The sequence below is a fragment of the Bradyrhizobium sp. AUGA SZCCT0176 genome (assembly GCF_018130145.1).
GTDB lineage: Bacteria > Pseudomonadota > Alphaproteobacteria > Rhizobiales > Xanthobacteraceae > Bradyrhizobium.
The window spans coordinates 1-49,824 of sequence record NZ_JAFCMB010000032.1 but is presented as its reverse complement, the minus strand read 5'-3'; the positions used below and the strand labels follow the sequence as shown (position 1 = coordinate 49,824).

The following is a 49,824-nucleotide window of genomic DNA, read 5'->3' as shown; positions in this document are numbered from 1 at the left end:
GAGATCACGGCATAAGCCGTAAAGCCATTGCGCAGGGAATGTCGGATGTTCTCCGCTGCCCTGTATGCTCGTGTGCACTTTGTTTTGTGCAAACCGCACGCGAGACCGCGGGTGCAGCGCGCATCCGGCATTCCCTGCGCCCTCTCATTTGAGGGTGGGAAGTTTCCAGCAAAACTCGGGCGTAATGCGTCGCGAGAACGCGAACACACATTCAGCTGTCATCACCCGCCCATGCGGGTGACCCAGGATCCCAGAGACGGCAATGATTGAACCGAGAAGCCCCGGCGTACTGGGTCCCCCGCTTTCGCGGAGGACGACAGCCTTGTGCAGAACGACCCTATCGACTTTCATCACGGGCAAAACTCACTATTTCCATACTTCTAGAAATACGGTTGACAACCCCGGATTCGGGCGTCATTCTGCCGTCATGAAACTCGATGACGCCGCCGCACACCTCGAGGCCCTGGGCAATCCGACCCGGCTCAAAATCTATCGCGCGCTGGTTCGCGCCGGCGACGCCGGAATGTCGGTCGGCCGGCTGCAGGACAAGCTGAAGATCGCGCCGTCCACCCTCTCGCATCATATCAAGACGCTGATGGTGGTGGGCCTGATCAACCAGGTGCGGGACGCAACCACACTCGTATGCCACGCCAATTACGACGTGATGCGAGGGCTGGTGGAGTTCCTGGTGGCCGAATGCTGCACCGGCTCCGAAAGCAATGATACGCAGACCGCGGCGTGAATTTGCGCCGCCCGTAATTTCGATATTTCTAGTTTGATGGGAGAACAGTATGAGCGAGGCAAAGTCCGTTGCGATCATCGGCGCCGGCCCGGTTGGCCTTGCCGCCGCCGCCCATGTGCTGGAGCGCGGGCTCCGGCCGATCGTGCTGGAAGCAGGCAGCAGCGTTGGACATTCCGTTCGGCAATGGAGCCATGTCCAGTTGTTTTCGCCCTGGGAATACAACATCGATCGCGCCGCGGAGCGTCTGCTCGCGGCAACGGGGTGGAATTCGCCCGACCCGCAGCACTATCCGACCGGCGCGGAATTGCTGGAGGGCTACCTTGAACCGCTCGCGGCCAAAACCGCCCTTACCGATCACATCCACACCTCCAGCCGCGTCACCGACATCAGTCGCGCTGGTTTCGACAAGCTCAAGACCAAAGGACGCGAGTCAGCGCCGTTCGAAATTCGCTATCAGAACGGGCAAGGCCCGAAGGTCGTCAAGGCTGACGCCGTGATCGACGCGTCAGGCACCTGGCATTCGCCCAATCCGGCCGGCGCCAATGGCCTCCCCGCCATCGGCGAGGCGCAGGCGGCGAGCAAAATCGCCTACGGCATGCCCGATATTCTGGGAAGAGATCGCGCGCGCTACGCCGGCAAGACCGTCGCCGTGCTGGGCGCCGGTCATTCGGCGATCGGTACGCTGACCGATCTCGCGCGGCTCGCCGCCGAGGTGCCGGAAACACGTCCGATCTGGCTGTTGCGCGGCAACGATCCCGCCAAGGCCTTTGGCGGCGGCGAGAACGACAAGCTGGTTGCACGTGGCGAGCTTGGCGCCGCCTTTGCATCGCTGGTCGCCGCTGGCCGCATCAGGGTCGAGAGCGAGTTTCGGGTTTCGCACATCACGGCGGAGGGCCCTCGCCTCACCGTCGCGACCGGCGCGGGCAGTTGCTGCCGTCAAATCGTTGTCGACGAGCTGATCGTTGCAACAGGCTTTCGGCCGGACCTGAATTTCGTGCGCGAGCTTCGCATCCAGCTTGATCCGGCTATCGAATGCCCGGTGGCGCTGGCGCCGCTGATCGATCCGAACGAGCATAGCTGCGGCACCGTGCGGCCCCACGGCGCGCGTGAACTGGCGCAGGCCGAACCCGGCTTCTATTTCGCCGGCATTAAGTCCTACGGCCGTGCGCCGACCTTCCTGATGCTGACGGGCTATGAACAGGTCCGTTCGATTGCCGCCGATATTGCCGGCGATCACGCGGCGGCAGAGCGCGTCGAACTGGTGCTGCCCGAGACCGGCGTTTGCAGTCGCGCGGACGCGCCCGGCGCAAGCCAGTGCTGCGGCGGACCGGCGCCGTCAGCTGTTGACGCCTGCTGCGTCGAGGACGCTAATGCCAAGCAACAAGGCAAAACGGGATGCGGCTGCGCGTCCTGAACGAACCGGGGTGAAACGCATTTCCTTAAACGGCCGATCCGTCATCGTCGCGATGTGTGTGGGGCAGCTCGGCAGCCTGCTTCCGCATGTCGTGGTGCCTTCCATTCTCGCGGCGTTCCTGATTCCGGAATGGCATCTGAGCGGCGCGCAGGCCGGCCTGCTCGCCGGCTCGGGCGCTGCGGGCTACATGTTGACCGTGCCGGTGCTGGCGACGCTGACCGACCGGATCGACGCGCGCAAGATTCTAATCGCCGGCTCCGCGGTCAGTGCACTCGGTACATTGCTGTTCGGCCTGTTTGCCACCGGCCTCTGGTCCGGGGCGTTGTTCAACGCCATCGCGGGCATCGGATTTGCGGGCGCTTACATGCCGGGGCTCAAGGCGCTGACCGACCGGCTTGCACCGGGCGATTCATCACGCGCGGTCACGTTCTACACATCAAGCTTCTCGTTCGGCGTCGGACTGTCGTTCCTCATCTCGCAGCTCGTCGCGGAGGCCTGGGGCTGGCGCGCTGCCTTCCTGGTGACGGCGCTGGGCCCGCTGGTGATGCTTTCCGTGTGCTTCCTGCTGCAGCCGGTGACGCCGAAGCCCGCGCAAGGCCGTTTGCTGGATTTTGCGCCGGTGTTTCGCAACACCAGCGCGATGGGTTTCGTTCTCGGCTATGGCGCGCACTGCTTTGAGCTTTACGGCATCCGAACCTGGCTGGTGGCGTTCTGGACATTCGTGGCGGCTAGGAGTTCGGACGGCTCGATCCTGACCCCCGTCGTCGTCAGCGTGCTGTTCTCCGTGCTCGCAATGCCCGCAAGTATTCTCGGCAATGAATGCGCGATCCGGTTCGGCCGCCATCGCGCCATCACTGCGGTGATGTTCAGTTCGGCCGTCGTGGCGCTCTTGATCGGCGCGTTCGCCGACAAATCGCCATGGCTGCTGCTGCCGCTGATCCTGGCCTACGCCATCACCGTGCCCGCCGATTCCGGCGCGCTGACATCGGGGATGACGATGGCGGCGGACCCAAAGTACCGCGGGGCAACGATGGCCGTGCATTCGACCGTCGGCTTCAGCCTTTCGGCTTTGGGCGCCTGGGCCCTTGGCGTTGCGCTGGATGCGGCCGGTGGACCGTCGAGCGCCTCCGCCTGGACGGCGGCGTTTACCGTGCTCGCGGTGGGTATTCTGCTTGGGCCATTGGCACTCTACTGGTCGAGACGGACCACGGTTCAGGCATGAGTGCGACACAAGCCTGTTGCCACCTGACGTCATGGCGCCTAGGCTCCAAGTTGTCTATTATCATAGACAACTTGATTCCGGCACGCTGGAACGACGGCAACGACAACAAGCAGGCGCAACGAAAAAGATAAGCCATGAGCGCACGCCCCCTCCCCATCATCATCGCGCTCGGCACCACGCAGACGCTGGCCTGGGCATCGAGCTATTACCTGCCGGCCATTCTGGCCGACCCGATCTCACGCGATCTCGGGGTCTCCTCGAACTGGATATTTGCCGCCTTCTCCGCCGCCCTGGTGATCTCGGCTTTGCTTGGCCCGCGCATCGGCCGGCAGATCGACCTGGTCGGTGGCCGGCCGGTGCTGTCGATGTCCAATGTGATATTCGCGGCCGGACTGACGCTGCTTGGGTTCAGCTATTCCATTCCGGTGATGGTTCTCGCCTGGCTACTGCTTGGCATAGGCATGACCGGCGGCCTCTACGATGCGGCGTTCGCCGCGCTCGGGCGCATCTACGGCAATGAAGCGCGGCGCTCGATCACCGGCATCACGTTGCTCGCGGGTTTTGCATCCACGGTCGGATGGCCGCTGTCGGCCTGGGGGCTGGAGACCATCGGCTGGCGCAACACCTGCTTTGCCTGGGCGGCCGCGCATATTCTGATTGGGCTGCCGATCAATTTGCTGATGCTGCCGGCGGTCCAGGGCGCCAAGGCTGCGGTGGCGAACGCGGTCAAGCCGCACATCCCGATCGACCGCACCATGATCCTGCTGGCCTTCGTGTTCGCCGCCGCCTGGACCGTCACCGGTGCGATGGCCGCGCATCTGCCGCGCATCATGGAAGCGGCCGGCGCCACCACCGCGCAGGCGGTGTTCGCCGGCGCCCTGCTTGGCCCGGCGCAGGTGGCGGCGCGTATCTTCGAGGCTGGCTTCCTCAGCCGCTTTCATCCGCTGGTCTCGACCAAGCTCGCATGTGTCACGAATCCGATCGGCGTGGCGATACTCGGATTGGCCGGTGGCGGGGCGGCCAGCGTGTTCGCGATCTTCTACGGCGCCGGCAACGGCATCCTCACCATCGCGCGCGGCACGCTGCCGCTGGCGATCTTCGGCCCCCAGAATTACGGCTATCGCCTCGGCATCATCGGCGCGCCGGCGCGGATGGCGCAGGCCGCCGCTCCATTGCTGTTCAGCCTCTTGATCGACATTATGGGCAGCCGCGTTCTGATCGTCTCCTCCGCGCTCAGCCTCGCCGCGCTGCTCGCGCTGTTTTTGGTGCGCAGCCATCCGCCCATGACGACACAATCATGAGGACTCCCAATGGTAGATGCCACGACGCCGTCGATCCGGCGCATCAACCCGCCCGAACTCGGCACCCCACCCGGCTATTCGCAGATCGTTGACGTCAGTCCGGGCCGCCTCATCTTCATCGCCGGCCAAACCGCGCTCGATCGCGACGGCAATGTGGTCGGCAAGAACGATTTTGCCGCGCAAGCAGAACAAGTGTTCGAGAACCTTACCATCGCGCTGCGGGCAAGCGGATGCACGGCCGCCAACCTGGTCAAACTCACGGTATTTCTCACCGACATGGACAATCTCGGCCGCTACCGGGAAGCCCGGAACCGCTTCTTTGTCTCCGTCACGCCGCCGGCCGCGCCCGCGGTCACGCTGGTCGAGGTGTCGAAGCTCTATGGCCCCGATTTCCTGATCGAGATCGAGGCCATCGCCGCGGCGTGAGTCGCCTCAATCCCTGAAGCGCGCCATGATGACCTCGTCGTGGAAGACACCATTGATCAAAATCGCACGCCGCTTGATCCCTTCCTCGACGAACCCGGCCTTGCGGTAGAGCGCCGCGGCGCTCGGATTGTCCGCAAACACGCCGAGTTCGATGCGCAGATATCCAAACGCATCCGCGGCCACGAGGGATTCCCGCAGCAGACGTTCACCCAGCCCCTGACCGCGCCACTGCGGCAGCAATCCCATAAAGAGATCGCCGACATGCGCCATCACCTCGCGTGAAGCCGGTGGGATGTTGCACCAGCCGATGACCTCCCGATCGGCGATGGCGACGAACTGCGGGTAACCCTTTTCGATGTTGCGGCGGACGAAGGCCGTTGCGCGTTCGATCGGCGGCGCCTCGATAAGCGCGAGATATCTGTGCTCGCGGGCCACCACACCGACGGCGGCATGGAAGCTCTCAATGTCTTCCTCGCGAATCTGACGGACCTCGATCGTCATGGCGCGACTTCCTTGCAACTCAGAACGGCGGCATCGGATGATATCCGGCCTGGCAACTTAGGGTAACCCCTTCGCCGCCGACGTCGCGATCCAGATGCCGGCGAACACCGCGACCAGCCCGAGCACGAGGTTCGGCGTGATCGGCTCCCCGACCAGCTGCGTGGCGAGCAATCCCGCCGCCAGCGGGTTGACGGTCATGGTGTTGGCCACGCGGGTCGGCGACGCCCGCTCGAGCGCCAGCACCCACAGGATGAACGCCAGCGCGCCGCCGGCGATCCCGAGATAGAGGCCTGCGATCCATTGCGCCGTTCCGAACTGGCTCAAGACCGCGACGCTCCCGGTCAGGGAGCCCACCAGGATCAGCGCGGCGGCACCCGTGCCCATGCCGACGGTGAGGAAGCCTAGCGCGCTCGATCGCTGGATGAACGGACGGGACCAGACGTTGTAGAACGCCATGCACAAGACGGCCGCCGTCATGATCAGTTCGCCGCGCCAGGCGCCCGCCGGCGCGCTCGAGAGCCCCGATGCCAGGGCCGCGAAGACGCCGAGCACGGCGATGCCGACGCCGACCGATTTCCGTTTCGTCAGCGGCTCGATGCCGAGCAAGGCGCCGACCACCATGGTGTGCAGCGGCAGCGTCGCCAGCGCGAGGCTGGCGCGCGCCGCGGTCGTATAGGACATCGCGATGTTGTAGAGGACGAAGAACACGCCAAAAAAGCAGAAGCCCAGTGCGGCGACGGCAGGCCAATCCCGGCGCTGCGGCCAGCGCGCTTTCAGGAGCAGCGCGGCAGGCAACACGCAGCAAAAGCCGATGCCCCAGCGCAGGATCGCCATCGTGACCGGATCGGTATTGCCGGCGAGATAGCGCGTGATCGCCGCCGCGGTCCCACCGAGAGAACTCGATACCAATGCAATTGCGACACCGACCCATTCGCCGCCCAATGCCTGTCTCCCATGTCTTGCCAAGCTGGCTTGTGCCATCTTGCCGGTCGGCAAGGTTTCGGCAACTACCTGGCAGGTACTCATGGCGCTCCAGCAGGATTTCGCGGCAAACCTCCGCTGGTGGCGACGGAAGCGAGGCCTGTCGCAACTCGAACTCGCCGGGCGCACCGAGATTTCGCAGCGGCATCTGAGTTTCCTTGAACTGGGTCGCGCAGCGCCGAGCCGGGACATGGTGATACGGCTTGCGATCGCCCTCGACGTGCCGCTGCGCCAGCATAATTCGCTGCTGATCGCGGCGGGCTTTGCGCCGGTGTGGCGGCAGACCAACCTCGCCGCGCCCGAGCTCGGGCAAATCCGCACTGCGCTCGATTTCATGCTGGCCCAGCAGGAGCCGTTTCCTGCGGTTGCGGTCGATCGGCACTGGAATCTGCTGCAGAGCAATTCCGGCGCCGTCCGGCTGGTCGAATTTCTGGTCGGGCCACTCCCGCCGGACACGCCGATCAATCTGGCCGACGCGCTGGTTGCCCCTGATGTGCTGCGGCCGCATTTGGTGAACTGGGTCGAAGTCGTCGGCTATTTCATCCGGAGCGTGGAAGCCGACGCTGCCGCTGACGGATCAACCGAGACCGCAGCGCTTCTTAAACGATTGCTCGCTTATGAAGGCGTGCAGGCGGCGGTCCATGCGCCCCCTGCCGAACTGGCTATCTCGCCAGTGCTTCCCATGCATTTCCGCAAAGACGGGATCGATCTGCGGCTGTTTACGACCATCGCCACGCTGGGCATTCCGCAGGATATTACGCTGCAGGAACTTCGCATCGAAAATTTCTTCCCCCTGGATGACACCACCGCCCGCATCCTGCGCGGCTGGGCTGCCGAAGACGCATCGCGCACAACGCTTCGCAGGGACTGAACGAGGGTGAACCATGTCTGCTGATCTGCTCATTCGTGCCGTCGAGCAACCCGATCTTCCGGCGCTGCTGGAATTATATCGCGACTTGAATCCCTCCGATCCGCCTCTCGCGATCGAGGATGCGACATCGATCTGGCGGCAGCTCTCGGGCTACAAGGGAAGCGCCGTTTTCGTTGGGGTCCGGCAGCACGTGCTCGTCACGTCCTGCACGCTCGTCGTTGTGCCGAACCTGACCCGCGGCGGCTTGCCCTATGCGCTGATCGAGAACGTGGTCACCGGCGCAAACCATCGCAAGCAGGGACACGGCGGCGCCGTTCTCAAACACGCGGTCGCCGAGGCCTGGAAACACAATTGTTACAAAGTCATGCTGTTGACGGGATCGAAAAGCCCGGCGACGCTGAAATTCTATTCTGGCGTCGGCTTTGAACAGAACAAGACCGGATTCCAGATCCGGCAGTTACCGGTGCGTCAGGAATGATTTGTGCTGCCTCCCCACCGCGTCAGGACGACTCCTCGGGCGGCTTGATGTGGCGGAACGAGAACAGCAGCGCGAGGTCGTAGCCGATCTTCAACGCGCCGCAGACCACCAGCGGCAGGCCGGAAAACGCCGTCATCAGCAGCGCGCCTGAGATCGCCGGGCTGATCGCGGACGCAAGGCTGCGCGGCACCGCGGTGACGCTGGCGGCGGCGGGCCGCTCTGCGGGTGTCACGACTGCCATCACATAGGAGGTGCGGGTCGGCACATCCATTTGCGACAGCGCCGAACGCAGCAACAACAGCCCCAGCGCCAGATAAAGATTGGGCGAGAACGCCGCCAGGATCAGGAACACGCTGGAGGGGATGTGCGTGAACACCATGGTGTTGACGAGGCCGATGCGCCTGGCGAGCCAGGCGGCGACCGGATAGGAGAAGGCGCTCAGCGTGCTCGACCAGAAGAAGAACAATCCCGCCGCAGATAGTGAAAGATCGAAGCGCTCGAACAGCCACAGCACCAGCAACGACTGCGCGACGAAACCGCCCGCGAACGCATCGATGCTGAACAGCGCGGCGAGCTTGTAGACAGTGCCGCGCGAAGGCCCGAGCGGCGTCTGCGGCGCCCGCTCCTCGCCGCGCGTGTGCGGGACACGACGATAGAGCGCGGCGCAGAGCATGCCGAGCGCGGCGTAGGCATAGAACATCAGGCGGAACGCGCCGAGCTGGGTGCTGCCGCTGGCAACGAGAAAATCGGGCAACGACGCCGCCAACGATCCCGCCGCGGTGGCCAGCGCGCCGATCAGGCTGTAGCGGGCAAATATCTGCGTGCGGCGCTCGTCGGCCGCGCTGTGCGCGAGCACCGCATGTTCGAGCGGCACCAGCACGCCGAGGTCGCCGCCGGACGGATTGATGGTGCCGATAAAGGCGACCAGCACGATCAGGACGAAGTGCTCGACGCCCGGGAACGCAACCCCGGTGGCCGCCATCAGGCCCGCGCCGAACATCAGTAGCGGACGCAAATCATGACGGGGCGCGATCCAGCCGACGATCAAGGTCAGCAGCGCGGTTCCCAGCAGCGAGGCGGTGGCGACGATGCCGACCGCGATGGCGTCGTAACCCAGCAGCGTCATGTAGGCCGGCAGGATAATGATCGCAAAACCGTCGCCGAATCCGCGCAAGCCCCGCGCGACATAGAGCAGCGTGATCAGCGAGGCTGCGGTAGACGATTTGGACTCTGTGGGAATGCTGGCCATCGATCCATGCTTTCATGCGCAACTCGACACGTCGAGCGGTGCGCAGAGCTTGGACGGCGGACCGTCTGACGGGGAGCCTGCTTTGTCCCCGATATGACGCATGCTAGGTCCGGACAATGAATTCCGCAAGCATCGGGCCCGCAGGATGGGTGCATGGGTTGACAGCCGAACCGGCAAGCAGTTAATTCGGCGCATGGGGACCATGCGATCTCCCCACGAGGCGACATGCCCAAGTATCGCGCCCGTTTTCTCTTAACGAGGGCGCAACCATGTCATCCTACACCACGATATCTCCAGATAAACTTGCACGGTTGATCGGCACGGCGAACATGCCTGTCCTGATCGACGTCCGTACCGACGAGGATTTCGCCGCCGACCCGCGGCTAATTCCCGGCGCCGTCAGGCGTAGCCATCAGGATGCCGCCAATTGGGGCGAGGAGTTCTCCGGCCGTCCCGCCATCGTGGCTTGCCTGCGCGGCCAAAAGCTCGCGCAAGGCACCGCCGCCTGGCTACGGCATCTCGACGTGTCGGCCGAAACGCTCGAAGGCGGCTTTGAAGGCTGGAAGGCTGCCAAGCTGCCGCTGGTGCCGGCCGAAAAGCTGCCGCCGCGCGACGCGCGAGGCCGCACCGTCTGGGTAACGCGGGCGCGGCCGAAGATCGACCGCATCGCCTGCCCCTGGCTAATTCGCAGATTTGTCGATCCAAACGCGGTGTTCCTGTTCGTCGCACCGTCGGAGGTGATCGCGGTCGGCGAGCGCTTTAACGCGGCGCCCTTCGACGTCGAGAACGTGTTCTGGAGCCACCGCGGCGAACTCTGCACCTTCGACGTGATGATCGAGGAATTCGGTCTGGCGACGCCGGCTCTGTTGCGGCTGGCGACGATGGTCCGCGCCGCCGATACCGGCCGGCTCGACCTTTCGCCGGAAGCACCCGGGCTGCTGGCCGCCTCGCTCGGCCTGTCGCGAATGTTCGACGACGATCTCGAGCAATTGGAGGCCGGCATCACGCTGTATGACGCCTTCTATCGCTGGTGCCGCGATGCGACCGGCGAAACCCACAATTGGCCGAGCAACAAGGCGAAGTCGTAATGGAAGCGACCATCAACAAAACAGCCGAAGCCGGTGCCAACAGCGAATACGCGCACGGCATCAGCTTCGGCGAGGCATTCCGGGTCTGGCTGCGGGTGGCGTGCTTAAGTTTCGGCGGGCCCGCAGGCCAGATCGCAGTGATGCATCGCATCCTGGTCGAGGAAAAGAACTGGATTTCCGAGAGCCGGTTCCTGCATGCGCTGAACTACTGCATGCTGCTGCCGGGGCCGGAGGCGCAGCAGCTCGCCACCTATATCGGCTGGCTGCTGCACCGGACCGCCGGCGGCATCATGGCCGGCGGACTTTTCATCCTGCCCGGCATCATCGCCATCATGGGGCTGAGCTATATCTACGCGGCCTACGGCAATGTCGGCTTCGTCGAGGCGGTGTTCTTCGGGCTGAAAGCGGCGGTGCTCGCCATCGTCGTGCAGGCCGTGGTGCGGGTCGGCAAACGCGCGTTGCGCAACCGGGTCATGATCGCGCTGGCGGGCATCGCCTTTGTCGCGATCTTTTTCTTCAATGTCCCCTTCCCGATCATCATCATCGCCGCCGGCGTGATCGGCTATCTCGGCGCGCGGAGCGGCCGGCCGGAATTCGCCGCGGTCGAACATGGCGGCGGCAAGAAAACGGCTGTTGTCGACAGCCTGCTCGGCGAGGAGTTGCCCGAGCATGTCCGCCCGAGTGTATCCAAGGCGCTGAAAGTCAGTTCGGTCTGGCTGCTGCTATGGCTGGTGCCGGTGGCCGCGCTGCTGATCGCGTTCGGCCAGGACAATGTGTTCAGCCAGATCGCGCTGTTCTTCTCGAAGATGGCGATGGTGACGTTCGGCGGCGCCTATGCCGTGCTGGCCTATGTCGCCCAGCAGGCCGTCGAGCACTATCACTGGGTGCAGCCGCGCGAGATGCTGGACGGTCTCGGCATGGCCGAGACCACGCCGGGCCCGCTGATCATGGTGCTGCAGTTCGTCGGCTTCATGGCCGCCTTTCGCGATCCGGGCACGCTGTCGCCGATGATGGCGGCAACCCTCGGCGGATTGCTGGCGACCTGGGTCACCTTCATGCCCTGCTTCCTCTGGATCTTCCTCGGCGCGCCCTTCATCGAGACCCTGCGCGGCAACAAGGGGCTAGCCGGCGCGCTAACCGCAATCACCGCCGCCGTGGTCGGCGTGATCCTCAATCTGTCGATCTGGTTCGCGCTGCATACGCTGTTCCGGCAGACGACGCCGGTTCGATCGTTCGGGTTGTCGTTCGACATGCCCGTGCTGTCGAGCATTGATATTGCCGCGTTCGTGCTGGCGGCTGCCGCCGCCACCGCGATCTTCCGCCTCAATGTCGGCATGCTCTGGGTGCTGGCGGGGTCCTGCGCGGCGGGCGTGACGCTGCGGCTGACGGGGATGATTTGAGGGGCGGCGCTGCCGCCGACCCGTCTTAACCACGAAACAGGCGTTCGACCCCGTCGCACGAGTCAGAAGTCAGGCCGCTTCCCGACCGATTCTGTTTTGCAGTTCCGCAATGTCGATGAATCCGTCGGCCTGACGACGCAATTCTTCGGCGACGATCGGCGGCTGGCTCGAAATCGTCGAGGCTATGGTGACGCGGACGCCTCGCCGCTGCAGCGATTCAACCAGCGCGCGGAAAGCGCCATTGCCAGAGAACAACACGATTTCGTCAAGATGCACGGCGAGCTGCATCGCATCGACCGCCAGTTCAATATCCATGCTGCTCTTGAACTTGCGGCGACCGCCGGCGTCGGCGAACTCTTTCGATGCCTTGGTAATGACGGTGTAGCCGTTGTAACCAAGCCAGTCGACCAAGGGACGGATCGAGGAAAATTCCTGATCCTCACTGACAGGCGTGTAGTACAATGCCCGCAACAACGAACCGCGGTTCTGAAATTCCAAGAGCAGACGCTTGAAGTCGATGTCAAAGCCGAGCGCCCTGCCGGTTGCGTGAAGATTGGGGCCATCGATGAAGATCGCCATTCTGCCGGGCTCTGATCGCAACATATTACCGTCCTTGAACCGAGAAAAAAATGAGCGTCGTTCAGACCGGTGCGTCACCGGCTTCCGGCTCATCAGCTTCATTCAAACGTTCCGCTTGCGAAACCATGTCGTCGAATGCAGCGATCGCCGCGTCGATCTCGCGGAAGCTGCAACAATCGACCGACACCTTTGTGTCGTGATCGAACAACTCGATCCACAACGCTGGCTCGTCGCCCACGGGCGATGAAACATTGAAAATTCGGATTTCGTGTATTCCGATCCTCACGATCGAGATCACGCTCGGCACAGAGGCACTCTCCGGAATGCCGGACAGCGCTATGAACGCCTGCGTTACTCGCAATCTGCCGGACGTATGGCCGGATTTCGTGCACATCTTGCAATCCCTGAATGGCGGTATCAGACACCGCGTTCGGCGCCCTACACACATCCGCGCGCTGTGAAACCTGGGAGATACCGCAGCAAAAATCGCGCAACCGAAACCGGCCGGCTCGAAGCGGCAATTCATATCTAGCAGACAGCCCGCATCCGGCTTGCTATCCTGCGCCAATTATTTGATCTTCTGCGCCAAGATGCCCCCTCGCGGCGAACAGACCGCAAACGGATGTCGCAATAGAGGATGATGTCTCGTGCCTGCTACCAAACCGGGGCGCATCGATTCGATTCCGAGTGCCTCAGGCGGTATCGCCCGGATGGTTTGCGCTGAGCTGCGCGAACGAGGTATTCCTCTGGCGCCACTTTTGTCGAAGGCCGGATTGAGCGTTGAGCAGATTGATGATCGCGCCGCCCGCGTCGAGGTCCAGGGCCAAATCAAGATTCTGAAACTCGCTGCCGACGTGCTGCAGGATGGCCTTTTGGGCTTTCATCTGTCGCGGGAGTATGATCTTCGCGAGATCGGTCTGTTTTATTACGTCCTGGCATCCTCCGAAGTCTTGAATGACGCCTTGCAAAAGGCAGCACGCTACAGCCGGATCACCAACGAGGGCGTTTCACTGACATATCGCGCCAACAAGGAAGTCGCGATCTCCTTGGATTACGTCGGCGTCGAACGACGCTCGGACTACCATCAAATCGAATTCTGGCTGGTTTCCCTCGTTCGCCTGTGCCGGCAACTCACCAACCGCCGATTGATACCGAGCAAGATCAGGCTGGTTCACCACCGCAAGAACACGCCAGCCGAATTTCGGTCGCTGTTGGGATGCGAAATCGAATTTGGGGCCGGAGCGGATGAATTGGTTTTTCCAAGTGCGATCGCACAGCTGCCCATCGTCAGTGCCGACAGCCACCTCAATCAGCTCCTGATGCAATACTGCGAAGATGCTCTCGCCCATCGGTTGCCGGCCCGCACCAGCCTGCGCGCAAGCGTGGAAAATGTAATGGCTCCGTTGCTCCCGCATGGAACGGCGAACGCCGTCGAAATCGCCCGCCACCTCGGCATGAGCCATCGGACTCTGGCGCGCAAGCTCTCGGCGGAGGGACTGACCTTCTCGGACATCGCAGAGGAGCTGAGGAGCGACCTCGCGGGTCATTACCTGGGCGATACCGACCTTCCGATTTCGCAGATTGCCTGGCTGCTCGGTTACCGCGAAGTCAGCGCCTTTACTCACGCATTCAAGCGCTGGACCGGGCTTACACCACGACAGTCGCGGGCACAGCATCCGCCTGCGGCTGTCGGCGGGGCTTCAAAAATCCGGCAGCGCCTCCGGAAACCATCCGGCCGATAGGTTACCGGCCTCTCGTGCCGGCGTAATCGCCTTACACCCGCTCCGCCGGCGCGAGCTTGCAGACCGCGCCGCTGGACTCGATCTGCAGCGTCGCGTGATGAATGTTGAAACGGTGCGACAGCTCCTCGCAGACCCGATGCAGGAATGCGTCGTCGCTGCCGTCAGGCCGCACCAGATGCGCCGTCAGCGCGGTCTCGTTGGTGCTCATGGCCCAAATGTGGAGGTCATGCACTTCCGAGACGCCGTCGAGTGCGCCGAGATAGTCCCTGACCTTTGCCAGTTCGATGCCGCGCGGCACGCCGTCGAGCGCGAGATTGACGCTGTCGCGCGCCAGCCCCCACCCGCTCACGAGCACCACACCGGCGATGGCAAGGCTGATCGCGGGATCGACCCACAGCCATCCCGTGAACATGATCACCAGGGCCGCGACGACCACGCCAAATGACACGCCGGCATCGGCGGCCATGTGCAGATAGGCGCCGCGAACATTGAGGTCGCCATGGCGGCCGCGCATGAACAACAGGGCCGTGCCGCCGTTGATGGCGATGCCGAGTGCAGCAACCGCAACGACGGTCCAGCCGGCCACCGGCGCGGGTTCCTGCAGGCGATTGATCGCCTCGACGATGATGCCGCCGACCGCGACCAGCAGAAGGCCGGCGTTGAACAGCGCCGCGAGGATCGAGGCCCGCCGGTAGCCATAGGTATGCCGCTGGGTCGGTTGCTTTTGCGCGAGCCACGCCCCGCCCCAGGCCAGCAGCAGCGCGATCACGTCGGAGAGATTGTGAACGGCGTCCGAAATCAGCGCCAGCGAATTGGCGGCATAGCCGAAGATCAGCTCGGCGGCAACGAACGCCGCATTGAGCGACGCGCCGATGGCAAATGCCCATCCGAAACTGTCGGGCGCATGGCTATGCCCGGCGTGGTCATGTACGTGGGAGTGGTCGTGGTGGTGGTGTGCGTGCGCCATGAATCCGATATAGCGCACCCAGATGCGAATACTATCACAGCGTCCTGCACAGCGCCCTGCCCGTCAGAGCGAGACCGCGATCAGTTCCTCCACCAGAGGACCGCCGCCGACCGGAAACACGATGAACTGCCTGCCGCCGGCCATATAGGTGATAGGCGCGCCGACGGCGTTGGCCGGCACCGCGATCTCTGCCAGCATCTCGCCCGAGGTCTTGTCGTAGACCCACAGATGCGGACTGAAATTGTTGAGATCGGCGATGCGGCGCGTTCCACCCGCAGGCAGCCGCGGCGCGCCGAAATAGCCTGACTGTACAACGATCATCACCGTTTTCGTGATCAGCGCCCAGCTACGTGTGGGAAATCCCAGCCGCTCACGTATGCCCAAGGCTTGAATGGTCGGAATAAGCTCGGCACGCCCGATCGGAATCCGCCAGCGATGCTCGCCGCTGTTCATATCGATGGCAAGCATGCTGCCGAATGGCGGCTTGAGCAGCGGCAAGCCACGTGGCCCGGACAGGTAGCGGAATTCGCCGATAAAGTCGTAGCGCGACTCCCCCGGCGCTGGCCTGCGAACGGTGATCACAAACGGCAGCCGGTAGGTGCTGACATAGAGCATGCCGGTGTCCGGATCGATCGCCGCACCTGCCCAGTTGCCGCCGCCGGCGACGCCGGGTACCTGGATGGTGCCTCGTTCCGACGGCGGGGTGAACAGCGGACCGTGATCGTATTTCGCCACGATGTCTCTTGCCTCCTGACGGAGTTCAGGCGTGAAATCGATCAAGTCTTCGTCGCGCACGCCCTGAAGGTCGATCGGGGCCGGCCTCGTCGGAAAGGGCTGGGTCTTCGATGCAATTTCACCGGGAACGGTCGAAGCTGGCACCGGCTGCTCCTCGATCGGCCACACCGGCTGGCCGGTGACGCGATCGAACACGTAGACGAACGCCTGCTTGGTCACCTGCGCCACCGCCTTGACCGCTTTGCCGCCGACGGCGATGTCGATCAGGGTTGGCGCTGCCGGGGTGTCGTAATCCCACAATCCATGATGCACGAGCTGGTAGTGCCAAACCTTTCTGCCGGTGGCTGCTTCGAGACACACGATGCTGTCGCCGTAAAGCCCGTCACCGGGACGATGCCCGCCATAGTAATCGTTGGTCGGCGTACTCACCGGCAAATAGACATAGCCGAGTTCTTCATCCGCGCTCATCGGCGCCCAGACATTGGCGTTACCCGCCTCGCGCCACGAATCCCGCTGCCAGGTCTCGACGCCCGCCTCTTCGCCCTGCGGCACGGTGTGGAAGGTCCAGAGCAGCCGGCCGGTCACGACATCGAAGCCGCGTACGTCGCCGGGCGGCGACGGGCTTTTCCGCCACCAATCCATGACAGACGATCCAACCACGATGACGCCGCGTACGATCACCGGTGGTGAACTCATGGTGTAGTAGTCGCGGTCGACCTCGCGGCGCAGACCCTGCGTGAGATCGATCCGGCCGGCATTGCCGAAGCCCGGCACCGACTTTCCGGTCTTCGCATCCAGCGCGATCATCTGCGCAAATGCCGTGAGCATGATGATGCGCTCGTCCTCGCCATTGCGCCAATAGGCGACGCCGCGATGCAGCCAGCCGTCATTGGCGGGAATGCCGAGTCCGTTTTCGTAAACCTTGGGATCAAACACCCATTTGGTTTCGCCGGTGACGGCATCGACGGCGGCAACCTGTGACAGCGATGTCGAGGTGTAAAGTACACCCCCGACCATCAGCGGCGTCGATTCATGGGCGCGGGTCGGGCCGACGGACGGATTGGCTTGCTTGACCGCCATGTCCGGCGACTTCCAGCGCCAGGCGACATGCAGGCTTTTCGCGTTGGTCCGCTCGATCTGCGTGAGCGGCGAATAGCGCGACGCGGCGTAGGTCCCGGCATAGGCCGGCCATTCTCCTTGCGACAATGCCTTGGCTGATTCAGGCAGCGCACCGGGGATGGCCTGAGCGTTGAGCAAAGACGGCATGGCGAGCATCAGGACTGCTCCGCCGATCGTTGCGATGAGTCGTTGCCATTCCGCTTTGCGCAATGCCGCCTCCCCTTTTCTGGAGAGCATCGGCGAGAACAGGGATGCAGTCAAAGGGCATCCAGCAAAACCGCGAGCGGATAACGAAATCGTAATCCGCCGCCAAGACGTGGATGCCCGGCACAAGGCCGGGCATGACGACGTTTGGTATAGCCCGTCTCCGTCCTACTCCACACCCCGCAGGAACTTGTTCGACTTCGGCAGGCCGTGCGCGAGGCGGCCAGCGTCGGCGCGGTTGCCGCGCCAATCGGCCAGTTCCTTCCAGCTCATGCTTTGGTCGCGGCCGGCGGAATCCTTCCAGCCGAGCCCCGCCTTGGAATCGAATACCGCGACGTCGGATAGTTTCGCGCTGGTGTATTTCTGCAGCCGCACGCCGCGGCCGCGCGCCATCTCCGGCACCTGGTCGAGCGGGAACAGCACCATCTTGTGGTTGGTGCCGATCACAGCGACGGTGTCGCCGGCAACGGTCGTGATCGCGCAGGCCTCGTTCGGCATTTCGACGTTGAGCACCTGTTTGCCCTTGCGGGTGTTGCCGACGCAATCGTCTTCGTTGACGATAAAGCCCTGCCCTTCGTGGCTCGCGATCAGGAATTTGCGGCCGCCCTTGTTGACGAACAGCGACACGATCGCGGTTTCCGGCTCCATGTCGATGAACATGCGGATCGCCTCGCCATGGCCGCGGCCGCCCGGCAGCTTTGCGACGTCGAGCGAGTAGAATTTGCCGTTGGTGGCGAACACCAGCAGTTTTGAGGTGGTCTCGGCGAAGAACGCATGGTCGAGCTTGTCGTCGGTCTTGAAGGCAAGCCCCGAAATATCCTCGACATGACCCTTGAGCGTGCGCACCCAGCCCTTTTCGGAGATCACCACCGTGCACGGCTCGCGCTCGACGAAGGCCTCCTCGATCGCGGCCAGATCGTGCTCGGGTGCATCCGCGAAGGTGGTGCGGCGCTTGCCGAGCGGCGTCTTCGGACCAAACATGTCGCGGACCTTGCGGACCTGATCGCCGACCTTGGACCATTGCTCGGTCTCGGAGCCGAGCAGCGCCTTGATGCCCTTCAACTCGGCCCGAAGGTTCTTGTCCTCGGTGCGGATCTCGAATTCCTCGAGCTTGCGCAAACGGCGCAGCCGCATGTCGAGGATGGCGTCGGCCTGGACCTCGGTCAGCTTGAAGGCCTTCATCAACTCCGGCTTCGGTTCATCCTCGGTGCGGATGATCTTGATCACCTTGTCGATGTTCAGATAGGCGATCAGATAGCCGCCAAGCACTTCCAGCCGGTTCTCGATCTGGGTCTTGCGGTAGTTTGAGCGGCGCAGCAGCACGTCGCGCAGATGATCGAGCCATTCGCGCAGACATTCGGCAAGGCCAACCACTTTCGGGATCTTGCCCTTGATCAGCACGTTGAGGTTCAGCGAAATCTTGCTTTCAAGCTCGGTCAGCCGGAACAGCGATTCCATCATCAGCGCGGGATCAACGGCGCGAGATTTCGGCTCGATCACGAGACGGACGTCTTCGGCGGATTCGTCCCTGACGTCGCCGACCAGCGGCAGCTTCTTCTCGTTGAGCAGTTCGGCGATCTTCTCCACCAGCCGGGATTTCTGCACCAGCCACGGGATCTCGGTGATCACAACGACCCAGGTGCCGCGCGCGCCCTCTTCCTGGGTCCATCGCGCGCGGGTGCGGAACGAGCCGCGCCCGGTCATGTAGGCTTCGGCGATCGCTTCCTTGGAATCGACGACGATGCCGCCGGTCGGGAAATCCGGCCCCTTGACCCATTTCAGCAGCGACTTCGATTTGGCATCCGGCTTGTCGATCAGATGCAGGGCGGCGTCGCACAGCTCGGCGGCGTTGTGCGGCGGAATCGACGTCGCCATGCCGACCGCGATGCCCTGGGAACCGTTGGCGAGCAGGTTCGGGAAGCCGCCCGGCATCACCACCGGCTCTTTGGTCTGGCCATCGTAATTGGGACGGAACTCGACGCCGTCCTCGTCAATGCCCTCCAGCAGCAGCTGCGCCACCGCGGTCATGCGCGCTTCGGTGTACCGATAGGCCGCCGGATTATCGCCGTCGATATTGCCGAAATTGCCCTGGCCGTCGACCAGCGGGTAACGCGAGGAGAAATCCTGCGCCAGCCGCACCATGGCGTCATAGATTGCCTGGTCGCCATGCGGATGGAACGACCCCATCACGTCGCCGACGATTTTGGCGGATTTCTTGAACGCCGTGCCGGGGTCGAGCCGCAGCAGCCGCATGCCGTAAAGGATGCGCCGATGCACCGGCTTCAGGCCGTCGCGGCCGTCCGGCAGCGCGCGATGCATGATGGTCGAAAGCGCATAGGTGAGATAGCGCTCTTCCAGCGCATCCCGCAGCATGACTTCATGGATTTCGGCCGGCTCTTCCGGCGGTAACGTTCGTTTTCCCATGGGGAGGGGTTAAACTTTTGGGCTGAATCGGGCAAGCCGCGAATCGGGCGTCATCCACTCACCCGTCGTCCCTGCGAACGCAGGGACCCATAACCACAGGTGTTTGTGGCAAAAAACGGCTGGGGCCACACGCCAATCGATGGGCCGGGGCGTATGGGTCCCTGCGTTCGCAGGGACGACGCGGGGAAGGAGCCCGTCAGACCGCGGAACTGATTCGCGCCCGGTATTTGGTCACCGCGTTGATAAATCCATCGCGGGCGTCGGAATGGCCCTGTCCGCGCGGCTCCAGCACGTGGCGGAGCAGGAACATGCCGGTCAACCGAAAGCCGTCCTGCAGGTCCTGGTCCGACCAGCCATTCGTCCCGCCCTCGCCCTCTCGCAAAAATGCCGGGAGCGGCAGCAGCCGTTCGCGGTAGGGCTCGCCGGCGCGCCGCGACACCGCACCGCCGGATTTCGGCGACACGTAAATCAATTCCGTTGTCTCGCCGGTCGCGGCGCAGTTTTCCAGGTCGAGCCCGAAGCCGAGTTCGGCCAGCATCGCCAGCTCAAACCGGATCAGATGCGCCGCGGCGCCGCCGACATCGTCGAAATCGTCCAGCGTGCGCTCGAACATCTCGTAGATGTCCTCGTGCGGATCGCGTTCCGGCAACAGCCGCACCAGCGAGGCCAGATGGGTGACGCCATAGGTCGCATGCGCCGACGCCAGCAAGGTCGCCGCGCGCAGCCGCGTGCCCTCGATGGCGTAATATCCGAGATGCTCGTCGAGCCGCGCCCGCCACACCGTGGTGACGCTGTTGCCGGGCTGCAGCAGCGGCCGCATCCGTTTCCCCGCGCCGCCGCGCACCAGGCCAAGGTGCCGGCCGTGGCTGCGCGTCAAGAGTTCGACAATGGCGGAAGATTCGCCATGCCGCCGCACCCCCAGCACGATGCCTTCGTCGGTCCATTCCATGGGCGGGAGTTTACAGGATTCCGGCAGCGCGGGCAGCTATCTCAGGATCGTCATTCCGGGGCGATGCAAGCATCGAACCCGGAATCTCGAGATTCCCCGGTGCGCAATTGCGCACCTGAGGTCTGGTGCTTACGCACCATCCCGGAATGACGGGCCTATCACTATGCGTTGAACCAGCCCACCGCATCGCCGGTGAAGGAAAAATACAGCCCCACCGTCGTCAGCGCGCAGGACACGACCTCGATCGCGCTGTCGAGTTGCAGGCCGTTCGCGCCGATCACCTGCACCAGCGAGATCACCGACAGCACCAGCGCCGCGGCCAGCACCCAGCGCGGCCAGTTCTTGCGGTCCCGCGCCGCGAGCCGGACGAAATAGACCAGCAGCAGGATCAGGCCCGCCGCCATCAGGGTCGCGACCATGATCATCTGCTCGGTCATGTCGGCTTTCGGCGTGCGGTCCTGGAACGCGACCGACACCGCATCCAGCGTCAGCGACAGATAGAGCAGCACTTCAAACCAAACTACGTTCCTGGGCAAGGTCATCGAAGACGCCGATCATCGCTGATGTTTCTTGATTATTCTTTGGGGAATTCAATTCCCATTTCGCGGTAGCGCTCCGGGTCGTCGCCCCAGTTCTCGCGCACTTTGACGAATAGGAACAGATGCACGGGTTGGCCTAATATCTCGGCGATTTCCTTGCGCGAATCCGCGCCGATCGACTTGATGGTGGCGCCGCCCTTGCCGAGGACGATCTTGCGCTGACTCTCGCGCTCGACAAAGATGGTCTGCTCGATGCGGACCGATTTGTCCTTGCGTTCGGTCCAGCTGTCGGTCTCGACGGTGGATTGATACGGCAGCTCCTGGTGCAGCTGGCGGTAGATCTTCTCCCGCGTGATCTCGGCCGCCAGATGCCGCATCGGCGCATCCGACATCTGGTCTTCGGGATAGTGAAACGGGCCCGCCGGCACCATTTTGGCGAGTTCGGCGCGCAGATCGTCGACGCCGTCGCCCGACAGCGCCGAAATCATGAAGGTGTGTTCGAACTTCATGCGGTCATTGGCGGCCTGCGCCAGCGCCAGCAATCTCTCGCGCGGGATCAAATCGATCTTATTCAGCACCAGGATTTTCGGATGCTGCACACTCGCAAGCCTGCTCAGGATCGCGTCCGCTTCCTCGTCGAGGCCGGCTTTGGCATCGAGCAGCACGCAGACCAGATCGGCGTCATGCGCCCCGCTCCAGGCGGTCGATACCATGGCGCGGTCGAGCCGCCGTTTCGGCGCGAAGATGCCGGGCGTATCGACCAGGATGATCTGCGCGTTGTTCTCGATCACGATGCCGCGGATCAGCGCCCGCGTGGTCTGCACCTTGCGCGACACGATCGTGACCTTGGAGCCGACCAACGCGTTGACCAGGGTAGACTTGCCGACATTGGGCGCGCCGATCAGCGCGACGAAGCCGCAAGCGGTCTGGGCCGGAGATTCAGCTGTCATTGCCACCACCGCCGACGCCTTCGCGCTCGATCATCACGGAGGCCGCAACCTTCTCGGCCGCACGCTTGCTGCCGCCGACGCCTTCGGCCGGCGCGAGGCCCGGCAGTTCCACGGAAACGCGGAACTCCGGATCGTGATGCGGCCCGGTGCGCTCGACCTCGCGATAGACCGGCGTCGGCATCCCCTTGCTCTGCGCCCATTCCTGCAACACCGTCTTGGGATCGCGCAGCGGCCGGCGCGGCTTGCGCATCCGCTCGGTCCAGTTGCGCTCGACGAATTGGGCGGCGGCGCCGTAGCCGCCGTCGAGAAAGATCGCCCCGATCACGGCTTCGCAGATGTCGCCGAGCACAGATTTGCGGAGCCGCGCGCTGGCGCTGGCGCCGACCTGGCCGAGCTTGATGTCGTCGACCAGTCCGAGCGACTTGGCGACATCGGCGCAGCTTTCCTTGCGCACGAGATCGGCGAGGCGTTTTGACAGCTCGCCCTCGTCGGCGTTCGGAAAGGCGCGATACAGCATGTCGGACACGATCAGCCCGAGCACATGATCGCCGAGAAATTCGAGGCGCTGATAGCTTTCGGCGCGATTGCGCGCGGGTTTCAGCGCGGACACATGCGTGAACGCGGTGGTCAGGAGGTTGGGATCGCCGAACTTGTGGCCGATGCGCGCTTCAAGCGCAGCCGCCGCGGCCTTCGCCGATTCCTTGGCCGAGCCCCTGCCGCGCTTCTTCTTGGGCGCAGGTTCGCCACCGGCATCAGGCTGCGGGCTCTCGCCCTGTGTCGGGGTATCCCTGATGACGGGCGTTTCGTCGTTCATCGCACGATTGAAAAAATGCGATTCCAGCGCACCGCGGTCGGCCAGCGCCAGAACATCCAGGCATGTTCGCCCTCGGCAATGGAGAAGAAGATCATTTGCGCCCGGCCGACGATGTTTTCAAACGGCACATAGCCCACCGCCGACAACACGCGGCTGTCGGTCGAATTGTCCCGGTTGTCGCCCATCATGAAGAAATGGCCGGCCGGCACGGTATAGATGGTGGTGTTGTCATAGAAGCCGTTGTCGACGCAATCGAGCGACTCATAGGAGACGCCGTTCGGCAATGTTTCCTTCCAGCGCTTGACGCGCGCGGTGGCGTCGGAGCCGCACGGGTCCTCACCGATGAAATCGCTCAGGCGCTCGCGCTTGATCGGGGCGTCGTTGATGTAGAGCAGTCCCTCGCGCATCTGGATGCGGTCGCCCGGCAGGCCGATCACGCGCTTGATGTAATCGGTGGAATCGTCCTTCGGCAGGCGGAACACGACGATATCGCCGCGCGACGGCTCCGAGCCGAAAATGCGGCCCGAGAACAATGGCGGCGACAGCGGGATCGAGTAGTGGCTGTAGCCGTACGAATATTTCGAGACGAACAAATAGTCGCCGACCAGCAGCGTCGCCTTCATCGATCCCGAGGGAATGTTGAAGGGCTGGAACAGGAAGGTGCGGATCACGAGCGCGATCAGGAGGGCGTGGATGACGACACGGATGGTTTCGCCCAAGCCGCTTTCAGTTTTTGTCCCGGATGTCACGCTCATCGCTTTCCCAATTCCCGCAAGGCTGCTTCAAGCAAGGCTAGTCTTAAACAGAGGCTTGGCCTGCACGGTGGCAGAACGTTTTCCTCACGCGAATCGAGAGTTCCGTTCGCGTCAAGAAAATGGTCTTCGATACTGATGTTGAAGGCAAATTCCGGCGCAAAACCCGAATTCGCCCTGGCTCGGTAGTGTCGCCGCGGCGTTTTAGACGGTTGTTCGCGGCCGTGCAATCAAGCGCCTCGATAAAACTTCGTAATACATTGATAAATCAATGTTTTTTAGTTTTATGTCGGTCCCCCGGCGCGAACGGCCGCCTGCCCTATGATTTGCCCGGAACGACCGCCGAAATTATGACGAAGGCCTGCGCCAGCGGCCAGTCGTCGGTGATGGAAAGGTCGATCCGGGCCTCGAACCCCTCCGGCGTCAGCTTCTCGAGCCGGGCCAGCGCCCCGCCGGTCAGCTTCATGGTGGGACGGCCGCCCGGCAGGTTCACCACCCCCATATCCCGCCACCAGACGCCCTGGCGGATGCCGGTGCCGAGCGCCTTGGAACAGGCCTCCTTGGCCGCGAACCTTTTGGCATAGGTCGCGACCAGCATCTTCTCGTTGTTGGCGCGGCGCGCGGCCTTGGCGCGCTCGGCGTCGGTGAAGATGCGGTCGAGGAAGCGCTCGCCATGGCGTTCGATCACCTTGGCAACCCGCGTGATGTCGATCAGGTCGGAGCCGATGCCGATGATCATGTCGGAGCCACGCTGCGCTGGCGCCCGCGGTCCATCGCCGCGCGCATGCTGCGGACGGTTTCGCCGAGGCCGACGAACAGCGCCTCCCCCATCATGAAGTAGCCGATGTTGAGTTCGGCGAGTTCGGGCAGAGCGGCGATGGTCTCGGCCGTGTCATAGTCGAGCCCGTGGCCGGCATGAACCTCAAGCCCCGCGGCGCGCGCCAGCCGTGCGCCCGCGACAATGCGCTTCCATTCCGCCTCGGCCTTGGCGGCATGGCCATCCACCACCGCGTCACACCAGCCGCCGGTATGGATTTCGATCACCGGCGCCCGCAGGCGCGCGGCCATCTCGATCTGGGCGGGATCGGCGGCGATGAACAGCGACACCCGGATGCCGGCATCGTTCATGCGCGCGATGAACGGCGCCAGCGCATTGTGCTGGCCGACCACGTCAAGCCCGCCTTCGGTGGTGAGTTCTTCGCGGCGCTCGGGAACCAGGCAGACCGCGTGCGGCCTGGTCGCCAGCGAAATCCGCAGCATGTCCTCGGTCGCCGCCATCTCGAAATTCAGGGGTTTTGAGATTTCGGCCTTGAGGCGCGCCATGTCGGTGTCGCGGATATGGCGGCGGTCTTCGCGCAGATGCGCGGTGATGCCGTCGGCCCCCGCCTCGATCGCGGTCAGCGCGGCGCGCACCGGATCGGGCCGCGCGCCGCCCCGTGCGTTACGCAAGGTAGCGACGTGATCGACATTGACCCCGAGGCGCAGCGGAAGAGCTTTCGGCATTTCACTCTCTTGGAATCCTGGCGGGCGAAATTACCCATTAACACGCTCGACCCGTGCGACGACGGCCTTGGCGCGCAACTGGGCGATGATAGCGCTGAGATGCTTCAGGTCATAGACCTCGAGATCGATGGTCAGCTCGGTGAAATCGGGGGAGCGGCGCGACATGCTGATATTGTCGATATTGCCGTCATGCTCGGCGATCACGGTGGCGACCTGGGCAAGGCTGCCGGGCTCGTTGACGTTATGCACGAGAATCCGCGCCGGAAAACGTTGCGGCATGGTCTCGTCGACGTCCCAGCGCACGTCGAGCCAGCGCTCCGGCTCTTCCTCGAAATCCTTCAGCGCCGGCGACTGGATCGGATAGATCGTGATCCCCTCACCCGGTGAAACGATGCCGACAATGCGGTCGCCCGGCACCGCGCCGCCGTTCGGGGCGAACTTGACCGGCAGGTCGGAATTGAGGCCACGCACCGGGATCACCGACGCGCTGCGCGCCGGATGCGGCGGCGATTTCAGCTTCAGCTTGTCCGCGAGGCTTCTCTTGGCCCCGTAACGCACCATCCGCTCTTCCTTGTAGTCCGGATACATCGCCCGCGCGACGTCGGACGCCTTCAGTTCGCCGCGCCCGACGGAGGCCATCACGTCTTCGATCGAGGCGCGCGCCAGCCGGGGCAGCGCGCCCTTCAGCTTGTCATCGGCGTATTCGATCTTGGCGCGGGCAAACAGGCGGTCGACGATACGGCGGCCAAGTCCGGCATATTGATCGCGCACGGCGGTCCGGGTGGCGCGGCGGATCGCCGCCCGCGCCTTGCCGGTGACCGCGAGCGACTCCCAGGCCGACGGCGGCGCCGCCTGCGCCTGCGAGGTCAGGACCTCGACCTCGTCGCCGTTCTGCAATTCCGACGACAATGGCGCGAATTTACCGTTGATCTTGCAGCCGACCGCGCTGTTGCCGACGTCGGTATGCACCGCATAGGCGAAGTCGATCACGTTGGCCTGACGCGGCAGCGCGATCAGCTTGCCCTTCGGGGTGAAGCAGAACACTTGGTCGTGGAACAGTTCGAGCTTGGTGTGCTCCAGGAACTCTTCCGGATTGGCGCTTTCGGACAGGATGCCGACGGTGTGGCGCAACCAGGCAAAGGCGTTGGACTCGTGCTTGAGCCGCTCGGTCGGCGAGCCCTCCCCCTCCTTGTAGAACGCATGCGCAGCGATGCCGAATTCGGCGATCTGGTTCATCTCCTCGGTGCGGATCTGCAATTCGACGCGCTGCTGGCCGGGACCGATCACGGTGGTGTGGAGCGAACGATAGTCGTTCTGCTTCGGCGTCGAGATGTAGTCCTTGAAGCGCCCCGGCACCACCGGCCAGGTGGTATGGACGACGCCGAGCGCGCGATAGCAGGATTCGACGTCACCCATCACGACGCGGAAACCGTAGATATCGGACAATTGTTCGAAGCCGACCGACTTGCGCTCCATCTTGGTCCAGATCGAAAATGGCTGCTTGCGGCGGCCATAGACCCGCGCGGTGATGCCGTTCTTCTGCAAATTCTTCGACAGCTGGCTTTCGATCTCGCCGATCAGATTGCGGTTGCGCTCGGCCAGTGCGTCGAGCCGCTGCATCACCACCGCATAGGCTTCGGGATCGAGCGTGTGGAACGACAGGTCCTCGAGCTCTTCGCGCATTTCCTGCATGCCCATGCGGCCGGCGAGCGGCGCATAGATGTCGAGCGTCTCCTCGGCGATCCTGCGACGCGAGGCGTGCGGCACGAATTCCAGGGTCCGCATGTTGTGCAGGCGGTCGGCGAGCTTGATCAGCAGCACGCGGACATCGTCGGCGATCGCCAGCAGCAGCTTACGCAGGTTCTCGGCCTGCTTGGCCTCGCGCGAAACCAGTTCCAGCCGCTTCAGTTTGGTGAGGCCCTCCACCAGAGCGCCGATCTCGTGGCCGAACACGTTGTCGATCTCGGCGCGCGTCGCCTCGGTGTCCTCGATGGTGTCGTGCAGCAGCGCTGCGACGATGGTGGCATCATCGAGCTTGAGGCCGGTGAGGATCGCCGCGACCTCGAGCGGATGCGAGAAATAAGGATCGCCCGATGCGCGGGTCTGGGTGCCGTGCGCCTTCATGGCGTAGACATAGGCGCGATTAAGCAGGTCTTCGTCAGTGTCCGGATTGTACGAGCGGACACGCTCGACCAGATCGTATTGCCGCATCATGCGCGAGCGGGGGGATTTGGGCCGCTCCACCGCGGGCAAGGCCGGCGCCACCGCGACCGAATCGGTCGCAGCCTGCATTTGCCGGGATATGCGGCGCCAGAACGCCATCGAATTACTGCCTCATCCGCGCGCCGAGCTCGGCCCGCTGCAAGAATGCCTCAAGAACACTAATGCGATTTCGAGCGAAGCTGCACCCCGTTAGGGGTCCGCGAACGATCAATTTCGCATGGCTTGGGACGATTGTGATGCCGAACCCGGCCAGGCTGCCGCCAACCCGGTTCAGGCGATCTCGCACCCATCCGCCAAGCACGCACCGTACCTGAAAAAATGTCAACAAAAGCAAAGGCCCGGACGAATGTCCGGGCCTTTGTCAGATCAGGGTGTTCGGGACGTCCCGTTGCCGGGTCTATTCGTCCTCTTCGGGCTGCTCTTCCGGCGGCGCCAGGCCCTCGAGGCCCTTCAGGAGCTCTTCTTCGGTCATGCGCTCGACCGCGACCTCGGTGTCGTCGGCATCGACGCTGGCGCCGGCCGAGCCGATCAAGGGCACGGTATCGGGCTCAGGTTCATCGACTTCGACGAATTTCTGCAGGGAATGAACCAGTTCCTCGCGCAGGTCTTCCGGGGAGATCGAGGAGTCGGCGATTTCCCGCAGCGAAACGACCGGATTCTTGTCGTTGTCGCGGTCAACTGTGAGTTGTGATCCGGACGAGATCATACGGGCGCGATGTGCTGCCAGCAGGACCAGGTCGAACCGGTTGTCGACCTTATCAATGCAATCTTCCACGGTGACGCGCGCCATAGACTGTCGCTCCGTTAAATGGGGCCCAATATGTCGGTTATGGGGGCTAGTTATAGGGGCGGATGGCGTTTCGCAAGACTAAATTTGTGATTTGCCTTCTTAATGGGCTCTGGTAACCATCTCCGGGGCCAGAAGGGCCGGAGCGTCCGAAGACGGCGGGACACCGTTCGGGACAAGTATTCTCTCCTTACAACGTCAAAAGACTAGGTATTTCGCCCTCGCCTCACCATAATTGCAGTGGTGATTGTCGTGGGGAAAGATTCACCGAACTTTAGGCAGCTGAACTGGAAAGTGCGCGCGGTCGATTCCCGCTGCGCTAAAAACGTAACAACAACGCGAGAACCCTTTGATGTCACCCGTTTCCAACAAGATCGCGCTCTTCATCGACGGCGCCAATCTCTATGCAACCGCAAAGACACTCGGCTTCGACATCGACTACAAGCGCCTTCTCAAGGAATTCCAGAGTCGCGGTACGCTAGTGCGGGCGTTCTACTACACGGCGATCATCGAAGATCAGGAATATTCATCGATCCGTCCTTTGATCGACTGGCTCGACTATAACGGCTACACCGTCGTCACCAAGGCGACCAAGGAATTCATAGACGCCAGCGGCCGCCGCAAGGTGAAGGGCAATATGGACATCGAGCTCGCCGTCGATGCCATGGAGCTCGCCGAGCACGTCGATCAGATCGTGCTGTTCTCCGGCGACGGCGATTTTCGCTCCCTGGTTGAAGCCGTGCAGCGGCGCGGCGTTCGCGTCACGGTGGTGTCGACGATTTCGAGCCAGCCGCCGATGATCGCCGACGAGCTGCGCCGCCAGGCCGACGTCTTCACCGATCTGGTCGAGCTGCAATCGAAGCTCGGCCGTGACCCCTCGGAGCGCCCCGCTCCGCGCGAGCCGCGTCATCACGCCCCGCAATTCCTGCAGCGCGCCACCACCATGGCGCCGCGGGCCGCCGGCGACGACGATTTCGAAGATTGAGAATAATCCGCTGCACTGCTAGAGCCCGGTTCTGGAATCAGAACCGGGCTTTGGCTTTTGTCGTGACGCGTTTTCCTGACACCATCCGGTATCCGCTGCGCTCGAAAACGCTATGGTCGTAGATGGCTAGCGTCGCCGCCCTTCCCGCAACCGAACCCGACCGCAACTGCCCGCTCTGCCCGCGGCTCGCCGAATTTCGTGGGCAGGCGCGCCTGCGCGAGCCGGGCTGGCACAATGCTCCGGTGGCCTCGTTCGGCGATCCGAAGGCCCGGCTATTGATCGTGGGGCTCGCACCGGGCCTGCAGGGCGCCAATCGCACCGGACGCCCCTTCACCGGCGACTACGCCGGCGACCTGCTCTATGCGACCTTGCTGGAATATGGCTTTGCCAAAGGCAGCTATCAGGCACGGCCCGACGACGGGTTGCGGCTGGCCGACTGCCGGATCAGCAACGCGGTGCGCTGTGTGCCGCCGCAGAACAAGCCGCTGCCGGTCGAGATCAACACCTGCCGGCAATTCCTGATCACGACCATCGCCGGCATGCCAAAACTTCGCGCCATCGTGGCGCTCGGGCGCATCGCCCATGAATCGACGGTGAAAGCGCTGGGGCTGCGAAACGCCGCGGTGCCATTTGCGCACGGCGCCGTGCATACGGCCGGCGCGCTCAGGCTCTACGACAGCTATCACTGCTCCCGCTACAACACCAATACGCGCGTGCTGACGCCGGAAATGTTTCGCAATGTGTTTGCGAAAGTAAGGGCGGATCTGGATTCGTAGCGTGGGCAAAGGCGCGCTTGCGCCGTGCCCACCATCTTCATCGAAACGAGCATGGTGGGCACGCTTCGCTTTGCCCACCCTACAAGATCAAACCCGGTTTTCCTTCAGCCACGCCAGCACGTCGCCGGCATTCCGGTCCGGCGGAAACACCGGATAGAACACGTGGCTGATGCGCCCGCCATCGATGATCAGCGCCAGCCGCTTGATCAGCGTCAGCCCCGCCACCTCCATGGTCGGCAAATTCAAGGCGTGCGTCAGCGCCAGCTTCTCATCCGACAGCACCGGGAACGGCAGATGCAGCCGCGACGCCATTTCGGTCTGGTAGATGTTGCTTTGCGTCGACAGGCCGAAGACGTGCCTGGCGCCGGCGGCCTTCAGATCGGCGAACAGATCGCGGAACGCGCAGGTCTGCGGCGTGCAGCCGCGCGCCCCCGGGATCATGTCCCAATCATCGACCAGGCTGATCTTGCCGGGCTCACCGGTGCGGGGATAGGCGAATACGACGACCCGGCCCGGCAGCGCCGACAGCGTGACCGAATTGTCGTCGGTCGCCATCAGGCTGAGCGGCGGGATCGCCAAGCCTACCAGATGGGCGGCTGCGCCATCATCCGACGGCGCCGGAATCTTGCTCCAGTCGACTTCCAGCAGATTTTTTTGATTCATTTCGGTAACTCTCCAACGGCTGTCATTGCCTGCGACAAACGCGAAGCGTTTGCGCAAGGGAGCACTTGCGACGAAGCAATCCATTCTTCCTTGGCCGCACGATGGATTGCTTCGCTTCGCTCGCAATGACGGAAGACATTAGGTAGCCGCTACCCCCGCGCCCGCAGCAAGCGGCCTTTTTCCCGGCCCCAGTCGCGTTTCTTCTCGCTCTCGCGCTTGTCGTGCAGCTTCTTGCCCTTGGCCACCGCCAGCAGCAGCTTGGCGCGGCCGCGCTCGTTGAAATAGAGTTTTAGCGGAATCAGCGTCATGCCGTCGCGATCGACCGCGCCCATCAGCTTGTTGATTTGCTTGCGGTGCAGCAGCAGTTTGCGCGGCCGCTTGGGCTCGTGGTTGAAGCGGTTGGCCTGCAGATATTCGGGGATATTGGCGTTGATCAGCCAGATCTCGCCGTCCTTGGTGTCCGCATAGGACTCCGCAATGGTGGTCTTGCCGTTGCGAATTGATTTCACCTCGGTGCCGGTCAGCGCGATGCCGGTTTCGATGGTGTCCTCGATCGCATAGTTGAACCGGGCCTTGCGGTTCTCGGCGACGACCTTGATCGGGCGCTCGTTCTTCTCGGCCACGTTAGCTCTTCTTGAGGAGATCGCGGATCTCGGTCAGCAGCTCTTCCTGGCGCGTCGGCTTCGGCGGTGCCGCGGGCGCGGCCTCATCCTTGCGCTTCAGCGTGTTCATGGCGCGAATGACGATGAACAGCACGAAGGCGATGATGACGAAATTCAGTGTCAGGGTCAGGAAGCTGCCCCAGGCCAGCACGGCGCCCTGCTTCTTGGCATCGGCCAGATTGGTCGCCGTCACCGACTTCGACAGTCCGGTGAAATAATTGGAGAAGTCGAGACCCCCGGTGATCGCACCGATGATCGGCATGATGACGTCGCCGACCAGCGAGGTCACGATGGCGCCGAAGGCCGCACCGATAATGACGCCGACGGCAAGGTCGACCACGTTGCCCTTCATCGCAAATTCGCGAAATTCCTTCAACATAGTCGGTTTCCTTCGTGCATCAGGCGAAGTGAGAGGCCGGCCTTAGTTGATCAGGCCGGCATGGACCATGGCGTCGCGGATCACCTTGCCGGTTGGCGGCGTCACATTCATCAGCGGCAGACGCACTTCTTCGTCCAGCCGTCCCAATAGCTTGAGGCCATGCTTGGCTCCCGCAAGGCCCGGCTCCTTGAAGACGGCATCGTGCAGCGGCGTCAACCGGTCTTGAAGCTTCAGTCCGGTGGCAAAATCGCCCTTCAGGACGGCCGTCATCAGCTCGGCGCACAGTTTCGGCGCCACGTTGGCGACCACCGAAATGCAACCATGTCCGCCCGCCGCCATGTAGGCCAGCGCCGTCATGTCCTCACCGGACAGCTGGATAAAATCCGGTCCCATCGCATGGCGCTGTTGCGACACCCGGGCGAGATTGGCGGTGGCGTCCTTGACGCCGGCGATGTTCTTCAACTCGAACAACCGGGTCATGGTATCGACGGACATATCGACGACGGAGCGCGGCGGGATGTTGTAGATGATGATCGGGATGCCGATCGCGTCATTCACCGCCTTGAAGTGCTGATACATCCCTTCCTGGGTCGGCTTGTTGTAATACGGCGTTACCACCAGCACGGCATCGGCGCCGGCCTTCTCGGCGTGGACAGCCAGATCGACGGCCTCGCGCGTGGAGTTCGAGCCCGCGCCGGCGATGACAGGCACGCGCCCCTTTGCTTCCTCGATACAGATCTCGACCACACGGTGATGCTCAGCATGGCTCAGCGTCGGGCTTTCGCCGGTGGTACCGACGGGAACGAGACCGTGCGAACCCTGCTCGATTTGCCAGCTGACGAGACCGCGGAACGCCGCCTCGTCGAGCGAACCGTTCTTGAATGGCGTGACCAAGGCGGTGAAGGATCCCTGGAATTTTGTCTTGGCTGCCATGGATTTCCTCCCAACGCGTTCGTGACGGCACGGCTAAAAATGACCAGCCAATTCATATCGGGTCTGGCGATCTGGCGAAAGGGCCGAAGGATATGACCACAGGCCTTTGTTTTTGACGCATTTTCCGGCCGCGAGGCGCAACCGTTCCCAGATCGAATCCGGAAGACTCGAAAACGCCGCAGCCGCGATTTTGCCGTGGTGTTGGCGCAAACACTCCGGGCCGCGACGTTTTTAGCATTTTGTCCACATATTCAATCAAATAGACCTAAGGCTTGAGCGATTGAGTGATTCGCCGCCGCAGAGGAAATCCGTGACCCGCTCCGCCCGCGCAGCCGCATTGCGATCGACCGCACTGGCGACAGGTCTGGTGCTGGCGGTCGGGCTATCTGCAATGTCGGTGGAGGCCTGGGCCCAGCCGAAAGTTCCATTGCCGAAGCCGCGTCCGATCGCCCGCAACGTGGTCCCCAAGACCACCCCTGCAAGTGCCACCCCTGCAAGCGCCACACCTGCAAGCCTCACACCTGCAAACCCGACGGCTGCGATCCCGACGCAACATGCTGCGCCCGCAACGACGGCTCCCGCCGCGCCAATTCCAGCACCGGTGCTGGCGCCTGCGACGCGCCAGCACGCCGCCCTGCCCGCCACGCGCAAGCCCGTGACCGCCGCCGCGGTTGCCGCGACGTCGTCGACCTCGCAGTCCGACAAGGACGCGCTGGAGAACGTCATCGAGCTCATTCGAAAGCGCAAACCGGGGGATGCGACGCAAGCACAGGCCGCGATTTCCGATCCCGTCGCCCGCAAGCTTGCGGAATGGGTGATCCTTCGCAGCGATGACAATGGCGCTTCGGTCGAGCGCTATCGCACTTTCGTTTCGGCCAATCCGAGCTGGCCTTCGCAGACCTTCCTGCGCCGGCGCATCGAGGCCGCGCTGTGGGACGACCGCCGCGACGACGCCACGGTGTGGTCGTGGTTCGAAAACGAATCGCCGATCTCCGCCAAGGGCAAGTTCGCGCTGGCGCGGGGGATGATCGGACGCGGCGATCGCGCCAATGCGGAACGCCTGGTGCGCGATGCCTGGCGGCACGACGGCATGTCGGAGGACACCGAAAACGCCGCGCTCGATCTGTTCGGCGCCCTGCTGACGGCCGGCGATCACAAGGCGCGGATGGATTTTCTGCTCTATGGCACCGAGCAGGAAGCCGGCGGCCTGCGCGCTGCGAAGCGGCTGGGTGCGGGCCACATGGCCTTGGCCAAGGCGCGCATCGCTGCCAACAAGAAGGGCTCGAACCTCCGGGCCTTGCTGGACGCGGTGCCGCGCGAACTGCACGGCGATCCCGGTTACACCTTTGCCAGGATCCAGCTGCTGCGTCGCGAGGAGAAATTTGCCGAGGCCGCCCAGCTGATGCTGAGCGCGCCGAAGGATCCGGGCCGCCTGCACAATCTCAACGAATGGTGGATCGAGCGGCGGCTCCTGGCGCGCAAGATGATGGACGTCGGCGAACATCGCAACGCCTATCTGATCGCGCGGGATGCCGCCCTGCCCTCGCGCGACATCTACAAGACCGAGCAGGAGTTCACCGCCGGCTGGATTGCGCTGCGCTTCCTCAAAGACCCAGCGGTGGCCGCCCAGCATTTCGCGCGGATCGGCGTCGGCAGCGTGAACCCGACCGCGCTGGCCCGCGCCGGCTATTGGCAAGGCCGTGCCGCGGAAGCCGCCGGCCGCGCCCAGGAGGCCCGCGCCGCCTACACAAGGGCTGCCGAACAGTCGACCAGCTATTACGGCCAGCTGGCGCGCGCCAAACTTGGATTGCCGCAGATCGAACTGAACGGCGTCCCCCGCGGGCGCGGCGCCGAGCGGCTCGAGATCGTGCGCGCGGTGCAATTGCTCTATGAGCTCCAGGAGCGCGAGCTCGCCATCCCGATTTTCGGCGACATGGGCGAGAACGGCGATCCTGACGCGCTGGCCGGGCTCGGCGAGCTGACCGCGCGCTACACGGATGCACGCGGCATGCTGTTGCTCGGCAAGGCCGCCCTCAATCGCGGCCTGCCGTTCGACCACTACGCCTATCCCGTCAACGGCATCCCATCGTTCAAGCAGATCGGCCCCGAGGTCGAGCAAAGCGTTGTCTACGCCATCTGCCGGCAGGAAAGCGCCTTCAACCAGGCCGTCGTCTCGCCGGCGCAGGCCTACGGGCTGATGCAGGTGACGCCGGACGCCGGGCGCTATGTCGCCAAACGGGCCGGCGTCAGCTTCGACCTCAACCGGATGAAGACCGATCCGGTCTACAACGCCGCAATGGGCGCCGCCGAGCTCGGCGGCCTGCTCGAGGACTATCGCGGCTCCTACATCCTGACCTTCGCCGGGTACAATGCCGGCCGCGGCAGCGTCAAGAAATGGATCGAGCGCTATGGCGATCCGCGCGACCCCAAGGTCGACGCGGTCGACTGGGTCGAACAGATCCCGTTCTCCGAAACGCGAAACTACGTGCAGCGGATCATGGAGAACCTGCAGGTCTACCGTGCGCGGTTCGGCGGCGGGACCAGGCTTCAGATCGAAGCCGATTTGCGGCGCGGCTCCAGCGTCGAGTAGCGCCGTCGCACGAGCGTGCCCCCGGGGCGGTCTTGCCTACTGCTGCCCGCTCCGAATCCTCCGTTTCGCAACGTTCGGTTTGCTCGTTTGGGCAAAGTAGGGATTGCGGTCGCAAAAGGCGTAGCGGCCCGACGCGGTGTCCAGACACTGCTGGTAGGTATCGAAACTGCAATCCCCCACCGAGCTAACGTAATTGGCGCCCTTGATGCAGAACGGATAGTCCCGTGCCTGGGCTGAAGCCGTCGTGATGCCGGTCGAAACGGCAGCAGAAAGCGCGACGGCGATCGAGAACAAACAACGCATCGTGTGTCACCTCTGAAGGGTGGTCTTTCTTGAAGCCCGGGAAATGGCTTCCGGTAACATCCGACCGACCGGCACCCTACATCAGGCACCCGATCGCGCCACTTGATGCTCGCGTCAACTTGTCGTGGCGCGAGCAAACCTCGCGCAATGTCTTGCCGAACAAAGCAAAGCCCCCGGCAGTTTCCCGCCGGGGGCTCGCTTAGACGTTGATCAGACGAACTGGATTACCAGTTGCGCTGAGCGCGGAGCAGCATGCTGACGGTGTTCTGGTCCTTCAGCTCGTACACAGCTGCCGGCTTCGCGATACCAGCCTGGGCTGCGGGAGCAATCAAGCCAACAAACTTCTGGTCGAGATGGGTATAGGTAACATCCGCCGAGAAGGTCAGGCCCTTCACAGGCGTCCAGCGAGTGATGAGACCGAGCTGGGCGACGTTGAAGTCCGGGTTACAGGTGGTGATACCCGCAGCGCCTACGAGGCCTGTGAGAGCGCCGCCGGGGCCGCAGAGCAGAGCAGTTCCGCCGTTACCATACTTAAGCTGGGCGTAAGCTCCGTAAAGCGACGAACTCCAGTAGGGATCCCAGTTGTGGTTGAAGGCACCGCGCATACCCCAGGTCTGAACCTTGGAAATGCCGGTTCCCAATCCGAAGATCCCGTCAGCTACTGCAGCGAGGCCAACGCTCTGATAGGCGCCCGGTACACCGGTGCCGCCGTACATCGCGAAGCCCTGCGGAGCAAGGTTCTGGAAGTTATAGCGGGTTGCACCGTCGGTGTAGACCGCCTGGATGTTGATCGTGTCGCCGGGGCCGGTCGGGATGTTCTTGATCTGCAAGGCACCCTGGACAGCCCAGCCCCACGTGTCGCTGGGATGACCGGTGGGTTCAGTGGCACCGTAGTAAGCAGCATGAATGTTATGCCCCACTGCCGACAACTGGACCATACCCCAAGCCTGATCGGCCTTGAGCACGCCGATGATATCCGGAACCCTTGAGCCGCCGATATCGCTGGCACCGTAGCCGCCACCTGCGAAGGCTGCGGGGGCGACGAGGCCTGCACTCGTGTTGATCACGTTGGCCTGAGAGTACTGGGTCTGATCCTGGAGCGACACGGTGCCCGAGATACCGTTGCCGAACTGAGCGGTGTAGGTGAACTGGTTCACACCAGTGACCATGCCGCTGCCGCCGACGAGACCGTCGAAGTTGTTGCCCGGATAGTTGTTCCAGGGAGCGTCGAACTGCGAGATCGTCTTACCCATCGTGAACCCAGCGAACTGGATGAACGCATGGTAGACGCCGAGTGAACCGCCCGAGAGACCGCCGTCAGACGGGTTGCCAACGCCACCGAAGCCGCCGGCCTGCGCAGCGCCAGAGTAGAACGTGCCGCCGAGGCCGTTACCGGCGTAGGCGCCCGACGTCCAGGAGAACGTCGCATCGAAGTAGGTGCGGAGGACGCCGTATTCGGTCGCCGTGCGCGTATCGATGTTCAGGTCCTGGCGGGAACGAGCGGTGTAATAGTTCGACAGGCGATTTTGAGCGCCGGCCTGGGTCTGGTAAGCACCGCCGAACACCGAGTTGGTGCCGAGCGCCACTTCAACGCGCAGGTAGCCACCCAGCTTGATGCAGGTGTCCGTGCCGGGGATGTAGTAGAAACCAGCACCGTACAGGGAGCAGATCCTCACGTACTCGACCGCTTTGGCCTTGACGGGAAGATCGGCAGCCTGAGCTCCACTCATGGCGAGGAGACCCGCCGCTGAGCCGAGAATAAGGCTCTTAACCATCTTCATGATAACCTCCAAGTTGCTCTGTAGGGAAGGTTCCGGATCCGCCGGGTGCAAACACCCTAAGGTTGGTTCCCTTAATCCCATGAAACCCGCTTAGTCGCTTCGCGCCTTCGGACCACTCCCGCTTAACGCGAGGGACTTAAGCGAACCACCTAACGGGACGACCTCGGGATGCCCCCCTCCGTCGCGTGATCACAATTACCGAGGACTTCTGCACACGCAACAAAGGAACCGCTTCCAGACGCATGACTCAGCGCCTTTTCCAGTGGGTGTTGCACAAATAACACGCGGACGTGATCGGACTTTCTTCATAACTAATTGTTTCAAATAGACATTTTTTAAAAGTTCCATTTGCCTCCCGAATTGTTGCTGGCGACCGGCCGGCGGGCGGTTTTCCCTCTTCGGGCACGTTAAGCGTCGAATCGAGCGCCCGAAATCACCGAATCCCCGTCAGACCGTCACACCCGTGGTGAAACGTAGGATCGGCGAAACGACCGTCGTAATGCCCGTTCGCCGCCATATATCCATCGCAGCCATATAAAGGCTCAGGGGCCGCGGGTGTCGCATTACCGGAACGGGTGCGGCCACGAACAGCTCTGCGGAACCGCCCCAGGATTGCAAAAGTCCCTATTACCTGGCGGCCGAAACGCGCCTTTACCTTTGCGGGTAACCCGCCTCATCAGAATCCGCGGTGGGTGGCGCCGAATCGCTGACAGCGTGTCGCCTGAATCAACGGATCCCGCATTTTGAAGACGTCAAAGCCAGCACGCGCGCGAAATGATTCCAAAGCCGGCTTTATTGAACGGACGCCGCCTGACCGCCTGGCCGCATGGGGGCTTCCGAAGCCCTCAAGGAAGCCTCTCAAACCGGCGCCGCTAGATGCGAATTGGCGTACCAGCCGTGCCGGGAGGCGGCAGCGTCGCTAAATGGCCCCGGCGTAACCTGAATCTGCCGCTTGCGGCCCGCCCCCGCGTCGGGCATATCCGCCCTTACGGAGCTGTGGCCGAGTGGCTGAAGGCGGCGGTTTGCTAAACCGTTATAGGGTTGTAAAGCCCTATCGAGGGTTCGAATCCCTCCGGCTCCGCCACCCGCCTTCGCTTACGCTTCGGCGCGGCGTGCCGCGGTGAAGCCCAAGCGAAGGCGGGTGCCGCCCCATAGCTGCGAAACGGCAACGGCAGGCTCCGAACGTTCTCCCCTCGCCGCCTTGCTCTTTGCTTCGACAACACACTTGCATCCGTAAAAACGATCATGCGCCAGTCTTAGACCGGCACTGATTGACGGATATCATCCACCCCGGATGAACGGGAACAACGAGCCTCGCAAATCCGCCCTCTATCTGCTGCTGCCTGCCATCCAGATATTGGGGACGATCACTTTCATCTGGCAGGCAATACCTGAGTTCAGGCAGGTCGCAATCAATCCCGACGAGCAGTTGCCGCGAGACGGCTGGTCCGATCTCATCTCCTTCAGCCTTCTATGCGTGATGCAAATCGCGTTCTGGTGCCGTGAGCGCTGGGTTCCGATTCCGTTTCGGCGTCCGAACCTGATTCTCAATCACGTTCTTCCTGTTTCTGGGTAAGCTCAGTTTCATCTTCGGCAGCGCGCTGTTCGGCATCGCCGTCTTCAGGCACCTCCCCGAGCTTGATCGCGGCATCGACATTCTGCTCGCCGTCAGGCGCGGCGTGATTTTGGCGGGATGTCTGTTCGCGCTGTTTTGCGCCAGCCTCGAAGTGGAGCGGCTCGGGCAGGCCTTTGAGCCGCATCGCAACTGAGCCGGCAATCGCACGTCGCCAGAAACCGCCAACGAAAAAACCCGCCGGATGAGATCTCCGGCAGGCTCAAGTCAGGGTTAGCAACGCGTTGCGAAAAACAACGCTGCGAATAATCATCGCGCGTGCGCCTCGGTCCGGGGGATAGCCAGCCTTATATCTTGTTCCGGGCGCAAACTTTACAGGAATGGCTCAAGCGGCTGAAAGTGCTGCTTCGGCTCACCAGGATGCTGCAATCTTTCTTCCCTATGTCCGGGAACAAGTGGCAATTCTTGGCGTTATCCCGCGTCTGAAAGACACGGACATAGGACCCCTAAACGGCTTCAGCGCGCTTCCCCCCGTGCGCTGAGGCCGTTCTTTTTTTGAGGCTTCGCCGCGGCAGCAACCAGCGTTGTCGTCAGCTCGCCGCCTTGACGACCTCGATCCCACCCGGCCCGCGGACGTCTCATAGGTTAAACAGTTGCGGATTGCTCGTGACGTATTCAGCCCAAAGCTCGCGCATCATCCGCCTTACGTCCTCAGCCCTGAAGCCGCTTCCATTCGGATGTCTGTTTGCGAGTTGACCTGAGCGTTCGATTCCCGAAAAGGGATCGCCCGGATATGGCGTGAAGGCTGCGTCGGTCGGCTTATGCACGATGCCTTGCGGAGTGATATTGAACTGGTCGCGCCTGACTAAAGTGCTCTCCATCGTCGACGTCCTGCGGCCAACAGGTCAAAGGCCTGAACGATACCTTGCAGGGAAAAGCGAGGAAGTGAGGATAAGTTCCTGGCGTTTGGATCAGTCGAAAGCTGCACGCTGGGTGCTGCCATCCCATCGGTTGATAACGAACGCAAACGAGTGCGAGTACCAATCGTTCCGCGGCCACTGATTTTGAATGAGCCGGCGCAAATCAACGCCGGGCAAAGAAAAACCCTGCCGATCACAGGGACTAACCTGCCCAATTGCCACTTGTTCCCGGTCTAGCGAGCAAGCCGCGGCACGGCGACCGCCCCGCCACGTCGTGTGCGGCGGGCTGTCGGCTTCCTCTGGCCCGCTGGAACATTTGATCTTCTGTTCTGTTCTCCAAGAACTGTTTAAACCCTGGAGGATGAAATGAAGACTCTCGTCACTGCCGCTCTTTTGAGTGTTGCCGTAATTAGCACCCCGGCTTATGCCCAGACCGCTCAGCCTGCTGATCGCGCTGCCCCGGCCGCGACCACCAGCCCGGCGGCTTCCAACACCAAGATGATGCTCAAGGGAAACTGGCGCGCGTCGAAGCTCATGGGCCTCGACGTCTACAATGAAGCCAATGAAAAGTTGGGTGATGTCAACGAAATCATCCTGGACAAAAACGGCAAGGTTAGTGCTGTCGTTATCGGCGTCGGCGGCTTCCTGGGAATGGGCGAGCACGACATCGCCGTTTCCATGGACAAGTTGAAGTTCATGGAAGAGCCCGCCCGGACCGCCTCAACCGCTCCGGCGACGACGCGTGATAGCACTACCGGTGCAGCCACAGCCCCGGCGAACACGACAACGTCGACGGCCCCCGCGCGCACGGCCGGCGCCAATGATTGGGTACCCGATCATGCCGTGATGAGCGGCACCAAGGAGCAGCTCAAGGCGATGCCGCAGTTCAAATATTCGGATTACAACTAGGCTCGAAATTGAGGGGGCCCATCCTGGGCCCCCTTTTTCTTAACGATGATCACGGCCGGGGGACTTCCGCCGCTGCGCGGCTACGTCATTTTCTCCGGATCCTGTCCGGATAACGACAAGCGCTAACTTCGGGGGCTGGCCGGGGGCGTCGTCGACGTTTGTGGCGGCGCGGGCTGGAGTTCGCCAGTCCCGTGGGGCACACAGGTGCCCACGTTGCTTAACAGCCGTTTGGCTTGCACGTCACGTGCTCTGGCATACTCGCGCCGACGCTCGAAGTTGACGGCAGCCCCGCGGTCCCAAGCCTCGAATGCATCAGCATAGTGCTTGCGCATCTGTTCTTCCGCGGCGAGACACTCGGAGAACTTCTCGAACACCAGGTTTGTATTCACGGGGGTGATGCCGCCGACCAGGACCACGAGCATCCATTTCATCATCCGCGCCCACGCTGTTGCCCTGCACACAACAGCGAGAACCCTGTTAAGTTCCAGCAGTCGGGAACAAGTGGCAATGGCCGGCGTTGAACGTTCCGTCTGGAGGATACCGGACATATGGAAACGGCCTCAGCGTCCTAACCCCGAGGCTGGGGCCGTTTCTGCTCGCCTTGGTGCTGGGGCGTCGCCGACTTCCTGGCGTCCCCGGCCGGCGCGGATTTGTTTGCCTGGACGGGATTCGCAATTTCGGCGACGCGACAAGGCATGCGGTCGTCGACGAGCACCCGGACGGTGCTCACATTTGAACCTTCCAACCCTCACGCGTCACTCATCCCGTAGGTCTTCGTGGCCGAAGGGAGAGTAAACTTGCCAAATTCGCCGTTCGAGACGCTTGCGATCGCGGACGTGGTTGACCGGTTGGGACTGGAAAGCCATTTTTCGTACCACGACTATGACGACGACGGCCGCAGTATCCGTCACTATGCCGAGGACGCCATCATTGAGGGTGACCTCGACCTTGATGCGCTTTTTTGGAATGGTGTCGCGGGCATCTGGGCCGAGAAGGATTTGATCGTCAACGGCACCCTCTTCAATTGGGAGATCGATACGCCGGCCTGCTTCCTTGCTGTCGGCCGCGACCTGCGCTGCAAGAACCTGGTCGCGAGCAGCGCCGACATCAGGATCGCCAGGGACGCGCGGATCGATGGTGTACTGAGCTCGACCTACAATCACGGCTTTATCGAAGTCGGCCGGAACGTCCACGCAAGATACTTCGTCATTGATGATCACACGACCATCGTGCGCGGGAACGCCGACGCACGCGGCTGGAAAGACGCCGAGCACGTCGAGGTCGCGCTGCCGGTGAGTTCCTGGATCGCGGAAGTTCGGCCCGAGTTCAAGGCGGAGTTCTTCGACGCCGACGGTGGCATGACCTGCCCCAACGGCAATGTCGAGCTGGTGCAAGCGCTGCTCGGAGGACGAGAGATCCTGCGCAACCTCTAGCGGATAAGCCCTAAACCTCGAATCCTAACGGCGTAGTTCGAGCTTGCAAGCGGCCTCTGTGCTCGAACGCGCCCGCGCGCTACGCAAAAAAAGCGGTCGTGCGCTCAATCACCCAATAGGCCGCCATGATGCCTATGGCGTACGCGACGCTCACATCGAGACGGTCAAGTGCCGGCTGTATCCGCGTGGGCTCCAGGAGCATTGACGCCAGATGGCGCAGCAATGCTATCAGCGACAAGACTGCGGCAACGAAGATGAGCTGCCCAATCTCCACCCCAACATTGAAAAACAGCAGCGCAACGGCGATCGAATGTTGAGGTAATCCCACCTCAGCCAGCGCGCCAGCAAATCCAAAGCCATGCAGGAGGCCGAAGGAGAAGGCAACGAGCCATGGCCGGCGCGCGGTCAAACTCGGCTTCCCACGGCGGGCGTTCAGAATCTCGACCGCAACCAGCATGATGCTGAGTGCTATGGTTGCCTCCAGGGGCGGTCCCGGCACATTTACGAAGCCCAGCGCCGCCGCTGCAAGGGTAATGCTGTGCGCGATCGTGAATGCCGTAACCGTAATGGCCACGCGGCCCCAGCCTCGTACGAGAATCACCAGCGCCAGCACAAACAGCAAATGGTCGAAGCCGAAAAGAATGTGTTCGACACCCAGGTGCAGATAGGTCGCTGCGATTTCCCAAGCGCCGGGCACGGCTTGAATGATGAATGCCGTCTTCGTTGGAGAAAGCCGTTCGGTCTGTACTGCGCCGCCAAGGCTTTCGATCCGAACCAGTACATCAGTCGATGTGGCCGATAGTCCGTTGATGGACACCGGCTGCCCTATAAATCCTCCGTCCCGCCGAATGGTGCGGCGTTCAACATAGACTCCGTCGCTGAACGATGCACGGGGCGGCCCTACATCTTGAGTGCCCTCGGGCAGCTTGACGTAGATCGCGAGCCGCAAGTCCTCCCCGCGCGCAGGGATTTTGAAAAGAAAATTATACTCGCCGGGGCTGGTTTGGCGCATTTCCAGATAGCCAGGCCGAAGTTCATCCGAGATCGCGGGTTGCGCCAGCAGCACCGCCAGAACAGCAATAAACAAACGAAAACGGGTCATCGACCAACGTCGGCTGACGCCGCCTTGGAAGGAGGCGCTTCCACCACGATTTCGTAGCGCTCCCGTAGCGAGGCATACAGCTTCTGTTCTGCCTCAAGGCGCCGCGCGTTCGCCCACTCTCGGCGGACGGCCGGCCGGACATCATCGAGCGGAGGCAAGCTGCCGGAAACTCGTTCGCTGATAAAGACGAAATGCTGTCCAAAGCTCGAAGAAACCGGCCCCTGCCAGCGACCCTTTTCCATCGCGAGTACCCGTTTGGCGAAGCTTTCGCCAAACTGGTTCGTTACCTTTGTTGCCGAGAAGCCCCGAAACTCCTCGCCAAGCAGAAAGGGATCGCCGAGTGCCGTCGTATCTACAGCCGCGTCGGCGCCAGCCAGGACGCTCGCAACCTGTTTGCTGTCGCTCTCGATGGTATTCGGGCGCCGCCTGGCGCTCAGGAAGACGTGGCGGAATGTGATTTGATCGTCGGATTTGAAGCGCTCCGGATTGGATGCGAGGTAAGCGGCAAGCTGCTCATCGCTCGGTTCCGGCATGTCTGCGGCGAGAAATTCCATCTTCTGCCGCACGCGACGACGAATGATAACGTCGTCTCGGTCGAGCCCGGCCGCTTTGCCCTCGCGGTAGAAGACTTCGTCGCGGATGTAGTCTTCGATCAGCCCCTGCAGTTCCTGCTCGCTTGGTGGCCGCCGCCACGTTCGCACAAATCCGTCGCCGAGATTGGCTATCCGCGAGGCGGAAACGACGATTTTCTCAGGTGTCTCCGTGCTTCGCTTGCCGACCAGACCGTAGAGCGCGAACAGCATTGCGCCAAGAGCGAGGAACTGGAGTAATGGCTCTCTCAGCAGCCGAGCGATCAAGGCGTGTACCAAATCGGTGAGGTATAAGCGCGTTCGGTGGTCGTCATTCTGACTTCCGCCGGCATTTTGACACTGAAGTATTTTGCGTCATAGGCCGTCCAGCGCGGCGTCGGAATTTCGATCACCCGCACATAGTAGAACGCGCGCAATGCGGGGTCGAAATCGGGATCTTTCCATACCGTGATCATCTCACCCGCGCCGATCGTGTTCGTCCATGTCGCATTCGCGACATCGACCGTGCTGCCGACGGATGTTCTGCTGCGGCCGTCGGCGTCGATCGTGCGGCCTCCAGACACTGCGACATCATAAATGCGTTCCTGCGCCTGCCCGTCCTTGCCAACCCAGCCCTTGATGACCTGGATGCGATCCAGATTTGCGCCGATCGGATCCTTCAATGCGGCGACAATGAACGAAGGCGATTTTCCCTTTGGCGCATCGCTCAAATCGCCACCCATCGGCACACCCTTGGTATAGCCAATTCGCGCCGGCGTGCGGTTGTTGGCATCGGCAGCCTCGAAGTCCCAGCCGCCGAAGAAGCGAACCGCCATGCGCGACCCGGTGGTGGCGTAGGTCTCGCGCCGCTTCATAGCGTCGAAAATCGACTCACGGGTATTTTCAGTTGCCCATACCGCGGCGTATCCGGCCGCCGTCGTCTCCCAGCCCATGATAACGGCAATATTGGTTTTGACGAAGGGATGCATCGCCCGGCCGGCGCTTGGTTCGGCGGAAGATGTCTTACCGAAGAAGTTATCCTCCTCGACGGCCGCGAGCGCGGTATGCGTATCGGTGCTGCCGACCAGGCCGAACTTGTATGGATTAACGCCGAGTTCGACCTCCATCTTGAGACCGTTCTTGAGCGCCGAACGGACATACTCGAATTCGAGCATCTCCGGCTTTTTCACTTCCGTCAGATCGAGGTTGCCCTTGTCCCATCGCTCGTAGTTTGCAAATTCATCATTGGGTGAAAGAAATGGATGGGTCTCGCCATCGCCCTTCATTTGCGTGGCTTCGTAGAGCGGCTCCCAGCGCATGCGGCTCTCCGCATATTCGCGGTCGATCCGCTTGCCGTTGAACGATTCGATGATCGGAAACATCCGACCGTTGCTCAGATTTCCGTTGTGCGCCAGCGCAAGAATTTCGGCGCCGGTCTTCTCCTCAACCATCGCCATCCACTTCCAGAGATCGCGGGGATTTGGACTGCCAAGCGGCGGCTGCGTGGTGTAGGGTTCGACGAGGCTGGCCTTGGCCCCGTTGTCGCGCCAAATGACATTGCGATGAAGATTGTTGCCGCCCGCGTTCGAAGTCCACTCATAGCCGATGAAAGCCGTGAAACGACCCGGTTCATTGGCTTCTTCCGCCGCTTTGATGGTTTCGCGCCAGGCGCTGCGATAGGCCGGCGTACCCGGCGTCGGGAAGCCCTTCGGCAGTTGCCCTTTGCCGAAACTGACGATGATATCCATCGCCGCCTGCGCACCTTTGCCGGAACTGATCTCGTCGTACCACTTCCGGCCCTGCGGCGTGGCCAGCAGGCCGGGATCCCCGCCGATCAGTTGCGGGAAAAAGCCCATGCCGTCCGAATGATCCGCTACCACCATGAAATCCAGCGGGCGCGACAGTTTGGCACGTTGTCCGCTGGAAGCGATAACTTCCTCGCCCTTGGCAAAGCGATAGGCGTCCTTTGGACCGAGCCGAGCGCCGAACGCGCCGGCGTCCATCGAGTATGAGGTGTGCGTGTGCGTGTCGCCGAAGTACGGCCGTGTCGGAAAATTGCGTCCCGCATAGGGCGAGTAAGGCGGCTTGGACGGAAACACTTTATCGGCCGTTTCCTTGTCGAGCGTGCCGATGTCCGTGGTTAAGTCTTCTGCGGCGACCACAGTGACAAACAGGCTTGCGGCACAAGCGCCAGCCAGCGCGGCTCCGGACATGGAGGACAAACGGAACATCATCGGTGCCCCCCTATCACTTCAAGTAATGGCTTAAATAAATTTTGAGCTGTCGCGATGTTAGGCCTTCCCGAAACCGCTTGGAAGCCCGCAGTATTTGGTCAGGCATACTACCGTTTCGGGACGTTGCCGTAACCGGCGCTTCCCTCCGAGAACGACATATGATCGCGTTACTTGGTGGCGATCCGGCGGGTGGGCGCCACAGTGCTGGTGGGGGCCATCGGCGATATCGAGAATGTCAGCCAGGTATTCCAACCCGACGGCCGATTGGCAGCTTCGAACTCGCCGTAGCCTTTGAGATTGAGATATCCCTGCATGTCGCCTACCGGAAACAAGAATCCGATCTGCGGCCCGATTCCCAGAACACGCGATCGGGATCCACCCAACAGCGGGTGTGCGCCGAAATCGTCCGTGATTTGTTGATATCCATACCCCACAAGTCCGACGAACACCTGCTTCGACAGAAACTTGGAAGCCCCCCAGTCGATGTGGAAATCGATGCCGTTCTGATAGTTCGTATCCTTGTTCTTGAAATTATAGGTAAAGCCCGCGACTGCCGAGAATTCGTGGCCTGTTGCCGGATTGAAGTAGGTGTAGCCGCCGCCGCCGTCGATCGCGGCGTGACCGATGCCGAGATTGGCAAGGCGGCTGGAATCGTAGGCGCCGACGGGAATGTCGCCGGTCACATAGGTCATGAAGTTGTGCACGCCGGCGTTCCACTTCAACGTCGCCTGCGGATAGAGGTCGCCGACGGAAGTGATTGAATCTCCCAGGAAGCCTGTGCGGGTTACCGCAAAGGGGCCAACCGCCGCCGTCAGCGTCCCGTCAATACTGGCGCTCGACCGTCCAAACAGCCCGGTCACACCAATGGCGAGCTGTCCGCCGAGCACAGGCGTCGCGAAAGTATAGGTGGGATTGAGCAAGATGAGATCAGCCTGCGCATTCAGATTAAGGTTCAAGCTAACGTTGACTGACGCCGGGATCCTGCCGATTTGAATTTCTCTCGCCGCCGCTGCAGCGCCCGACGCCGCTAGGGTGGTGTGATAATACACCTCGGCCATGGACCAGCCCGGGACGGTGGGTGCGGCTGCGAGGCTGCCGAAGCGGCCGGGGAGCCAGTACGATACGCCGGCTTCGTCGGCATGAACCGGCCCGGACAGCGCCCCGAACATCAGCGCCGCGACACCAAGGCCGGCGTGCATGAGCCAGCGACCTGTCCTTTGCCGGGATTTCGCATGTGCCATGTCTCATCTCCGGAGAGAACTGTGTCCGCACACCGAGTGAATGCCTCACCCTGTCTCGGCGCAACGCAAAAACCGATTGGCGGGACACGCCAGCGCCGGCTGTTGCTCGAAAACCACTAAAGCTACGGCAGGCCGTAAGCATCCCACCGTGCTTAGCAACCCAGATCAAGCCGCTCTTTGCTGTTGGGTTCGTTCGAAGCCAACTCGGCTTAGTGTAGGAAGCCAGTGCAACTCAGACCAAGAAGGGCCCGGCTCAATCAATCGTCGAAACAAAGGAGGCCAAAATGAAGACTCCGTTTGCGTTATCGGCGCTACTGATCACTGGGTTCATGGCCGCAAGCAGCGAACCGGCCAGTGCCGTAGTTTACTGCCAATACGTTTCGTATCCGGCTGGATGCGTCGTAAGGCCCGGCGTTGTGCTGCGGCCGCGACCAGTCGCGCGAGCTGTGGTGCCCCCCGGCGTCGGTGCGGCCGGTGTCGGAGTGCGGCCAGGAACACCGATGAATCGCGGGGGTCCGGTTAATCGGGTCGGCAGGCGCTGATATCCCAAAGCGTCCGGGCGGAGGCCTGCAAAACCGGCATAGTCGTCGTTGGCAGAAGCTGACGGACGTAATGCCCGCCTTTGTCGTCCACGTTGCGTAAGGGAACAGGGCTGATTGTGAGGAGCAGAGCGTATTTTTTCTGCTCTTGCGGACTTACATGCCTGGCGCCGAGATGACCGAGCAGAAGTGGGCGTCTCCGTTGCGACGGACGAATTAGTTTTCGATGGAAGCGGTCGACTTAGTCCGCAACACTCTCCGTGACTTCTTCCGTTTTCTGACTGAGTGCCATCACGAAGGGAGCGAAAAGATGAAAATCCCGGCGCGGATAATTCTGATTGTCCTGGCGATGATCAGTCTACAATCAGTGTCTTCCGCACAGATGCCCAGCCTCTCGCTCACCCCAGAGCAGTTGCAGGAGCTTGAGAAGAAGGGGTTTCAGGCAGACCCGAAGATCTTGCAGGATATCGCCACAGCCGGCCGACCACTCGGACGCTGGAAGGAAGGGCTCATGTTTGATGGCATCGCGCCGATGCCGTGGCTGAAGAGCGCAGCCAACTGGACCCCGGGTACGGAAGAGGTGCAGCCGGAAGAAATCCGCGTGACCTTCATGGGGAGTTCGCCTTTGCCACGACCGGGCCAAATGGGCACGTCGATCTATGTCGAGCTTGGCAACGGCAACCGCTTCATCTTCGATTTCGGCCCCGGCTCCATCGCCAACTATTTGGCCTCCCGCGTACCGCTGAACCAGATCAACGACATCTTCATCACCCACCTGCATTGGGATCATTTCGCTTCCGTCCCGTATGCCTTTGTGTTTGGTGCCTGGGGTGGCCGCTGGCACGAAACCTTCCGGATTAATGGCCCCTCCGGACGGACTCCGAAACACGGCATCAATCATATGGTGTATCATATGAAGGAGATGTTGTTTTGGCACATGGAGAACTTCAGTGCCGGTAGCCCGATTGGCAAAGGCTATGACATCGAAGTCAACGAGTTTGACTACAAGAATGACGGCGGCGTGGCCTACGAAAAGAACGGTGTCAGGATCACCCACTGGCAACAATCCCATGGGAGCGATGGCGCCTCGGCGTATCGTCTTGATTGGAACGGCATGTGTGTCGCGTTCACCGGAGACGGTCGCCCCAATTCGCTGACAATAACGTACGCCAAGGGTTGCGACCTGCTGATCACCGAGATTCAGCCGGAGACGGTGGCCATCAGCTCTTCGGTGTCAGGCACCATGCCCCTGACTTCGCGCACTACCATTGATGGCTGGCATAATCCCGCCTACGCCGCTGGGTACCTCTACAATGAAGTGAAGCCGCGCCTCGCGATGGCAACTCACGTGTCATACGACGAGTACGTGATGCCGGAACTCGTGGCAGAAGTGCGCCACCATTGGAAGGGTCCGTTCCAGTTTGGTGCGCCGGACATGGTAGTTGTGAACATGACCAAGGACAAAATCTGGGTACGGGATGGCGTAGTGCCCAAGTATCCAAACATGGCGCCGCCCCAGTTCGACGTCTCGACATCGGGCGGGTTGATCATGCCGCTGCCGCCAACAACGCGTCGTGACGTACAGTCACAGTTCATTCGTGACGCGGAAATCTCCCCCCAGAAATACTACCCGGAAGGCTATCATCCCCAGCTGATGCCCTGGTGGCCATCTGACAAGCCGATCTTCCTTCCCGAATCGCTTGTGCCGGAGCAGATGAAGAAAAGGTCGAAGTAAGCATGAAGTAATCCGCGGCAGTCGTTTGGTTCACGACCGGCCTAGCCATTTGCGCCCATTGACCTAAAGCCATCGATCGACATGAGGCCGCAAAAAAGAGCAAGGTAGACGGCGGCGTCATCCCCGCTTGCCCGACGGGCAAATCACTTCTGATTTACGGAAATCATGTCAAGCCCCAAAATAAAAAATATTTCTGTTTACCAGAAGGCCAATCAGGTGCATATGTTTGGCCATCCCGTCCCACTCAGAGGGCGTCGGCCGTCGTCACGGACGTTGGGCGGGTTGCGGTGGACGCTGGGCTCACGTCTGACGATGGCGTGGATCGAGCGTACGGCAAAACCGTGTGGTCCTGGCACCCGTTGCAGGTGTCAAGCTGTCGGTAGGCGAGAGCTGAACGGCAGCGACGGAGTCAACCAAGAACTCGTCTCCGGGGAGAGCACGGCATAAGCCGTAAAGCCACTGCGCAGGGAAGGCCGGGTGTTCTCCGCTGCCCTGTATGCTCGTGTGCACTTTGTTTTGTGCAAACCGCACGCGAGA

General features: G+C 62.3%; 47 protein-coding genes, 1 tRNA gene and 1 pseudogene. 19 read left to right on the top strand and 30 right to left on the bottom strand.

All coding sequences use genetic code 11. From position 1 onward, the window contains the following. Positions 1 to 427 precede the first annotated feature (427 nt). The 5 genes from JQ600_RS34880 to JQ600_RS34860 all read left to right on the top strand — a co-directional run bounded on the left by JQ600_RS34880 (position 428) and on the right by JQ600_RS34860 (position 5,105). Positions 428 to 742 carry a helix-turn-helix transcriptional regulator gene (locus tag JQ600_RS34880; protein WP_212263641.1) on the top strand — a complete coding sequence of 105 codons (315 nt, stop codon included), beginning with the start codon at positions 428 to 430 and terminating at the stop codon, positions 740 to 742. A 49-nt stretch (positions 743 to 791) separates the two neighbouring features. Further along, positions 792 to 2,156 carry an NAD(P)-binding domain-containing protein gene (locus JQ600_RS34875; RefSeq protein ID WP_212388292.1) on the top strand — a complete coding sequence of 455 codons (1,365 nt, stop codon included), beginning with the start codon at positions 792 to 794 and terminating at the stop codon, positions 2,154 to 2,156. A gap of 52 nt (positions 2,157 to 2,208) precedes the next feature. Then, positions 2,209 to 3,378, top strand: a complete 1,170-nt coding sequence (locus JQ600_RS34870; RefSeq protein ID WP_212388467.1) for an MFS transporter — start codon at positions 2,209 to 2,211, stop codon at positions 3,376 to 3,378. A gap of 134 nt (positions 3,379 to 3,512) precedes the next feature. After that, positions 3,513 to 4,679 (top strand): MFS transporter, encoded by a 1,167-nt coding sequence (locus JQ600_RS34865; RefSeq protein WP_212388291.1) that lies wholly within the window; start codon positions 3,513 to 3,515, stop codon positions 4,677 to 4,679. Positions 4,680 to 4,688: 9 nt separating this feature from the next. Next, positions 4,689 to 5,105 carry a RidA family protein gene (locus JQ600_RS34860; RefSeq protein ID WP_212388290.1) on the top strand — a complete coding sequence of 139 codons (417 nt, stop codon included), beginning with the start codon at positions 4,689 to 4,691 and terminating at the stop codon, positions 5,103 to 5,105. Between the two features lie 6 nt (positions 5,106 to 5,111). Here JQ600_RS34860 and JQ600_RS34855 read toward each other — a convergent pair whose 3' ends face one another. Beyond that, on the bottom strand, positions 5,112 to 5,606 hold the full coding sequence (locus JQ600_RS34855) for a GNAT family N-acetyltransferase (protein ID WP_212388289.1): 495 nt from the start codon (positions 5,604 to 5,606) through the stop codon (positions 5,112 to 5,114). Positions 5,607 to 5,663: 57 nt separating this feature from the next. Then, entirely contained in the window at positions 5,664 to 6,548 is an 885-nt protein-coding gene (locus JQ600_RS34850) for a DMT family transporter (RefSeq protein WP_249136238.1), read from the bottom strand. Between the two features lie 82 nt (positions 6,549 to 6,630). Here JQ600_RS34850 and JQ600_RS34845 point away from each other — a divergent pair, with 82 nt between their 5' ends. Then, positions 6,631 to 7,458 carry a helix-turn-helix domain-containing protein gene (locus JQ600_RS34845; protein WP_212388288.1) on the top strand — a complete coding sequence of 276 codons (828 nt, stop codon included), beginning with the start codon at positions 6,631 to 6,633 and terminating at the stop codon, positions 7,456 to 7,458. Between the two features lie 13 nt (positions 7,459 to 7,471). Continuing rightward, the gene (locus JQ600_RS34840) at positions 7,472 to 7,936 is read left to right on the top strand and encodes a GNAT family N-acetyltransferase (protein ID WP_212388286.1); all 465 of its coding nucleotides are present in this window, start codon (positions 7,472 to 7,474) and stop codon (positions 7,934 to 7,936) included. A gap of 22 nt (positions 7,937 to 7,958) precedes the next feature. On the opposite strand, the gene JQ600_RS34835 is transcribed toward JQ600_RS34840, so the two are convergent. Further along, positions 7,959 to 9,185, bottom strand: coding sequence for an MFS transporter (locus JQ600_RS34835; protein WP_212388284.1), 1,227 nt, complete (start codon positions 9,183 to 9,185; stop codon positions 7,959 to 7,961). Positions 9,186 to 9,454: 269 nt separating this feature from the next. On the opposite strand from JQ600_RS34835, the gene JQ600_RS34830 reads away from it, so the two are divergent. Both JQ600_RS34830 and chrA read left to right on the top strand, forming a co-directional pair. Beyond that, positions 9,455 to 10,273 carry a chromate resistance protein ChrB domain-containing protein gene (locus JQ600_RS34830; protein WP_212263648.1) on the top strand — a complete coding sequence of 273 codons (819 nt, stop codon included), beginning with the start codon at positions 9,455 to 9,457 and terminating at the stop codon, positions 10,271 to 10,273. Beyond that, entirely contained in the window at positions 10,273 to 11,673 is a 1,401-nt protein-coding gene (chrA, locus tag JQ600_RS34825; protein ID WP_212388464.1) for a chromate efflux transporter, read from the top strand. Before JQ600_RS34830 ends, chrA begins: the two co-directional genes overlap by 1 nt. Positions 11,674 to 11,751: 78 nt before the next feature. On the opposite strand, the pseudogene JQ600_RS34820 reads toward chrA, so the two are convergent. Both JQ600_RS34820 and JQ600_RS34815 read right to left on the bottom strand, forming a co-directional pair. After that, positions 11,752 to 12,276 (bottom strand): annotated as a pseudogene (locus JQ600_RS34820) (NYN domain-containing protein); the annotation flags it as partial. Between the two features lie 37 nt (positions 12,277 to 12,313). After that, positions 12,314 to 12,646 (bottom strand): hypothetical protein, encoded by a 333-nt coding sequence (locus tag JQ600_RS34815; protein WP_212263650.1) that lies wholly within the window; start codon positions 12,644 to 12,646, stop codon positions 12,314 to 12,316. 253 nt (positions 12,647 to 12,899) lie between these two features. Between JQ600_RS34815 and JQ600_RS34810 the strand changes: the two genes are divergently transcribed. Then, positions 12,900 to 13,994: an AraC family transcriptional regulator gene (locus JQ600_RS34810; RefSeq protein WP_312010957.1), complete on the top strand. Its 1,095-nt coding sequence runs from the start codon at positions 12,900 to 12,902 to the stop codon at positions 13,992 to 13,994. A 31-nt stretch (positions 13,995 to 14,025) separates the two neighbouring features. Here JQ600_RS34810 and JQ600_RS34805 read toward each other — a convergent pair whose 3' ends face one another. The 12 genes from JQ600_RS34805 to rpoZ form a co-directional block, all read right to left on the bottom strand. After that, a complete protein-coding gene (locus JQ600_RS34805; protein ID WP_212263651.1) occupies positions 14,026 to 14,961 on the bottom strand; it encodes a cation diffusion facilitator family transporter in 936 nt (311 codons plus the stop codon). Between the two features lie 63 nt (positions 14,962 to 15,024). After that, positions 15,025 to 16,971, bottom strand: coding sequence for a PQQ-binding-like beta-propeller repeat protein (locus JQ600_RS34800; RefSeq protein WP_212388279.1), 1,947 nt, complete (start codon positions 16,969 to 16,971; stop codon positions 15,025 to 15,027). Positions 16,972 to 17,187: 216 nt separating this feature from the next. Beyond that, entirely contained in the window at positions 17,188 to 19,443 is a 2,256-nt protein-coding gene (gene parC / locus JQ600_RS34795) for a DNA topoisomerase IV subunit A (protein WP_212388275.1), read from the bottom strand. Positions 19,444 to 19,639: 196 nt separating this feature from the next. Continuing rightward, complete coding sequence (recO, locus tag JQ600_RS34790; protein WP_212263654.1) at positions 19,640 to 20,392, bottom strand: DNA repair protein RecO; 753 nt, start codon at positions 20,390 to 20,392, stop codon at positions 19,640 to 19,642. Between the two features lie 161 nt (positions 20,393 to 20,553). After that, on the bottom strand, positions 20,554 to 20,934 hold the full coding sequence (locus JQ600_RS34785; protein ID WP_212263655.1) for a hypothetical protein: 381 nt from the start codon (positions 20,932 to 20,934) through the stop codon (positions 20,554 to 20,556). Positions 20,935 to 20,966: 32 nt separating this feature from the next. Continuing rightward, a complete protein-coding gene (gene era, locus JQ600_RS34780; RefSeq protein WP_212388271.1) occupies positions 20,967 to 21,881 on the bottom strand; it encodes a GTPase Era in 915 nt (304 codons plus the stop codon). Beyond that, on the bottom strand, positions 21,871 to 22,695 hold the full coding sequence (gene rnc, locus JQ600_RS34775; protein WP_212388268.1) for a ribonuclease III: 825 nt from the start codon (positions 22,693 to 22,695) through the stop codon (positions 21,871 to 21,873). The genes era and rnc overlap by 11 nt, the downstream gene beginning before the upstream one ends. Next, entirely contained in the window at positions 22,692 to 23,450 is a 759-nt protein-coding gene (lepB, locus tag JQ600_RS34770; RefSeq protein WP_212038338.1) for a signal peptidase I, read from the bottom strand. The genes rnc and lepB overlap by 4 nt, the downstream gene beginning before the upstream one ends. Before the next feature lie 316 nt (positions 23,451 to 23,766). Then, positions 23,767 to 24,186, bottom strand: coding sequence for a holo-ACP synthase (acpS, locus tag JQ600_RS34765; protein WP_212388266.1), 420 nt, complete (start codon positions 24,184 to 24,186; stop codon positions 23,767 to 23,769). Beyond that, positions 24,183 to 24,950, bottom strand: coding sequence for a pyridoxine 5'-phosphate synthase (locus tag JQ600_RS34760; RefSeq protein ID WP_212490336.1), 768 nt, complete (start codon positions 24,948 to 24,950; stop codon positions 24,183 to 24,185). Before JQ600_RS34760 ends, acpS begins: the two co-directional genes overlap by 4 nt. Positions 24,951 to 24,980: 30 nt before the next feature. After that, positions 24,981 to 27,272: a bifunctional (p)ppGpp synthetase/guanosine-3',5'-bis(diphosphate) 3'-pyrophosphohydrolase gene (locus JQ600_RS34755; RefSeq protein WP_212263659.1), complete on the bottom strand. Its 2,292-nt coding sequence runs from the start codon at positions 27,270 to 27,272 to the stop codon at positions 24,981 to 24,983. Between the two features lie 298 nt (positions 27,273 to 27,570). After that, positions 27,571 to 27,963, bottom strand: coding sequence for a DNA-directed RNA polymerase subunit omega (gene rpoZ / locus JQ600_RS34750; RefSeq protein ID WP_074276225.1), 393 nt, complete (start codon positions 27,961 to 27,963; stop codon positions 27,571 to 27,573). Positions 27,964 to 28,312: 349 nt separating this feature from the next. Here rpoZ and JQ600_RS34745 point away from each other — a divergent pair, with 349 nt between their 5' ends. Together JQ600_RS34745 and JQ600_RS34740 are read left to right on the top strand one after the other, a co-directional pair. Continuing rightward, on the top strand, positions 28,313 to 28,945 hold the full coding sequence (locus tag JQ600_RS34745) for an NYN domain-containing protein (protein WP_192733620.1): 633 nt from the start codon (positions 28,313 to 28,315) through the stop codon (positions 28,943 to 28,945). A 122-nt stretch (positions 28,946 to 29,067) separates the two neighbouring features. After that, a complete protein-coding gene (locus JQ600_RS34740) occupies positions 29,068 to 29,721 on the top strand; it encodes a uracil-DNA glycosylase (RefSeq protein WP_212388257.1) in 654 nt (217 codons plus the stop codon). A gap of 87 nt (positions 29,722 to 29,808) precedes the next feature. On the opposite strand, the gene JQ600_RS34735 is transcribed toward JQ600_RS34740, so the two are convergent. The 4 genes from JQ600_RS34735 to dapA form a co-directional block, all read right to left on the bottom strand. Then, positions 29,809 to 30,384 (bottom strand): peroxiredoxin, encoded by a 576-nt coding sequence (locus JQ600_RS34735; RefSeq protein ID WP_212388254.1) that lies wholly within the window; start codon positions 30,382 to 30,384, stop codon positions 29,809 to 29,811. A gap of 149 nt (positions 30,385 to 30,533) precedes the next feature. Beyond that, positions 30,534 to 31,007, bottom strand: coding sequence for an SsrA-binding protein SmpB (gene smpB, locus JQ600_RS34730; RefSeq protein WP_027537130.1), 474 nt, complete (start codon positions 31,005 to 31,007; stop codon positions 30,534 to 30,536). Position 31,008: 1 nt separating this feature from the next. Further along, positions 31,009 to 31,425, bottom strand: coding sequence for a large conductance mechanosensitive channel protein MscL (gene mscL / locus JQ600_RS34725; RefSeq protein ID WP_212263662.1), 417 nt, complete (start codon positions 31,423 to 31,425; stop codon positions 31,009 to 31,011). A 42-nt stretch (positions 31,426 to 31,467) separates the two neighbouring features. After that, positions 31,468 to 32,358 (bottom strand): 4-hydroxy-tetrahydrodipicolinate synthase, encoded by an 891-nt coding sequence (dapA, locus tag JQ600_RS34720; protein WP_212388251.1) that lies wholly within the window; start codon positions 32,356 to 32,358, stop codon positions 31,468 to 31,470. A 391-nt stretch (positions 32,359 to 32,749) separates the two neighbouring features. On the opposite strand from dapA, the gene JQ600_RS34715 reads away from it, so the two are divergent. After that, the gene (locus JQ600_RS34715; protein ID WP_249136239.1) at positions 32,750 to 34,948 is read left to right on the top strand and encodes a lytic transglycosylase domain-containing protein; all 2,199 of its coding nucleotides are present in this window, start codon (positions 32,750 to 32,752) and stop codon (positions 34,946 to 34,948) included. A 36-nt stretch (positions 34,949 to 34,984) separates the two neighbouring features. Here the strand turns inward: JQ600_RS34715 and JQ600_RS34710 are convergent, their stop codons facing one another. Continuing rightward, on the bottom strand, positions 34,985 to 35,251 hold the full coding sequence (locus tag JQ600_RS34710) for a DUF3551 domain-containing protein (protein ID WP_212388245.1): 267 nt from the start codon (positions 35,249 to 35,251) through the stop codon (positions 34,985 to 34,987). Between the two features lie 224 nt (positions 35,252 to 35,475). Then, positions 35,476 to 37,032, bottom strand: a complete 1,557-nt coding sequence (locus tag JQ600_RS34705) for a porin (RefSeq protein WP_212263664.1) — start codon at positions 37,030 to 37,032, stop codon at positions 35,476 to 35,478. A 990-nt stretch (positions 37,033 to 38,022) separates the two neighbouring features. Here JQ600_RS34705 and JQ600_RS34700 point away from each other — a divergent pair. After that, a tRNA-Ser gene (locus tag JQ600_RS34700) sits at positions 38,023 to 38,116 on the top strand. Positions 38,117 to 38,326: 210 nt separating this feature from the next. Then, the gene (locus JQ600_RS34695; RefSeq protein WP_212388243.1) at positions 38,327 to 38,608 is read left to right on the top strand and encodes a hypothetical protein; all 282 of its coding nucleotides are present in this window, start codon (positions 38,327 to 38,329) and stop codon (positions 38,606 to 38,608) included. On the opposite strand, the gene JQ600_RS34690 is transcribed toward JQ600_RS34695, so the two are convergent. Next, the gene (locus JQ600_RS34690; protein ID WP_212388240.1) at positions 38,580 to 38,792 is read right to left on the bottom strand and encodes a hypothetical protein; all 213 of its coding nucleotides are present in this window, start codon (positions 38,790 to 38,792) and stop codon (positions 38,580 to 38,582) included. The two genes, JQ600_RS34695 and JQ600_RS34690, sit on opposite strands and share 29 nt — an antisense overlap. Before the next feature lie 451 nt (positions 38,793 to 39,243). Then, the gene (locus JQ600_RS34685; protein ID WP_212263666.1) at positions 39,244 to 39,486 is read right to left on the bottom strand and encodes a hypothetical protein; all 243 of its coding nucleotides are present in this window, start codon (positions 39,484 to 39,486) and stop codon (positions 39,244 to 39,246) included. A 405-nt stretch (positions 39,487 to 39,891) separates the two neighbouring features. Between JQ600_RS34685 and JQ600_RS34680 the strand changes: the two genes are divergently transcribed. After that, positions 39,892 to 40,434: a PRC-barrel domain-containing protein gene (locus tag JQ600_RS34680; RefSeq protein ID WP_212388238.1), complete on the top strand. Its 543-nt coding sequence runs from the start codon at positions 39,892 to 39,894 to the stop codon at positions 40,432 to 40,434. Positions 40,435 to 40,556: 122 nt separating this feature from the next. On the opposite strand, the gene JQ600_RS34675 is transcribed toward JQ600_RS34680, so the two are convergent. Beyond that, positions 40,557 to 40,865 (bottom strand): hypothetical protein, encoded by a 309-nt coding sequence (locus JQ600_RS34675; RefSeq protein WP_212263668.1) that lies wholly within the window; start codon positions 40,863 to 40,865, stop codon positions 40,557 to 40,559. Between the two features lie 366 nt (positions 40,866 to 41,231). Here JQ600_RS34675 and JQ600_RS34670 point away from each other — a divergent pair, with 366 nt between their 5' ends. Further along, the gene (locus JQ600_RS34670; protein WP_212263669.1) at positions 41,232 to 41,867 is read left to right on the top strand and encodes a hypothetical protein; all 636 of its coding nucleotides are present in this window, start codon (positions 41,232 to 41,234) and stop codon (positions 41,865 to 41,867) included. A 79-nt stretch (positions 41,868 to 41,946) separates the two neighbouring features. Here the strand turns inward: JQ600_RS34670 and JQ600_RS34665 are convergent, their stop codons facing one another. The 4 genes from JQ600_RS34665 to JQ600_RS34650 form a co-directional block, all read right to left on the bottom strand. After that, positions 41,947 to 42,969 (bottom strand): HupE/UreJ family protein, encoded by a 1,023-nt coding sequence (locus tag JQ600_RS34665; RefSeq protein ID WP_212388234.1) that lies wholly within the window; start codon positions 42,967 to 42,969, stop codon positions 41,947 to 41,949. After that, positions 42,966 to 43,826 carry a peptidyl-prolyl cis-trans isomerase gene (locus JQ600_RS34660; protein WP_249136237.1) on the bottom strand — a complete coding sequence of 287 codons (861 nt, stop codon included), beginning with the start codon at positions 43,824 to 43,826 and terminating at the stop codon, positions 42,966 to 42,968. Before JQ600_RS34660 ends, JQ600_RS34665 begins: the two co-directional genes overlap by 4 nt. After that, entirely contained in the window at positions 43,823 to 45,751 is a 1,929-nt protein-coding gene (locus JQ600_RS34655; protein WP_409363292.1) for a DUF3604 domain-containing protein, read from the bottom strand. The genes JQ600_RS34660 and JQ600_RS34655 overlap by 4 nt, the downstream gene beginning before the upstream one ends. Positions 45,752 to 45,939: 188 nt before the next feature. Then, the gene (locus JQ600_RS34650; protein ID WP_212490337.1) at positions 45,940 to 46,971 is read right to left on the bottom strand and encodes a transporter; all 1,032 of its coding nucleotides are present in this window, start codon (positions 46,969 to 46,971) and stop codon (positions 45,940 to 45,942) included. A gap of 371 nt (positions 46,972 to 47,342) precedes the next feature. On the opposite strand from JQ600_RS34650, the gene JQ600_RS37120 reads away from it, so the two are divergent. Together JQ600_RS37120 and gntH are read left to right on the top strand one after the other, a co-directional pair. Next, entirely contained in the window at positions 47,343 to 47,555 is a 213-nt protein-coding gene (locus tag JQ600_RS37120) for a hypothetical protein (protein WP_249133489.1), read from the top strand. Positions 47,556 to 47,778: 223 nt separating this feature from the next. After that, positions 47,779 to 49,287: a guanitoxin biosynthesis MBL fold metallo-hydrolase GntH gene (gene gntH, locus JQ600_RS34645; protein WP_212263673.1), complete on the top strand. Its 1,509-nt coding sequence runs from the start codon at positions 47,779 to 47,781 to the stop codon at positions 49,285 to 49,287. Positions 49,288 to 49,824: the final 537 nt, after the last annotated feature.

Coding starts and splice junctions, on each gene's coding strand:
- JQ600_RS34880 (WP_212263641.1), top strand. CDS start 428: ATGAAACTCGATGACGCCGCCGCACACCTCGAGGCCCTGGGCAATCCG.
- JQ600_RS34875 (WP_212388292.1), top strand. CDS start 792: ATGAGCGAGGCAAAGTCCGTTGCGATCATCGGCGCCGGCCCGGTTGGC.
- JQ600_RS34870 (WP_212388467.1), top strand. CDS start 2,209: ATGTGTGTGGGGCAGCTCGGCAGCCTGCTTCCGCATGTCGTGGTGCCT.
- JQ600_RS34865 (WP_212388291.1), top strand. CDS start 3,513: ATGAGCGCACGCCCCCTCCCCATCATCATCGCGCTCGGCACCACGCAG.
- JQ600_RS34860 (WP_212388290.1), top strand. CDS start 4,689: ATGGTAGATGCCACGACGCCGTCGATCCGGCGCATCAACCCGCCCGAA.
- JQ600_RS34855 (WP_212388289.1), bottom strand. CDS start 5,606: ATGACGATCGAGGTCCGTCAGATTCGCGAGGAAGACATTGAGAGCTTC.
- JQ600_RS34845 (WP_212388288.1), top strand. CDS start 6,631: ATGGCGCTCCAGCAGGATTTCGCGGCAAACCTCCGCTGGTGGCGACGG.
- JQ600_RS34840 (WP_212388286.1), top strand. CDS start 7,472: ATGTCTGCTGATCTGCTCATTCGTGCCGTCGAGCAACCCGATCTTCCG.
- JQ600_RS34835 (WP_212388284.1), bottom strand. CDS start 9,185: ATGGCCAGCATTCCCACAGAGTCCAAATCGTCTACCGCAGCCTCGCTG.
- JQ600_RS34830 (WP_212263648.1), top strand. CDS start 9,455: ATGTCATCCTACACCACGATATCTCCAGATAAACTTGCACGGTTGATC.
- chrA (WP_212388464.1), top strand. CDS start 10,273: ATGGAAGCGACCATCAACAAAACAGCCGAAGCCGGTGCCAACAGCGAA.
- JQ600_RS34815 (WP_212263650.1), bottom strand. CDS start 12,646: ATGTGCACGAAATCCGGCCATACGTCCGGCAGATTGCGAGTAACGCAG.
- JQ600_RS34805 (WP_212263651.1), bottom strand. CDS start 14,961: ATGGCGCACGCACACCACCACCACGACCACTCCCACGTACATGACCAC.
- JQ600_RS34800 (WP_212388279.1), bottom strand. CDS start 16,971: ATGCTCGCCATGCCGTCTTTGCTCAACGCTCAGGCCATCCCCGGTGCG.
- parC (WP_212388275.1), bottom strand. CDS start 19,443: ATGGGAAAACGAACGTTACCGCCGGAAGAGCCGGCCGAAATCCATGAA.
- recO (WP_212263654.1), bottom strand. CDS start 20,392: ATGGAATGGACCGACGAAGGCATCGTGCTGGGGGTGCGGCGGCATGGC.
- JQ600_RS34785 (WP_212263655.1), bottom strand. CDS start 20,934: ATGACCTTGCCCAGGAACGTAGTTTGGTTTGAAGTGCTGCTCTATCTG.
- era (WP_212388271.1), bottom strand. CDS start 21,881: ATGACAGCTGAATCTCCGGCCCAGACCGCTTGCGGCTTCGTCGCGCTG.
- rnc (WP_212388268.1), bottom strand. CDS start 22,695: ATGAACGACGAAACGCCCGTCATCAGGGATACCCCGACACAGGGCGAG.
- lepB (WP_212038338.1), bottom strand. CDS start 23,450: ATGAGCGTGACATCCGGGACAAAAACTGAAAGCGGCTTGGGCGAAACC.
- acpS (WP_212388266.1), bottom strand. CDS start 24,186: ATGATCATCGGCATCGGCTCCGACCTGATCGACATCACGCGGGTTGCC.
- JQ600_RS34760 (WP_212490336.1), bottom strand. CDS start 24,950: ATGCCGAAAGCTCTTCCGCTGCGCCTCGGGGTCAATGTCGATCACGTC.
- JQ600_RS34755 (WP_212263659.1), bottom strand. CDS start 27,272: ATGGCGTTCTGGCGCCGCATATCCCGGCAAATGCAGGCTGCGACCGAT.
- rpoZ (WP_074276225.1), bottom strand. CDS start 27,963: ATGGCGCGCGTCACCGTGGAAGATTGCATTGATAAGGTCGACAACCGG.
- JQ600_RS34745 (WP_192733620.1), top strand. CDS start 28,313: ATGTCACCCGTTTCCAACAAGATCGCGCTCTTCATCGACGGCGCCAAT.
- JQ600_RS34740 (WP_212388257.1), top strand. CDS start 29,068: ATGGCTAGCGTCGCCGCCCTTCCCGCAACCGAACCCGACCGCAACTGC.
- JQ600_RS34735 (WP_212388254.1), bottom strand. CDS start 30,384: ATGAATCAAAAAAATCTGCTGGAAGTCGACTGGAGCAAGATTCCGGCG.
- mscL (WP_212263662.1), bottom strand. CDS start 31,425: ATGTTGAAGGAATTTCGCGAATTTGCGATGAAGGGCAACGTGGTCGAC.
- dapA (WP_212388251.1), bottom strand. CDS start 32,358: ATGGCAGCCAAGACAAAATTCCAGGGATCCTTCACCGCCTTGGTCACG.
- JQ600_RS34715 (WP_249136239.1), top strand. CDS start 32,750: ATGTCGGTGGAGGCCTGGGCCCAGCCGAAAGTTCCATTGCCGAAGCCG.
- JQ600_RS34710 (WP_212388245.1), bottom strand. CDS start 35,251: ATGCGTTGTTTGTTCTCGATCGCCGTCGCGCTTTCTGCTGCCGTTTCG.
- JQ600_RS34705 (WP_212263664.1), bottom strand. CDS start 37,032: ATGAAGATGGTTAAGAGCCTTATTCTCGGCTCAGCGGCGGGTCTCCTC.
- JQ600_RS34695 (WP_212388243.1), top strand. CDS start 38,327: ATGAACGGGAACAACGAGCCTCGCAAATCCGCCCTCTATCTGCTGCTG.
- JQ600_RS34690 (WP_212388240.1), bottom strand. CDS start 38,792: ATGCGGCTCAAAGGCCTGCCCGAGCCGCTCCACTTCGAGGCTGGCGCA.
- JQ600_RS34685 (WP_212263666.1), bottom strand. CDS start 39,486: ATGGAGAGCACTTTAGTCAGGCGCGACCAGTTCAATATCACTCCGCAA.
- JQ600_RS34680 (WP_212388238.1), top strand. CDS start 39,892: ATGAAGACTCTCGTCACTGCCGCTCTTTTGAGTGTTGCCGTAATTAGC.
- JQ600_RS34675 (WP_212263668.1), bottom strand. CDS start 40,865: ATGAAATGGATGCTCGTGGTCCTGGTCGGCGGCATCACCCCCGTGAAT.
- JQ600_RS34665 (WP_212388234.1), bottom strand. CDS start 42,969: ATGACCCGTTTTCGTTTGTTTATTGCTGTTCTGGCGGTGCTGCTGGCG.
- JQ600_RS34655 (WP_409363292.1), bottom strand. CDS start 45,751: ATGTCCGGAGCCGCGCTGGCTGGCGCTTGTGCCGCAAGCCTGTTTGTC.
- JQ600_RS34650 (WP_212490337.1), bottom strand. CDS start 46,971: ATGCACGCCGGCCTTGGTGTCGCGGCGCTGATGTTCGGGGCGCTGTCC.
- JQ600_RS37120 (WP_249133489.1), top strand. CDS start 47,343: ATGGCCGCAAGCAGCGAACCGGCCAGTGCCGTAGTTTACTGCCAATAC.
- gntH (WP_212263673.1), top strand. CDS start 47,779: ATGGAAGCGGTCGACTTAGTCCGCAACACTCTCCGTGACTTCTTCCGT.